Source organism: Kiloniella laminariae DSM 19542, assembly GCF_000374005.1.
GTDB classification, from domain to species: Bacteria; Pseudomonadota; Alphaproteobacteria; order Kiloniellales; family Kiloniellaceae; genus Kiloniella; species Kiloniella laminariae.
This window is the reverse complement of sequence record NZ_KB893135.1, coordinates 228896-286337: the sequence shown is the minus strand read 5'-3', so window position 1 is coordinate 286337 and position 57442 is coordinate 228896. Positions and strand designations below refer to the sequence as shown.

Below are 57442 nucleotides of genomic sequence, written 5' to 3'. Positions count from 1 at the left end.
ACGACCATCTGGTGCGAGGCATTTAGCGTTTGAGGAAGGCTTGTTCCGAATTTTTCGCGATATGCTTTGGCCAATGACAGATCGAGAGACAATGCCAACGCGTGAACATCGCCCGTGCTGAGACGGCGTACCCAAGAGGCATAATCCAATACCTGTGCCACAATGTCCCGAGGACTACGGTCTCGTTTTAATTCAATGATGACAAGATTGCCGCCCTCATCCATGGCCAAAACATCGATAAATTTTCCATGATCCGTGGCAATCTGACGGCCAATGACAAAACCATCCACGCCAATCAAGGTCAAATCATCCGCGACCCAAGCCTCAATCTTGGTTTCAAGGTCGAGAGGTTTGCGCTTTGCAGGTGTGAGTGTCGCACCATTAATTTGGTAGAGGCGGGTCATGATGCAGACACCTTGGTTGTCATTTTGGTATAAAGCTCAAACAGCTTTTCCAGCCGTTCGGTGTCGTTTTTAAAGCGGCGGCCGATATAGATGCGCTCCAGCACCTCGTCGTTGCGCTCATGCGCGGCACGCAGGTCGGGGGGCATCTGCTCTGGCGCATAGAGATCGGCGATGGTGGCGGGGAAATGCGCCTCGCGCGCCAGCAGGATATCCTCGGCGCAGCGGGTCAGATCGGCCCTGTTTTTTTCGGTCAGCGTGGGGACGGGAAAGGTGTTCCAACCGAGGGTGTTGGAGTAAGAAAACCGCATCTCAAGGCGTACGCAAACCGTGCCGATCCATGCAAGATGCAATTTTGACGTGATGATCGCGAGCGTCCAAAGCGGGGCGTTCGGAAGGTAGAATGCTTTGTTTGTCGGCACGACCGAGCGATCTGCCACACCAGCCGGAAAATACTCCCTATTCTCCGAAGATACGATTGGAACAAAAATCTTTACCGGATCGTCCCCCTTCCGCTCTCGAAATTGGTGAGGACGTTGCGCCAACTTGTTGACTGCAATATCATCGGTTTCAAGCCGATCTTTCTTGACACTCTCAATTCTTTGTCTAACACCGTCGATTGCGCTGACTTGCGCCAGTTCGTCGTCGGCAATCCAAAGGCAGTAGCGCTCCTTGCCGTTAATATATTCAGTTGAACCGATGAAACGACGAACATATTTCACTGCTAGACCACTGCCTATCAGCGCATCCTTCTCGTCCGGTTCCAATATCAGGCCTGCTGACTTTGAATAATAGACACCATACTCCATCGGAATGGAGGTAAACCTTGGCTTCTTCTCTGCCGGGACCACGGAAATGTTGTGGTCGGTCAGATACGGATTGATGTTGGCAACCGCTTGAACGTTTTCATCGGTGTAAATCTGTCGAGCCCCGTTCGGATCGCGATCTACTCCTGTTACGACAACCGTAACGCCAGCTTTGTTCGCAGCAAGGTTCGACCACTTGAACGACGTATGAGCGAAGCGAATCCTGAACCCGCGTTGCAATAGAAGTGCCCATGTAATCGGGACTTGTTGCCCTTGGCAGAGGCTATTCGTGGCCACGAATGAAAACGGCGCGTAGCAGGAATCGTTATAGAGTGCTGCTTTCATCAGCCAAGCGCCAACGTAGTCGACGTTCTTCCACTTGCTGGTAACCCCCGCGAATACTCGCTGAAGGTCATCCTTCTCTTGGGAGCCCTGCTTGCGAGTCCCCTTGAATGGCGGATTGCCGCAAATATAGGTCTCGCCGCCTTCATTCTCGAAATCGATCTGCGCTTGATCGTTCGGCGTGTGAAACAGGTCCTCTGCCTGATGCTTCACGCCGGTTCCCGTTGGCGGGCAAATGCTCAGCCAGTCCAGCCGCAGAGCGTTGCCGCAGGTGATCCAGTTCATGGCGTCGAGCGGTAGAAACTCGGCCAAGGCCTCTTTCTGCCCGCGATGGAGCACATCGCATTGGTACTCGGCGATGATGAGAGCCAAGCGGGCGATCTCGGCCGGAAAGTCGCGGAGCTCAATCCCCCGGAAATTGGTGAGCGGGATTTCGGTTCGCCGGTCCGGCTCGCCGCGCCGTCGGTTGATCTCTGCCTCAATCTCGCGCATCTGTTTATAGGCAATGACCAGAAAATTGCCCGATCCGCAGGCGGGGTCAAACACCCGGATCCGGGACATGCGCTTGCGCAGGTTGAGCAGTTTTTGCGGGCTGGTGCCTGCCTCGGCCAGCCTGTCGCGCAGCTCGTCGAGAAACAGCGGGTTGAGTACCTTCAGAATATTCGGCACCGAGGTGTAGTGCATGCCAAGCGCACCGCGTTCCTCGTCATCGGCGACCGCCTGGATCATCGAGCCAAAGATATCCGGGTTGATTTTCTGCCAGTCGAGCTTGCCGATATTCAGCAGGAAGCTGCGCGAGATTTTCGAGAAACGCGGCACTTCGGTCGAGCCGGAAAACAGCCCGCCGTTGACATAGGGAAAGGCATCGGCCCAGCGCGGCAGCTTTGCCGCTGCCCGGTCCGGGATCGCCGTGTTCATGGCGCGGAACAGCTCGCTGATCACCTGATGGCTGTTGGTACTGTCGCGGTCGCTCATCTGTTCGATGGTGGCGGTGAAAAGATCACTGCCATTGAGAATATCGGTGTCTTCGGCGAAAAACAGAAAGATCAGCCGGGCCATGAAGTGGTTCATGTCGTGGCGGCGCTCGGCGGTTCCCCAGTCCGGGTTGTCTTTCAACAGTTCGATGTACAGGCGGTTGAGCCGTCCGGTCGCCTTGATATCGAACGAGCTTTCGCGGATCTGTTTGACCGTCGTGATGCCCGCCAGCGCCAGGAAAAAACCGAAGTGATCGGGGAAGTCCTTGTACTCGCAGACAATCGGCGCATCGTCAGAGGTCAGGTCCTCGGCTTCGAGGGTCTGGCCGTCGGTGGCGAGGATGAATTTTGCCCGGGCCTTGGTCGTTGCCGGGCTGGCTTTCAGGGCGGTGAGGGTCTGGGCGACCTCGCCCTCGGCGCAGACCTTGAGGTGAATATTGTTGGTCTGGAGCAGGCCGCCTAGATCGGATTTGTTCGAGGTGCCGCTGCGCAGGCGCTTGATCGTCGCAGGCTTGTTACCAAAGGCCTCCAGAAACGCGAAGGGAAATTCCAGGCCGTCAAAGGGCTGTTCGGCGAGGGCGGAAATGGCTTCTTCAATTTCAACGGGATTCACTTGGGTACTCTTCTTTGCGTCGCTTTTTCAGCCTGTTGTTGCTTTTGTCGGGCCTGCGATTACCCGGAAGACCTGCGTCCATGAGATGTGTTACAGAATTATCCTTCACCTTTGGATGTGTAAAGGCCCATCGAATCTTGCTGCGGGAATAATGTAACGATTTGCAGCGGGATAGGCCAAGGTTTTCACCAAAAAAATAGCGCCAAAAAATAACCCGCCAGCAAGAAGAGGCGGGTTAATTGCCTATTGGGTCAAATCAAAGCACAAGGTTATTGCGGTATAGTTTTGCAGCATCTGAGGACCATCCGGTTGCGGATACCCCTTGTGCTACAGATGCAAGTTCTCCTTATTCCTCTTCGACTTCGAGTTCCTCTACGCAGCAGCAATCACCGAAAACCTTTTGATAGAGCAGGGCCTTTTCTTTCGGGTCGGTCAGACTGTCGATGATGGCGAGCGCCTGTTCCATCTTGTCGTTTTCCAGATGGGCTTGTTTGTTGGCGGCTTCCTGAAGCTGGATGTTGTAACAATCCAGCGCTTCACCCTGACCGAGCAGGGCATCGACAATTACCGAGGGCGTGCGCAGGATGCGGTCCTTGGCGCCAAGGATAATGCCCTCGACGCTTTTGTCGCGGTAGACCTGTTTCAGATCGCCGCGCTTCTTGACGTATTCATATTTGCTTTGCGAGGCCGAGGGATTGATGCAGTTCTTGTTGCTGCCTTTGACCAGTTCGATAAAGCTCTCGCGGTTGCCCTGATAATCGGGGATGTTGCAGAGGTGCTCATAGATCCGGTTTTCTTCCTTCTTGGCCTCGGCCGGGCTGTCCATGACCTGTTTGAGCAGATTGCCGATGGACGAGAGGGTGGCGGTGCGGCGGCGTTTGTCCATGCCGTTGTCATAGACAAAGCTGACCCCGTCGAGATAGGTAATGGTGAAATATTCCTGCAGCAACTGGCGGAAGACAAAGTTCAGCACCCGGCTGCGGTTGATGTTTTCCAGGGTGCGGGTGATGGTTTCTTCTGTGCCGCTGCTGGTGCTGGAGCTGGTCTCGGTATTGACCTCGACCTGGCGGGCGGTATCTGCGGTCTGGACGTGGTGATCTACCGCGCTTTCCAGACTGCCGACCTGGTTCTCGATTGCCTCTGTCGCGGTATTGACGGATGAAGCGCCGCCCCCGGCATCGCCACCAAAGCTGACAATGCCCAGATTGACGCCAACATTGGTTCCGGCCTCGACCGACATGCTGTCGACATCGGTTTCCGAGGAGGTCTCGGTCTGCTGGGTGGTGTGCTCGACCGTGGTTTGCAGTTCCTCGGTCACGGACTCGCTATAGCTGTCGAGCACGCTCTCGGCTGTTTTGCTGGTTTCTTCGTTGTGGGTATAGCTCTTGAGCGAGATGGTGGTGGTCTCGCCCGGCAGCAGGCTGAAGGTCTTGAGCGTCTGGCCCGCGCCATAGTCGCCGAGGTAGGAGGCCATCTTCATGCGCAGGACCATATAGATCGCCGGTCTGGCCTGTTTGGGCCGCGGGATGAATTTTAATCCCTGACGCCCGCTCAGGCGGGTATAGAGCTGGGGTCTGAAGCCATCGTTGATCCGGTTGGCGATGTAGCTGGTCGAAAAGGGCAGGGCCCCGGTGGACACGGGAATGTTGCCGGATTTCATCACCAGCCCCGGTTCCATGGATCGGCTGGCGGGGGCCTTGCGTTTGGCTGATACCGTCGTGGCGGCGAGGTTGATGCTGAGGCTTTGCAGTTCCGGCAGGGGGGAGTACTGCTGTCCGCTCAGTATCCCCTCGATGGTCTTGACCCCGAAGCTGTCATCCTTTTTCAGCTTGTCCAGCTCACCCCAGAAATCGTTTTTGGTCAGTTTTCTCTCGACCGCCTTGAATTTTTTCGGCGGGATGTCGAGCTTGACAAAACTGACCACATCATAGGTGGTGGACTGGGGCAGGTTGTAGTTGAGGATCGAGGCTGAACCCGTTTCATCCAGTTTTATCAGGGGCTCTTTGGGGATGCATGATGTGCTGTCACTCATAATAGATGCTCTCCTGTTTTGTGGGGCCTGTTTGTTGCTGCTCTCTTTTGTCCTGTAGGATCTAGTGGTTCGATTCCAACATTTGCATTCCTCATCGGCAAGCTCAGGTGCAAATGTCAAATTCGCTCCACTAGGTCGTGAAGTCCGACTTGATCACACAGCTGCCACCAGCGGGGGTGAGCTGCCAGCTTTCGATATAGATTTCATAGGTTTTGGGGTGAAACTGTGAGCCATCGGGCAGGGTAATGATCTTGTTTTCGATCTGGTACATGTACTTGTCCTTGATCTGGAAATTCTCCAGCAGGCCGCGCAGTTCGGGGAAGGTTTTTTCGATCTCCTTGATCAGGCGCTTTTTCCCCGGAACCCAGTCCGGCAGCAGTTCTTCAAAGGAAATGCCAACAGTCTGGGTTTTCTTGTCATCCGGATCTTTTGACAGGACGTTCCATTCAAAATCGCCTTCGTCGTAACCCCAGTGTTCCCAGCTGTCGACGGTGATCTGCCAGCGGATGACCGGATCACCGGGCGCGGCATCGGGAGCGGGTTGAGGTGTAGAGGTGACAGTGATTTTTGCCACCACGGTGATGGTGCCCAGCGCCTGTTTGATCGGCAGCTTTTCATCGGCAGGNAAAAGGATATTGAAATCGAAAAAAATGGTTTCGCTGCCCCCGGCAGGCAGCGGGCTGATCGCGGGGGTGATGTTTTCGACCACACCGTCAGGCCGGGTCAGGCTGGCCGCCTTGGCCGGATGCAGCGCAGCGGGATTGTCCAGCCGTTTCTGGATAGCGCGTTCGAGAATAACCGAGGCATTGTTACAGACCAGCCCGTCAAAATCGGGCAGGTTCCGCACGGTACTTTCGGGGATAAGCACCCGCCGGGCCGAAGCATCAAAGGTAAAGCTGGTTGGCTGGAAACCAGTGGGCCTGATCTGGTTGAGATACAGCAGCAGAAGTTCGCCCGCCATCTGGCTTTTCTGATGGTGTTGCAGATAATAGGCGTACATCACCCCGATTTCGACCACGTCCTTGTCGTCGACCTCGGCCAGGGTGCTGATGGCGGTGAGCAGCTCCATTGCCTTGTCGAGGGAATAGGGACGGCCAAAAAGCCGCTTGAACTGGCTGTCGATCATATCCCTGGCCCATTTGGGCAGAGCCGAACTGGCAGGCCCGAGAGCGGGGGTATTGAGAACAGGTGTCTTGAGAGCGGGTGTTCCTGTGGGACCGGCCATAGCATTTTTCCCCTGTGCCTGCTCAGGAAAGCTCTATCCTGATCAAAGCATCCGGCCTCCTGGGCCGGTGGTGTATCGGGGTGCCCTAACGTACTCTCCCGATGTGGGTACTGTGGACAGAATAAAGGCCAGGCAAAGCGAGCGTGGTATAAAGCCATCCGGCCAAACGACAGTCTGGACATAAACCCCCGGGCTTCTGCCGGGAGTGAGCTTTATTTTTGCCCTGAAAAAACAGCCATAAGTATTAAAGCACAGAGTCCTTGCCATAATGAAGAGAAAAAAATCAAATTTTCAGAGGGAAATGACGCCGGTTTAATATTCCTTTAAGAGCGATCAAGGCATCATTACAGCGTTTGAGTGTATGCGCTTTCGACAGAAAAACAGGAATTTCGGCTTATTTTATTCTGAATTTTCCTTTTAGCTGGAGCGGGTTTGTCTCCGGTTTGCGCGCTATGGGTGTGAAGTCACCTGCGCCCTGCGCTGCCTCACCCTTTTGTCACGCTTGAGGAGCCCAGATATGATTGGTCCAGGCTTGAACTGCAAAACGGAAACTCATCACCACAAGGGCTGTCTGTGATCGGCGTGGTACAGGTTGTTTGTTGCGCTGCTCATAAAGGAGGGAGGAGTTGATATGCCGGTATGGTTGAAACTGCTTCTCGGTTTTTTTGTCCTGAGCCTCTTTACCCTTGGCATGGTTTGGCATTCCGAAAACGAGCTGGCCAAGGTGGTTGAGCGTATTGACATTGTGTCAGGCAAAACCGCTGATATCACGACGGATATTGTCGCGATGAAACAAAATCTCGATGAGACTTTTGACAGCGTCAGGGAGCTGGAACAGGAAATCGAGAAAAGTATTTCCCTGGCCAGAGATATTTACGACAAGCCGATGCAGGCCATGAGTTATGCCCGGGCGGCGCAAAATGATTTTATCACTATCGACTATGCACTCTATAAGGCCTATCGCGATAAAAATCTGGCCGGAGAGAAAGTTCGAATTAATAAAAAATTCGACATATTCCTGCGCAATTTTGACTATGCAGAAAGACGTTCCATCGCGGTGGGGTCGGATCGTTATATCAAGAAGATCAAAATTTTGTTGCAGGAGTGGGAAGCACAAAAAGACCTTCTGGTTGGCGGTCAGGGAAATTATGACAAACTCGCGTCCGTATCGGAACAGCTAATCGAGGCGTTATCGACCATTGTCGAGTTTGAAGCTGCGGCAGGTTATGACATCGTACTGGCCTCAGAGGATACAATTGAACACGCGACAAGGATACTTGAGAACATCCGGGGGGCCTCAAAAGAGGTTCTTGCCAGTTCGGGTGTGGTTCATACTTCAGCCCGTTCTGCCTTTATGGCAACCCGGACCAATAGTGCCGAAGCAAAACAGGTGCTGGAGACAAATCGGATAATATCCAGTGTTGGAACGGTGAGCAGTATTCTTGTTGCTCTGGCACTGGCCTTTAATATTATTCCGCCGATAAGACGTGCGGAAGTCATTGCAAGCAACATTGCCCGCGGCAATCTGTCGAATGAGATCGAGAGCCGGCGCAAGGACGAGTTTGGCAGTCTGTTTCGCGCCCTGAAGATCATGCAGGGGGATCTGAGACAGAACATGACGGCGGAAAGTGCCCGGCTGCTTGAAGCCCAGGCCCGGCTGGCCCTGGTCGCCCAGATCAATGCTGCCATAGAAAATCTTCCCATCGGGGTGCTGATGGTTTCAACCGATCTCACCGTGCTGCGCTATAACCAGAACCTGATGATGCTGTACGGTCTGGAAGAGGAAGAAGTCTATCCGAAGATGCCTGTGGTAGAGCTGATCAAGACAGTTTCAATGAAGCCGATTGTTAAGGAGTCCGAAAGGGAGAAATTTATCCAGAACTCCCTCGACTTTTACAAGACAAAGCAGTCTTTTCAGCTCGAGCGAAAATTCGACAATGGAACTACGGTTGATATCAGAGGAAACATTGTGAAATCCGTCGGATTTGTGGTCACGGTTTCCGATATTACCCACCTGAAGGAACTGCAGGAGGAGATGGTCCAGGTCGAAAAGATGGCTGCACTTGGACAGTTGGTCGCCGGTGTGGCGCATGAAATCAATACACCAATTGGTCTGGGTGTCACGCTTTCCTCGCATCTGGAAGAGGCCGTCAAGACTGTGCAGCAACAGTTTGAATCAGGATCGTTGAGGGCGAGCGGATTTGAGAAATTTATCGGGGAAATGGCCGATGGCACCCGCATGATCTCGCAAAATCTGGGGCAGGCCTCGCGACTGGTCCAGAGTTTCAAACAGGTTTCTGTGGACCAGCATCTGGACGAACTGCGCCCGATCAGCGTCTATGAGTATGCTGAAGACGTACTGCGCAGCCTGCATGCCAAGTTCAAGCCAACCGAGATTATCATCCACCTGCGGGGAGAAAGAGATAAGCCCCTGCGGATCTATCCCGGTGCTGTGGCCCAGATACTGACAAATTTTCTGACAAATTCCTATCTGCATGCCTTTGATGACGGCAAGCGGGCCGGAAATGTCATTATCACGGTGACACAGGTCGGTGACAAGACCCGGGTGCGTTATGAAGATGACGGGGAGGGGATATCGGAAGCTTATCTGAACAAGGTATTTGACCCCTTCTTTACAACAAAACGCGGTGGCGGCGGGACCGGACTGGGGCTGCATATTGTTTACAATCTTGTTGTGCAGAAGCTGAAAAGTGAAATTCGCTGGGGAAGTGCCCCCGGTGTCAGTACCTGGTTTGAGTTTGATTTACACAATATCGAGGCCCAGAAAACATGACGCAGACTGTTCAGGATCCAGAGTTCCCCCCCCAGAACAAGGAAGCTTCCTCTGATGACGATGGGAGCCGGGATCAGGGATCGCATGATGCCCGAAGAGAAGACGTGTCTGATGAAACCGATCTGTTTAGCGAAAGTATTCCTTTTGAAGAAACAGGCGATTTTGAGGACGAAGACAGGGGCGACTTTGGAAATGCCCCGGAAGCCGAGCCTGTCGATGATGATTTCCTGATGTTTGCCGAGGCCGAGACAGAAGCGGACCTGGTCCCGGATATCGCCCCCTCCTTCAAGGCATGCTGGAATGTTCTGATCGTTGATGATGATCCGGAGGTCCATGAGGCGACGGTATTTGTGCTGCGCCATTTTGAATTCAAGGACAAGGGGATTTTCTTTCATCACGCCCGCTCTGCAAAAGAAGCAAAGGTGATTCTGGAGGAAAAACCGGAGGTCGAGATCCTGCTTCTGGATGTGGTGATGGAAACGCAGGATGCGGGTTTGCTGCTGGTCAAGTGGGTCCGTGATGTGTTGAAAAACAGGAAAATCAGAATTCTTTTGCGTACCGGACAGCCGGGGGATGCGCCGGAAAAGCAGATTATCCGCGATTATGATATCAATGATTACAAATCCAAGGCAGAACTTACCGCCTCGATGTTGCATACCTCGCTCTATGCGTCCTGCCGGGCATATCAGGATCTGGTTACGCTTGAAAATCAGACCTTGCAGCTTGGTCTGGCGCTGGCAAACCAGCAGCAGCAGAACAAGATGCAGAGCGATTTTATCTCGATGGCATCCCACGAGTTCAGAACACCTGTTGCGATTATTGACAGCAGTGTCCAACGTCTTGAACGTCGGCTGGACGACCTGGACCGGGATTTTGTCGAAAAGCGTCTCCGGCAGATCAGGGCGGCAACCCAGCGGATGCTGACCCTGATCGACAGTACGCTCAGTGCTTCAAGGATTGAAGCAGGGGAGATCGAAATCGAGTTGGGATCGGTTGATCTGGCGGGCATGGTTGCACGTCTTTGCCTGAGCCAGCAGGATATTTCGGACCGGCATCAAATCACCTATGATGTCAGAGAACTGCCGCGTGATCTGCTTGCTGACCGGTCAAAGATGGTCCAGGTCTTTACCAACCTGCTCTCGAATGCGGTGAAATATGCGCCGAATGCTCCCAAGGTCATCGTTAAAGGCTGGGTCAAAGGGGGCAACGCCTATGTTTCAGTCCAGGACTTCGGCATCGGTATAGCCCCGGAGGACCACGACAAGATCTTCAGCCGCTATTTCCGCTCGCGCAATACATCTGGCATATCCGGCACGGGTATTGGCCTTTGTCTTGTCAGCTGGCTTTTGGAGGTCCAGGGCGGATCGATCTCCTTTATAAGCGAGCTCAATGTTGGCTCAACCTTCACCGTGAAAATGCCTGTCCAGGCGAAAGAAGGCGGCGTTTCCGAATATGCCGATGTGCCGCTCTGTTCGGAAGACTGCCTCTGCTGAAACAGGACAAATCCCTGTAGGGGAGAATAGCTGGCGGCGGGTACTATCTGGCGCTTGCAACAATATCATCCGGGTCGAAAAACATCCATAGGTGTAAGAACCTGTTTTGGGGTGGGAGGAGAGTTCGGGAACGGGAGGTGATTTATTCCTCCTGTCTCCCATGTTCTGTCGGCTTTTCTATTGCGGGGAATAGCCCAGGCGCAGGTTGCCCCACTGTTTGCCGTGGACGGTGATCGGGGCGGAGAGGTCTTTCATCAGGATGAAATTGCCACCGCCCATATCGCGCAGATAGCTCTGGAGCAGATAGGGGGCGGTATTGGCCCCGGCGGCGGCCCCGGTACGGTCGGTAAAGATACGGCGGTTGCGACAGTTTCCGGCATTCCAGACCGGATCATCGGGCCTTTGCGGGTGGTTGTATTTCAGATTGTGGGTCGGCAGATAACCGTTGACGTCAACGGCGGCACAGAAGGCCACGCGGCTGTCAAAATCAAGCACGGCTTCCTGAAATTCGGGCAGGACCCGGTCGGTGAGGTCGAGGTAACGGGTAAGATGCTGCAGCGGATTGCTGTTTTCCAGCGCCTGATAGTTCCGGTCAAACAGATCCTCGAGCGAGATTTCCCCCTGATCAAGGGCCTGCTCAAAGCGGGTGGCGATGCGCCGGGCGCTGCGGATACAGCGGGCGATAAAGGGCTGGTCGATGGCAATGTTGCCTTCCAGCAGGGCAGAGAGGGCCGCCTGTGCCGGGGTGCTGAAACGGATGCTGCAGCCTGCCGGTGAAACTTCGGTGATCCGCGCGGCAAAGTCACCCAGCGGCAGGATGCTGAGGCTGACCTCCCTGTCAACCTCCGGGACAGGGTTTCGGGTGCTTTCTCCAGAAGTATGGGCCGGGGGACTAAAAAGCAGCCTGCCGCCGGAGGCGGTCATCTGATGCAGGCGGGTATCCACAAAACCGGAAATTCCGGGGACTGTCAGACGGCAGTCGAGATCAAAGGGCACAAAGGCCGCAGCAGTGTTTTTTGTATTGTTATCAGGTGTATTGCCTTTTTCTGCCGGGGCATAACTGCTGCGCACGGCGGTTTGCAGGCGCAGGTTCAGGGCCTCGACCAGTTCATGCAGGCTGTGGGCGCTGTCCTGATGCCGCCCCGTGGTTTCACTGACGTGATTGACCTGGCCGACGACGTGAGACATGGTCGCGGTGACCTGGCGGGTGCTGACCGCGGCCTGCTGGGCATTGCGGCCAATCTCGTTGACGGCGGCGACCTGTTCCTGCACCCGGTCGGCAACTTCCGAGGAAAAGTCCTCGACCTCGCCAATGACCTTGCTGATGCTGGAAATCGCCTCGACCGCCAGCCGGGTAACCTGCTGGATTTCTTCAATCTGGGCGGTGATGTCCTGGGTGGCCTTGGCAGTTTGCTGGGCCAGGCTTTTGACCTCGCTGGCGACCACGGCAAACCCCTTGCCTGCATCTCCGGCGCGTGCGGCCTCGATGGTGGCGTTGAGCGCCAACAGGTTGGTCTGTCCGGCAATGCCCTCGATCATGCGTACCACATTGCCAATGCGCTCGGACGCGCTGGCCAGGGTCTGGATGGTCTCGACAGCCTGACTTGCCTCGGCAGAAGCGCCCTTTGCGCCTTCGGCTGTCTTGGCCACATGGTCCCCGACCAGCGCGATAGAGGCGTTCATTTCCTCGGTCGCGGCGGCAACGGCATCAACATTCTGGGTGGCGGTTTCTGCATCTGCTTCCAGCTGTCGGGCCCGTGCAGTCACATCCTCCAGGGCCTGTCGGGTTTCCTCCGAGGCCGCAGTCATGGTTTCCCCGGCCTTTTGCGCCTGGCTCATGGTGCCTTCAAATTCCCCCTGCAGGGCATCACCGAGGGTATGGAGATCCCGTCGGGCACGACAGGCGGCACGAGAGGCTGTCAGGTGGGCCTCGCTGTAGAGTTCCGGAGAAACCGGAAGTGCATTTTCTGCTGCTAAAGGAGGGTAGTCATCAAGATTTTTGTGCACCATAGCTTTGCCGGGCTCAAGGATTCCTGAGCGGTTCATTTGCTTTAGACCTTTCAACGTCGCGTCAAAGTCTCGCCAAACCGGTTTTTATTATGATTATGTGAGCGGAACTGTTTTTGTTGTTCTTAAGCTCTGGTGACCCGCTGATGAGGATCTGCTATTAAAGTTAACAAATAGTTTTCTTTGCCGGCATGTTCCTGATTTCTGTATGGGGCGATTATTTTGTCAACAGCAGGTGAGCAGTCAAAACATTGATGATCTCGTCTGAAATTTCGTGGTGCAGCAGGTTCCGGTCGCGATTGTCGGGTTCCTGACAGATGGCCTGGTCTTCGCCTTCTTCTGCCAGTATGGCCACGCCATTTGGTTTGCAGACAGCAAAGGCGCTGAAGTGAGAGGTTCCGGGCAGAGTTGTGTAGCTGCTGCCGGGGATCAGTGCCGCCAGAGCCGAGGCTTCCAGTCCCGGCAGGATCGTGTCGGGCGTACCCAAATTCAGGATTGTAGTGGGTGAGGTGATGGCGGCGAGGCTGCCGGGAGAAAAACTGGTCGAGAGTTCGGGATCAACCGCGATGGCGATTTTGATCCGCGGATCAAGGTTTGATCGGGCAATCCTTGCGGCATCGATCTGCTGCAGGTCAACGTTGCTTTTGGAGAACCAGGCACAATCAAGACCCGTGCTCCCGGGGTTGCAGCTCTGGCTGTAGTGATCAGGGTCAAGCTGCGCCCCAACCAGCGAGAGGACAGATGTCCCGCCGAGAAAAAATCCCAGAGCACCAACCCTGTCTGCATCGATATGGCCGGACCAGAGGGTATTTTTTTCAAGTTCGGTGAGTGTTGCGGAAAGATCCCCGGGGCGCAGCCAGATTTCAGCCGGAGCAAGATGTGCATCGCTGGCGCGCAGCCGTGGAGGCTGGACAAGGGCAGCAATGAAGCCCTGAGAGGCAAGACGGGAGCCGATCCATCCGCCAAGATCGGGCGCAGCCCTCATGCCACCCAGCGAGACAAGGACAAGCGGGTGGGAGCCCTCGGCAAGCGGTGCGTCCTTTGCTCCCTCTATCCCTTTAAAGAGAGCAGTGTCACCGACAATAACGGCTTCTCCGCCTGTCGCGGCCGGGTACCAGAGTGTTATGTCGAGTTCTCTCTGTCGTTCCGGGGCCGTGATCTGCATCGTTGAAACGCCGACCTGCTGCTCCCCGGCAGTTGCCGTTCTGCCGAGGCCGGGAATAAGGCCCAGGCTCAAGCCCGCTGTAACCAGAAAAGTCAGGAGAGTTTTAGTGCGCTTCAGTTTCATCGTTTGTCACTTTTATGGCTCAGGTCAGAGGAGCTTGCCGTCGTGATAATGCATAAAAGTGATTTAGGCTCTTGTTTTTGCTTTTCAAGTTTGCCCCGGTTGTTGTGACACTCCGATTTTACTATTCCCGGTAGGAGGGGTCGCTTTTGTCCAGCATGGCTTTCAACTGGTCGAAGTGGGCAAAAGACGCGTCTTTATAGTCTTCCCAGCTGCGGGCGGTTTTTTCGGCGATCTCGTCGCTGAGAATATTGAGTTCCTGCCCCGTGGAATAGGCGAGGATCAGGGTCTTGGCCGCGCGTTCGAGAAAATAGAGATCTTCAAAGGCCTCGGCGACTGTATTGGCGGCAACCGTCACGCCGTGATTGCCCATCATCATAACAGAATGATTGCCAAAGGCGCGGGCGATGCGCTGTCCCTCTGCGGCTTCATCGGCCAGCCCGGCGAAACCCAGATCAATGGCCATGCGGTTGAAAAAGCGGGCGGTGTTCTGGTCAATCGGCTTCATCGACGGGTCTTTCAACGTTGCCAGCGCCGTGGCATAGGCCGGGTGACAGTGCAGCAGGACCCGCGCATTGGGGACGGCGGCATGGACCGCGCCATGAATACACCAGGCGGTGGGGTCCGGGGCATCCGGGCCTTTCATGGTTTCCGGGTCGTCGGCATCAAGCAGCAGCAGGTCGCTGGCCCGGATGGTGGAGAAATGCTGCCATTTCGGATTGAGCAGAAACTTTTTACCATCAGCCGAAACCGCAGCAGAGAAATGATTGCCCACGGACTCATGCCAGTCAAAATGCACCGCCAGACGAAAGGCCGCAGCCAGATCAACCCGCAGCTGCCATTCCGCGGCATCGTAGGCTTTGCCTGTGTGTCGGGATGTGATCTGGGACATGGTGTTTCTCCTGAAAGGGGGCTGAGGGGTGCCTGGTGCTGGTGCTTATTCTGGTGGCCGAAAGAATTCTGGAAGAAGGCCCGGACATTTACAAACGAGAAAAAAGCAGTATTGTCATAAGCAAAACTACTGCATTGATAATGTCAGTGAGGTGAGAGCAGAGGGAGGGTAAATGAAAGATAGCCGTCTTCCGCCACTGAACTGGCTGCATGCCTTTGAGGCGGCGGCGCGACAGCTGTCCTTTACCGGGGCGGCGGGTGAGCTGAACATGACCCAGTCGGCGGTATCGCAGCAGATCAAGGCGCTGGAACAGCGTCTCGGCCATCCGCTTTTTATCCGTCGTCCGCGGGCGCTTTTGCTGACCGAGGCGGGCGAGCGTTATCTGCCGGTGGTGCAGGATGCCTTTGACCGTCTGCAGCGCGGCACCCGTGCCCTGACCGGAGAAGGCGAGGACGAACGCCTGACGATCCAGTGCAATATGGCTTTTTCGATCTTCTGGCTGGCGCCCCGTCTGCCCGGTCTGCTGAAACGTTTCCCCTGGCTGAGCATCAATGTGGTGCCGGAAATCTGGATCAACCAGACCGAGCCGACGGCTTCGATGCTGATCCGCTATGGTCACAAGATCGAGGAAGGGCTGGAATCGCAGTTACTGTCGCGCGGGGAATTTTACCCGGTCTGTGCGCCAGAGCTGCTGGCAAGGGCAGACTGGCGACACGATCCGCTGTTCGATTGCAGCGCGGTTTTCTGTTGCTGGGAAAACTGGCTGGCTGATCAGGGGCAGAGCCTGCCCGCCGGGCGGAGTATAAACCTGGCCTCAACCTATTCCATTACCCTGACTGCTGCGCTGCACGGGGCCGGGCTGGCCATGGGTCACGATGCGCTGGTGGGCGATCTGCTGCAGAGCGGACGTCTGGCCCGGCCCTTTGATCACGCGGTGCAGATGCGAGAAGCCTATTACCTGATCCAGCCCGCCCGCCACAGCCAGACCCGGGCCAGCCAGGCCTTTGTCAGCTGGATCGAGGAAGAGTTCGGGCTCTGACAGGGGCAGAGTTAATCACAGGCCCGGAGATATCGGGGAGATATCGGGGAGATATCGGGGAGGTAACGGGGAAATCCCAGGGGAAATCCCAGGGGAAATCACGGGGAAATCACGGGGAAATCACGGGAGGAAAATCGTTATGAAAAACAATTTTCTACCTGTTGCCTTTCATCAGCGGAAGGGTTGGGAGCAGCGCGTCAATTGCGGTTCTTACATCGTCCAGCATTGGCAGTGAATTTTTCTCACGTCGCCAGATTTCTGAAAAGTCACTTGCTGTTTGACGGGCGACATCAAGAACCATTTTCGCGGGCAAGGCGGCTTTTGCGGCCAGATGGGTCATTTCGTCTTCGTCAAAGGCGGCAAAATCTCGGACCCGGCTGTAATTGAGGGCGAAGCCTTGATCGGGGATGTAGGGAACGGTCGAAACAAAATCATAGGCTGGTGACAGGGCAGCGTTGTGTTGATCAGGATAGATCAGTGACCAGTTTTTGAGATGCATATCCCCATTGCCAATCAGCGTGTTGAAAGTAATGCGGCGGATAAGCTCGCGCATATCTTCATCTGTCCCCTCCGCAGCAAGAACAGAAGCAATGTTGCGCATGCTCGCCTTCTTGTACTTGTTCTCGCCATAGACACCAAAGACCTGTGCAAAGTCCTCGGTGTGTATGCGCCCCTTGTCGGGATGGCGGTCAAAACGTTCAATAACGAAGGCCCTGGTCCCAAAGCGATCCGTACCGTTTGGCAGGTTTGCAATGCTGTCGATATCAACCAGATCAATTCGGGGGACGTCCATGCCCAGCATGGCGGCCAGTCGCATCATTGAAAATTCGTTTTCGGGGACACCGGTAAATTCCCGAGAAGGCAGCTTGACGATCCAGTCCCCCCCGACACCGGAGGCGGGAATGGTAAGACCGCTGCGGGTGTTTTCAACGGCCGAGAATTTCAGCTGTACACCGGCAAGAGAGAAGCGCAGCATATTTCTTCTGTTTGCGGGCGCAGCTGTATCCGCCTTTTGCAGCGTCTCTGGGGGCCAGTTTTCTCCGTCTGCCGGTTTGATTGTAATGGCGCCGGGGAGGTCTTGCCCTAACGCCCAGAGCAAAAAAAATTCTCTTCCAGCATGAACCCCGGCTTGTTCTGCGAGGTAGCTGCGCAGGTGCCCTTCCGGCAAGAGATTGGAGAAAAATGGCATGACCTGCGTCTGGACAGGCCTGAAGGCGGTACGTAACCCGCCGAACTCATCCTTGAAAAACAGGCCGAGTGTCGGGCGGTCGGGGGTGTCGATGTAGTCTTGGTTGAAGGCAAACAGACTGCGGTCCCCGGCGACACGTGTCAGTGTTCCGATGGGTTGGTCATAAAGTTCGATATCAAGAACAGAGACATCAGCCATCGCTGTCATCCTCGTCCAGGCTGTAGGCTGGTCTGGCTGCTGGTTGCTCGACCGGACGTGATGGCACTTTCTGTGTCAGGATATTGCAAAGCCGCCGGGTATCACGGGCAATTTTCTCAAGGGTTTTGACCCCTTTGGAGTCTTCTCGGGAATGGTTCAGGGCTTCAAGTGCGTTCCGTATATTCCTGATCCTGCTTGTTTCCTGTGATATATCCGGGAATATACCGGGAGATACACCGGGAAATACACCGGGGGAGATATCAGGGAAGCTGTTCAGTTCTCGAAACTGTTTCTGCAGGCTTTGCATTGCGGGGTCCTTGTGAAAAGCCTGAGGGAGTGTATCAAGGGCGCGTTGGGCACGGGTGAGCTCTCGCAGTGCATCGTTGCTGTTTTGCGGCTTTTGGTTGCCTGTTGAGCGTATAATTGACCTGACTGCCGACGCTGCCTTGCGGGGGATCATGATCAGTTCGAGGTCAAGTGCATGGGCGAGGGACGCCAGGCTTGAAAGCCTGAGATCGACGGCATTGCTTTCGATCTTCGAGATATGCGATTGCGGCACGCCTGAAAGTGCACTTAGCTCTCTTTGGCTTAAGCCTTTATTTTCACGGTGTTCTTTTAGAGACGCGGTGATGTTTTCAATTGCATAATTCATTATTTGATCATCTTTTATACATCAATGATATTTTTTGATATATATTTCTATATCATATTTGTGGTGTGTGGTTCAAGTTTTGATCTGTATTTACAGATCAACTGTTATTATTGATCTATTTTAAAGTATCATTTTTTAACTGAAACAGGAAGGAATTCGCATAGATCCGCCCGGTTTCTGTTGCTGTCTGCTGAAAAGTAAAAAAGCCCCTTTCCCGGTAAGGAAAGGGGCAGGTGAGGAGGCGAAATTTTTATTCGGCTGCTGTGAAGGTTGTCGCGGTGCCAATCTTGCTTCTCAAGCCGTCCCGGTAGATCGCCTTGATAAGGGAGACACACATCAGGACCATGACAATAGAGAATGGCAGGGCACCGATTACCATGGCGGTCTGGATGGCTTTGAGCCCGCCAACCAGCAGCAGGGCCGCAACCACCAGTGCCAGGGCGACGCCCCAGAAGATGATGTGCGGGCGGGCTTTTGGTCCTTCATCCCCGGCTGCATTGATGGTGTTGACGATCAGGATCGCGGAATCAGCCGAGGTGACAAGATAGGTCATCAGCAGGACGACAATGATCACCGCCATGATCCAGCCCAGGGTGGGCGAGAGCATCAGTGCGGTCATGGCAAAGATCTTGTCACCATCAGCGGCGGCATTGATTGCCCCCTTGGCAACGCCGGTCAGCTCCATGTCGATGGCGGTGCCCCCGGCAAAGGTGAACCAGACAAAACACATCAGCGCCGGGACGATCACCGCCCCGATGACAAACTCGCGGATGGTCCGGCCTTTGGAAATGCGGGCAAGGAACAGCCCGACAAAGGGGGCAAAAGCAACCCACCAGGCCCAGTAGAACACGGTCCAGCCGCCCTGCCAGCTGCTGAGGGCGTCGCCAGTTTCGCTGCCATCGGCCTGATAAACGGTAAAGAGCATGGACGGCAAGGCGGCGACATAGTCCAGCAGTCCGACAAACAAAGCGGTCAAGCCAAACCAGGTGGAGCCGAAAAGCAGGAAAAAGCCCAGCAGGAAGATGCTCAGGGCCATGTTGATGTTGGAAAGCCACTTGATCCCCTTGCCGACACCGGACAGGGCGGACAGGGTTGAGGCGCCCATAATCACCAGAATGGCAAAGATGATTGCGGCAGACGAAGCCGTGCCCTGGTCGTTGTAGAGCCAGTCGCCAAAGCCGATCCGGTGCAGGCCGGCAACAAACTGTTCAACGCCAAAGCCGAGAGTCTGGGCGACGCCGAGAATGGTGGCGATGACGGCAACAATGTCAATGGCGTGGCCCAGCGGCCCGGAAAGCCTTGCACCAAAGAGGGGGGAGAGCGCCGAGCGGATGGTCAGGGGCAGGTTGCGGCGATAGGCAAAATAGCCCAGGGCCAGTCCGGTGATGGCATAGGAGGACCAGGCCGAAAAACCCCAGTGCAGAAAGGACCACTTGTAGGCATTGATGACATTGTCTTCCTGGCCGCTTCCGGCCAGACCCTGAATGACATCGGGGTTGTTGCCAAAGTGATAGATCGGTTCTGCCACAGCCCAGGTCAGCATGCCGACACCGATCCCGGCGCCGAACATCATGGAAAACCAGGAGAAGTTCGAGAATTCCGGTTTGTCCGAGGGCAGACCCAGCTTGAGCCGCCCGGCAGTCGGCCAGACGGCAAGCAGGATGCAGGCAAGGACAAAGCCGCCCATGACATAGACATACCAGGTGGCAAAGTTTGCCAGAATAAAGCTGTTGAGGCCGCCCAGAATGGCTCCGGCCTGATCTGGAAAAGCCACGGCCCAGATGATGAGGGCGCCGATGGCGAGTTTTGAGGTGACAGTCACATCAAAACTGAAACCCTTGTAAAACCCGCTTTGTGCCGTGCGGATTGGCAGATCTGTGAGAGGCGCTTTTATCGCCATTACCTGTTTCCTTCCCTTGCTGGAGACCTGCTGTGCTGCAGGCCCTGATTTTTATTGTGTGCCTGCAGTCTTGGTGCTGCCGGGGGCCTGGGGCGTGCGACAGGGGCTGAGTGTTAAACACCGATGGTGGTGTTTCATCGCCTGGCCTCAGGTGGAATAGAGGGGGTTATTTTCTCTCTTGGCACTACATTGAAATAAATATTTTTATATATATTTCGTGTGATAAAGAGGTTATATCGATTCTTTGCTTAGTTGTAGGCCTATTGTTTTATGATTTGTATAAATATAATTATGTCATTTAGAGTTTTGTTTTTGAATTTCATCTGAAATTGGAAGATGAAAAAAACTTGCGAACACAGTTAGTAATTATCCGGGGGAGAAATTTAATCGTTTTGCTGTTATCATAAGTTACTGAACAATTCTCTGCCTTCGTTAATAATCCGGTCGGATCTGTCATCCTGACCAGAAACAAGAGAAGGTTGGCAGTTCAACAGCGGAGTGTGGCGCCAATGGTCAACACAGTCGAAAACAAATTTACCGATCCGTCCAGAAAGGGGCGAGGCAATCTGTTACTAACGGCTGTTCGACATATACTGCCCCGGCCATTTTTTCCATCCAGCCCTTTTGGGGCGTGTATATTGCTGGCCGGGCTTCTTCCCTTGTTGGCTCTGCTGGCGCTCTTTCCTGTTCAGGTCTCTGCCCAGCAAACGCCTCCTGCCAATACATCCGCCAGTTCGCCCGCCGCCAGTTCGCCCGCAAACACAGCTCCTGCCGATGCCGGAGGAAGTGACACAGGGCAACCCCTGCAGATTACAGTGGGGGAATGGCCGCCCTATATTTCGGAAAAGCTGGAGCATCACGGGGCTGTTGCCCATTTGATTTCCGATATCTTTGCCGCCGAAGGTATTCCGGTGGAAATACAATTTCTGCCCTGGGGACGGGCCTATTCGGAAGCGGCCAGCGGCAACTTTGTGGCCACAGGCGTCTGGATGCACAAGGCCGAGCGCGAGGCGGACTTTCTTTACAGCGAACCGGTTCTGAACGAGGAGTTTGTCTTTTTCCATCGGGCGGATATGGCTTTTGACTGGCAGGACTTTGGCGAGCTGACGGACCAGCGCATGGGCGGCGGGATCAAGTACAGCTACGGGCCGGGGCTGGATGCCTATCTCGACAGCGGGCAGATCTATATGGACCGTTTGCCGACAGACCGCCAGAATTTCGAAAAGCTGCTGGCGGGGCGGATCAGCCTCTATCCCCAGGAGGTCAACGTGGGTTATGCGGCATTGCGGGAAAATTTTCCGTCTGAAATGCAGAAGATGATTACCCATCACCCGCGGCCTGTTCTGGTCAATCTGAGTTATCTGCTTTTCCCGAAAAGTCTGCCCGGCAGTGGGGCCCTGCGCGACCGTTTTAATACCCGGCTGCAGATGTTCCGCAACAGTGGTCTCTATGATGTCTATATGGAAGCCCTCAAGGACGGTCGTTATATGTAACCCGGTGTCTTATATCCCGGTGTCTTATATATTAAGTTGGTGTCCTGCCCTGATTTTGTAGCGGTTAGGGGGCTTTAAGCCCTTGAGTAACCTTGCCCGTTTCTGTCAGATAATCTTTTTCCCGACATAGTATTTGTCTTTTGCCGCCGATGGTTACAAAATCAGCTGTAAAAATATCACCTTTTGCACTCTGTAATCTGCAGGTGCATTTTTCACGTCTGTCTGAATGCTGTCCCGGTCACTGCTCTTGAGTGTAAAGCTGCGGCCCGGGTCTATATCTGTTCGGGCCACAAATATAACAAGCTTGCTTGAAAAAATAAGAGGGAAGAACAATGAAACACTGGATCTTGGGCGCAGCGGTTGCCACCGGGCTGGCCGTATCATCATCAGCAGCCTTTGCCGAGAAGGTTATCCGGGTAACCCTGCAGTTGCCGGAAACCCATTCGCTGGGCAAAAACTGGATGGAGTTTGCCAAAATCGTCGAGGAGAAATCCGGCGGCGAGCTGAAAATCCAGCTCTTTCCCTCGGCTCAGCTGTTCAAGGATCAGGATGTTCCCAATGCGGTGGGGACAGGCGCGGTTGAAGCGGGTTCCGCCTTTATTGGCCGTTTTGCCGGGTCGGTTCCGGCGGTTGATGTGATCGCCATTCCCTTTGTGTTTGAATCCGAAAAACATCTGCGGGCTTCTGTGGCCCCGGGTTCCGAACTGCGCAGGGAAATTGACGGAGCCATCGTCAAGGAAACCAACGCCAAGGTTCTGTGGTGGCAGGCTTTTGGCCGGAACATTTACCTGAACAACGGCTCAGCCATTCGCACACCTGCGGATATCAAGGGTAAAAAAGTCCGTACCTATGGCAAGGTTCACGGCTGGACCGTTGAGGCACTGGGCGGCGCGCCAACCTTGATGTCCGGCTCAAAGCAGTTCCTGGGGTACCAGCAGGGCGCGGTTGATGTGGGCATGACGGGGGCATCAGCCGTCAAGTCACGCAAACTGTTTGAAGTGATGGATCACATGACCCTGACCTTTGACAGCGCGATTGAGTTCGTGGCGGTGATGAACCAGGATTTCTATAATGATCTGTCCGATGCGGAAAAGACGATCATCGACGAAGCTGCACTGGAAGTCGAAGCCAGACTGCGCGACGAGATCTATGCGGAAGAAGCCGAGATCGTTACGGAGATGAAATCTGTCATGACCGTGGTTGACCTGAGCGAAGCCGAGCGCGCTGAATGGGTTGCCGCAACCCAGGGCGTTGTCACCCGCTTTATCGAAGAAACTGGCACCACGGGCGCAGCCTCGATCGACGCGATCAAGGCGGCTAAATAAGCATTGTTTGAGAGCAGGGCCGGGACATCCCGGGTCCTGCTCTTGTTTTGCTGTATCGATGCAGGAGTACATTATGAGCGGCGCTTTGCGGCTTTTTATGTCCGGGGTGGATGCCCTGTCCGACGGGGCGGGCAAGATTGCAGCCTGGTGTCTGGTGGCAATCGGCTTTTTCATCACCTGGGAGGTGGTGATGCGCTATGTCTTTGTCGCCCCGACCATCTGGGTGGACGAGGTCAGCCGCTATCTGATGGTCTGGGTGGTGTTCTTGTCCTCTGCCTATGTGCTCAAGCGGCAGGAAATGATCACGATTGAGGTTCTGCTGGGTGATCCGGCGAGCCCGAAACGCAAGCTGGCGGAAACTCTGGCGACGGTCATGCTGTTGATTTTTGCCGGAACCGCGGTTTATTACGGCTTTCAGATCTGGTTGAAGTACACCCTTGCCGGACACACCACCGACAGTTATCTCGCGCCGCCAAAATGGCTGACCCACGCCCCGGTCTGGGTCGGAGGGCTGCTTTTTGCGCTGCAGGGCTTGGTGCAACTGATCCGGGTCTGGCGCAATGAATTGCCCGACCCCAAAGACAACCCGCTGGAAATATCGCACTGATGGAAGCCTTTTTGATTCTGACGGCCTTGCTGGCTTTGTTGCTGCTGCGGACCCCGGTTGCGATTGCACTGGGTGGTCTTGGTGTCATTCTGCTGGTGCTCAAGGGCCTGCCGCTGGTGGCGGTGCCCCAGCGTCTGCACGGGTCGGTTGACAGCTTTGAGCTTCTGGCGGTGCCGATGTTTCTGCTGATGTCCAATATCCTGCTCAGGGGCGGGGTCGGGCGCGATCTCTATGCAGCGGTACAAAGCTGGGTTGGTCACTGGCCCGGCGGGCTGGGGGTGGCGACGATCCTTTCCTGTACACTCTTTTCCGCGATTTCGGGCTCCTCGGTTGCCACAGCCGCGACAGTGGGCACCGTGGCCATTCCGGAAATGGAAAAGCGCGGTTATGACCGACCCTTTGTGTTGGGCATGCTGGCGGCAGGGGGCACATTGGGCATTTTGATCCCGCCCTCGATCCCGCTGATCATCTATGGCGTGGTGACCGAAAGCTCGATCCCGCTGTTGTTTCTGGCCGGGATTGGACCGGGTCTGTTTTTGGCCGGGGCCTTTATTGTCTATGGCCTGCTCTTTGCCCGGATTACCGGGGCCTATCAGCCGATGCCAAAAGCCAGCTGGGGCGAGCGGGGCCGCGCATCACTTATGGCGCTGCCGACGGTCTTGCTGGCTGTGGGGATTGTTGGCTCGATCTATGCGGGCATTGCCACACCGTCTGAAAGCGCCGGACTGGGCTTTGTCTTTGCCCTGATCATTACCTTGATCATGGGACGGATGGATTTCGCCAAACTGAAAGAAGCGGTGCAGAACTCGCTCAGCACCACGGTGATGATCCTGATCATTATTGCCGGGGCCAAGGTCTTTTCCTATGCCATTACGCTCTATCTGATCCCGCAGTCCATCAGCGCGCTTTTGACGGAAAACATCTCGACACCGGGCCTGTTTGTGCTGGCTGTTGGTCTTGTCCTGCTGATCATGGGCTTTTTTCTCGAAAGCCTGTCGATGCTGCTGATCATGGTGCCGGTGCTGCTGCCGGCGGTGCTCAACGTCAACATCGACCCGGTCTGGTTCGGGATCTTCTTTGTCGTGCTGATCGAAACCGCGCTGATCACGCCGCCGGTGGGGATGAACCTTTTTGTCATCCAGGCCGTGGGCAAGGCCAGCCTGCAGGAAGTCGCCAGGGGAGCTCTGCCCTTTGCCGGGATCATGCTGGCCACGGCGGTATTGCTCTGGTTCTGGCAGGATCTGGCGCTCTATATCCCTTACGCCTTGCGGTGAGAGGCTTACTCGCTCAAGAGGAGCTGGTGAAAATACAGGGCTGGCTGTGACAGGCGCCAGCCCTGTTTTGGTAAATTACGCTTCTATTCCACCGTGATGGTGATCACTTCTGAAAAGACTGGCGGGTTGTGCGGGATGTGATCCTTGTCGGCGAGGACGAGCTGCAGGGTATGTGTGCCCGGCGCAAGTTCCAGCGTGGTTTCGGTCTGGCCGCCGCCATAGTGGATGTGCTGGTCATCGGCGGGCAGGTTGGCATCAAATTCGTGAGGGCCATGTTCACCTTCACCCAGGGCAGGACGGTCAACCAGCAGGTGATGGTGTCCGGTATTTTCCTTCTCCGTGCCAGCCGGGGCGACGCCCATGCCGGAAAGACCAAAGATCACCTTGACCGGGCCTTTGAGCGTTGCGCCGTCTTCCAGATTGACAAAGTACTGCAGCGTGCCCGGCGCCGAGGGCGTTTCCCCGGCAAGAGCCGGACCAAACGTGATAGCGCCGAGGGCAAATGCCCCCAGAGTTGAGGCAAAAGTGGCTGCAGAAACTGTTCGTGTGAAGGTATTTTTCATCTCGGTTCCCCGTTTCTTGAGCTTGTTGGCTTAAACCGGAACTGGCCCGGACAGCAGATGCCGGGTAGGGGCCCGGCTGCTGATACCGATCAATTAACCTGTTACGCGTCAGCAGGCTGGATGATCCGGTTTTAACTGTACGACAGCACAACCATACGCCATTTTCAGGATAGCGGTTGAATTTATCTGCTGTTCCACAAGAAAAACCCGTAACCCTAGCGGCTCGTAATCATCAAAGCCTGGGCTTGCATTATCTGCACCTCAGCTTGCAATCATAATTCTCAGACCACATGTGAGAGAATATAAATGGGTCATGATTTCAGTCGCTTTGTGCCAGAAGGGGATATTATGAAAATAGATTTCGTGTAACTTTATAAAAAAGAATTTCCTTACGTCTTACCTTTTATTATTAGTTTTGAAATTAATAATGAAGTTCTAAAGTGCGTTTGTCATGAGTGAAAAATCGCCCAACAACATATGGGGAATTTTCTAATTCAGGTGAAATCATTGATGTCGCATAGATTAATTGATGCTCTACTTCGGAAGATTCTGAAATTTCTTTTAATAGGTTTTGAAAATTATGACTTCTTTCAGGTTCCATCCCTTTGTCTTCCATAGTGTCCATTAATAAAAACCTTGGGAATCTGAAGGCTTGATCTTCAAGAGAAGCTTTCCAGAAACTCACAAGAAAGCTATTTTTCATATAGACCATTGAGCTTGCGGAGAAAAAACTTTCGTGATTTACGCTCATAGTATCTTTCTCAAAATCAAACTCAACGCTTTCTGCCTTTGAAAAAGTATCTTGTCGGGCAAGATCATTCTTTAGAAACCATTTCACGTTTTCTGCTACTGCTGTATAGGCGTTAGCAAGTCTCTTTTTTTGTCGTGTCTCGTGGGCGGAGATCGTTCCTTTAAGGTTTTCTATCTCTGTGTTTAGCTCTTGCTTCTTACTGGAAAGAGATGAAATTCTTTTTATCAGGCTGGATTGACCATCTAGCTCTTCCACCTGTTTTTCCAAGTATCCTGCTTTACGATGTAGATCCCTAAGTTGTGTTCTCATATGAGTGGATGGAATTTTGTTGACTAAGTGATACCTTCTCGATGCTGATTCCCAATTAGCTTTAGCGTCATGTAGTTCTTTTTCAGATTTTTGAACTTCGTCATGTCGCAGTCTTTGTAATTCTTTGGATTGTTTCAACTGAAGGCCAACATCATTCTTTAATAATAGAATTCTTGATAAAGCCCTATCTTCATCGAATGGAGACTTGCATAGCTGACAATGATGATGAGTATTTATATCATCTATGGGCGCAAAACATGCCGGGCAATAAATAAAAGATATTCCTTTTAGCGTGTCTGCGGTGCTTGAGGCGTCTTGCAACGCTGCAAATTTCTCTGTCAAACTAAGGATGTATTGTTCTGAATCCCTAATTTGTAAAATTAGGCTATCAAGATTTTGTTGTTTTTCAGACAAAATTACTTGGATGGATTGTAAGTTTTCATAGGCTTGGTTTTGCGATTGCAAGCTTAAACCATCACTTATCTCTCCACGAAACAGCTTTTCTTCAACGTGAAGTATGTCATTTTGAACGTCGGAGATTTCATCAAGTGTGGCCTTTTTTTCACTATCAAGCCACTCCATAGTCAATGAATGTTTGATATGCCCTAGAGACGCCAAGATACTTTTTAATTCATTACTAAAGGCAGATAGTTCTTTTTCGGCATCTCTTAACCTTATTTGCGCATCAAATAATCCAACGTTGTATGCTCCACATAGCATTTCTCCAACAGTTCTACGAATCAATGGGTTATCAAAGCTTTCAACTCGTAATAATCGATGAGTAGGTGTCATTTGATCAGCATATAATAGCCTTAATAACTGATGCATTGTTATGTTACTGGTGTCATGACCAGGTACTTGTGGTAAATTTAACCATCTAAAAAGGACCTGTGAGAAACTCTCTTTATCTTTATGCCTAGTATAGGGGTAAATTCTCCAACCTTCAGTTGCGGAGAGATTTGCCTCTTCTAACGGCCCCACAAAAATTCTCATGGGTTGTCTAGAGCTTTCTTCAATTGTTCTTTTAATTGTTATGGTGCCACTATTGAGCATTACTTCTAAAGTTATCTCGTCACATTCTAGTGCAGCTTCTCTCCAATTGTTTAAGTCCCCACCCAAACCATAAAACAGGAAGTCCATAATAGTAGATTTACCGGAACTATTTTCTCCCCGTAGAATATTAAGGCCTGAATGAAATTCTTCAGAGAAGGCGATTTGTCCGCTTGCCGAAACGACTAATTTTTTTATTTGTAAAGTTGGGTTATTGATAATCATAGCGGTGTTCCATTAAGCTCGTCTTTGATTTAAGACCTTTTGCCCCCTCGAGAGGTAATTCCATTAGCACATTGGATAAAAAAGTTAGGATGTTAGATTTCTCATCATTCCTTCTTGTTAAAGCTGGGAGTAAATTCTCAGGTATTTTATTCTTGGTTAATTTGACTTTTTCATGAGCTAAAGTTTCGGACGTGAATTCAAGAATTCCTCTTAGATGAAGTGTTTGCACAGCTGCTTCTTGAAAGACGTTCATTTGGTCGAAAATAATTTTGGAAGATGGTAAGTGTCCATAAGGGGGACTTATTGTATCAAGATTATGCTTTTTTATCTGGGTTTTTATTCCGTTAATCTCTTGGATGAAATTCGGAAATGCTAGGTAAAAATCGAGAATTTTTAATGTTTGTAAACGAATGCTTTTTTCTTCATTTCGTGCCAACAGCATCAATACTCTAAAAGCTGTATGATAAGGGTCGTATGCAGGTTGGTAAGTAATTTGTATCATTTATGCCACCTCACGAAACATAGCTCTGCCAACCAGTAAACCATCCCAGATACATGATTATAATTAATTAAAAATGGGGCTGATTTTACTTCGTTGATAACAGGATCAATGACTTTGACTCTAAATAATTTATCGATTTCGTCATTGGTTGCTCCGGAGTTTATTGCTGGCTGGACTTCTGTTTCATAAAGAGTGTCAATCCTTGAAAGAAGATAGGCTATGATTTCTTGTGCAGAGGCATAAGCACCCCACCTGTCTAATAACTTTGTGAATTCTTCTTTCTTTAAGAGGGCTTTTATTCTTTGGCTATCACGCCCTGAATGCGAGAGTTTGTTTTCTAAACCCACAATGTCGTCAAATGGGATTTGTTTTTGATAAAATTGAAGGCTTTCAACCATATCACAGATACGTTCATTATTTTCCATTTCGTAGTGTAATTTTTGTATCCACAGATCAATTTGTGATTGAGGATTTTCGTGAAAATGGTAACTGTTATTCGAGCTGTTATCATCTCTACCGACTATTTTTTCTTTGGCGGTTGCATTTGTTTGGTCGGTATTATTACTATCAGAGTTGAACTTCATTGAATTATACTAATTAATAAGGGTTTAGTTCTTATCTCGACCAACAATATCTCCTTTTGAGGATGCACCGCTCTGATTTACCTTGTTTGAATTGGAGCAAACTTTTATTGTTATTAATGAGCCAATTGTAGCTCCTCCGATGAGACCAGCTAACAACGCAATTATTTCATTTAAATATTCCATAACACACCCATAGTAGAAAATCTTTAGAAAAGATAGTTCATATTATCTGCCGCTTCAAGTCCTTTAAGGTTGTCGGTATTAATATTTAAGTTTTGTAGGATGCTATTTTTACTTGCAAAGCTAATGATGGTGGTCAGAAGTTCTGCATTATCATCAAGAACTAATCTATTAACTCAATAACATCCTTTACACTTAAATGGGTGTAACGAGTAATGATCCCGCATCTCTTTTTATGTAGCTAAATTCTCAATAAAGTTTCTCAATATCTATTTTCACAATGTCCGCTTTGGGTTGGTTGCGGTCGTTCCGATAACAAATTCAAACATGATATAAAATTGAGCGATGAACAACCTTTGGTGTTATAACGCATGTAAATAAACGTCCGTTTTCTTGACGGTGTGGTTCTTCATATCCTGAGACTTGAAACACTGAGTTTTCTTGCCCAAGTTCTAGGCCAAAGTATCAAAGTCAGCTTTTGTAGGTAATTTACGGGTTGAATGACGTCACAGAATTTTATTCCCAGATAAAGTAAGCTGAAAAGTATGAGTGCAAGCCGCTACACGTAATGATTGCCTGGCTCCGGTGTGACAGGTGCTGATCATACTTTAAAAATGGGGTGCAGATTGGCGCAGAGGCTTCTATATTTTTTATCTGGATCTGTTAACCTAATCCTGTTAATTGGCGGTCCGATTTTCTAAGTTTCCCTGTGATTTGCTCTGTATTTTTTTGTGGCGGTATTTTGGGATGCCCCGACGCGACGGACCTGTTTGGAAGTTCTGATGTCTGATTATTTTCCCCTGCTGACCTCCCGGCTCTGTCTGCGGCCGTTTCAGGAAACAGACCTGCCCCGGTTTTCTGCCTATCGCAATCAGGCCGAAGTCGCGCGCTATCAAAGCTGGAGTACTTTTGCGCCAGAGGATGTCGCGCGCTTTTGGCAGGGGCAGAAAGATCTGGCCTTTAACCAGAATGACAGCTGGTTCCAGATTGCCGTGACGGGTCAAAATGATGGCCTGTTGCTTGGTGATATCGCGGTGCATTTTTTTGATCAGGGGCGCCAGGCCGAACTGGGCTTTACCCTCGACAGCGCCCAGCAGAACAGGGGCTATGCCTGTGAAGCCCTGAAGGCTGTGGTCGAGTTGCTGTTTGACCGTCTGGACAAACACCGCCTCAGCGCCGTTATCGACAGCCGCAATCAGGCAGCACGAAAGCTGCTGGAGAAAACCGGCTTTCGATGTGAAGCCCACTACCGCGAGAATATCCATTTCAAGGGCGCATGGTCCGATGAGTACGGATACGCGCTGTTACAAAGTGAATGGCGCGAAATCTGAAGGTTTGATGGCCAGAACCTGTAGCCCAGCACATAGCCCAGCGTATGGCCAGCGTTTAACCGGGCGCTTATCTATCGATTGTTGCGAGGGGCTGCAATCCCCCAAATGAGGTATGTTGATGAAATCAGGACGATTTTCTGGAGCTGAAACCGGAAATCCGCTATAGAAAGAAGATGTGTTCCAGAATTTTCTCTCCTGATACGGGTGGCCATGTCTGTATTCTTCCGAATTTTCCTGCTGTTTTGCTCCAAAGACTTCAGAGAGTTCTACGCCGAGAACCAGCGCCGGGGGCTGATTGATCCTGAGGTGCGCAATAGTATTGCCACCCGCGTTCTTCGCTGGTTGCTGCTGGCTCTCTTTCCCCCGGCCTTCGCAGCTTGGCTTTTCTGGCTGAACTATGCGGATATGAGCCGGGAAATTCCCGATTTCTCGCCGCTGAGCCCTGTTGTCGTTTGTCTTCTGATCGCGGGTTTTACGTTGATTCTTGCCAGACGGAAAATCCGTCTTCAGGTAATCCTCGCCTTTGTCTATAGCGATGGCGTGTTGGTGGATGCCCAGTTGATCGAATACGAGCATAACAATTCTTCAGGCAGCTACAGATTTCAGTACAGCTATATCTATGAATATCGCATGGCCGGAGAGTGGTTCCGCAAAAAGATCACCTTTCGCAAGCTTTCTTCCCCCAGAGACGAAAAGGTCGGGGATTTTGTCCCCTTTATCTGTGCCGAAAGCTGCCCGCGTGTTGCCTATTATTATGACATGGACGAATTCTCGGGTAATTGTCTGATCCGGGATCGGGAAATGCCGGGGAAGCCTGCGCGCTGGCAGTTGGATGAGCGGGCAAAAGAGCTGGAAAAAACCAAAAAACCCTTTCTATATCAGAAGTAATCCTTTGGGTTCCCTGATCTGTTGTCATAAGAGAGAGCGATGCCTTTTCTGTTCAAGATTTTCCTGCTGTTCTGTTCCAGAGACTTCAGGGATTTTTATGCCGAGAACCAGCGCCGGGGGCTGATCGACCCCGAGGTGCGGCGGCGGGTGGCGTTTCTGTTTCTGTTCTGGTTGCTGGTTGTTCTCTTGCCGCTGTCGATCCTGTCTAGCGCCGTCTGGAATGATCCGCTGCCGCTGGCGGAAACGATCCGGTCCATGGAGACGGGCAATATCCTGCTGGGGGTGCTGGTCATAGGCGGGCTGGTTTTTTACTGCACAGGAAAAATCAGGGAGATCGGGCGTAAGGCCTTTGCCTATAGTGCCGGGCAACTGGTTGAGGCGCGGTTGATGTCGATTTCCAGCAATAACCTTGGCCAAAGGCGCAGCTACACTCATCACTATAGATATAAAATCAAGGGCTTCGAATACCGCAAAAGTTTCCCCTACAAGGAAGACACTGTTCCAGCCCATAAAAATCCGGGGGATTCAGAATGGTTGATCTATACACCCGCCGCGCCGGAGGAGGCTTGCGTTTACGAGGTGAAAGACCTGGCCGATTTCTGTCTGATCCGGGATCGGGAAATGCCGGGGAAGCCTGCGCGCTGGCAGTTGGATGAGCGGGCAAAAGAGCTGGATAAACCAAAAAAACCCTTTCTATATCAGAAGTAATCCTTTGGGTTCCCTGACCTGTTGTCATAAGAGAGAGCGATGCATTTTTTGTTCAAGATTTTCCTGCTGTTCTGTTCCAGAGACTTTATCCGCTTTTATGTGGAAAAAGACCACCAAGGATTGATCGACCCTGAAGTGCGTTCCAATTATCTTTTTCAGTTTCTTGTCTGGGTAATTTTGCTGCTGATACCGATTGTGGTCATGAACTACCTGTTCTGGGACAGATATCAGGCTACGGGGCAGATGGAACTCCGTATCTGGGCCGGAGGGATTTTTGTCATTGGCTTGCTGTTCTATATCAGGCCGAAAATCCGCAAGCTGGAGACCACGGCCTTTGCCTATAGCGATGGTCTTCTTGCCCCGGCAGTGTTGATCGAAAAGAGTGTTTACGAGGGGAAAGTCAGTCAACGCTATGAATATGAGGTCATGGGTCAGAAGTATCAAATTGTCTTTTCCTATCTTGCCCTCTTCTCCAATCAGTACAGAGACATGAAGGATAGTCTTACGGTTATCTATGCACAAAGCGCCCCGGAATTTGCCAACCTGTATCAGTCGACTCTTTTTCGGCGCCGTTGCCTGATCCAGGATAAAGTGGCGCCGGAGCAAGCTGCCATGTGGGAGATAGACAAGGAAGCGGGTCTGGCGGGAAGTTCTGAAATCGCGGGAACAGAAAAAGAAACGCCTAAAGATTGGCTTTTTCCACCGTGGAAGCAGGAATGAGGTCTCTATTATCCCTTTTGGGGGAAGCTGCTGATGTGGGAACTGGAAGCGCAAGCGGGACCGCTTTCGGGGTCACCTGATCTATTATCATAAGAGAGAGCGATGCATTTTTTGTTCAAGATTTTCCTGCTGTTTTGTTCCCGGGAGCTTCGCAGTCTCTATGCAGAAAAACAGCGGCAGGGCCTGATTGATGCCAGAGCGCGGCTCAATTATTTCCTCCAGTTTTTCTTCTGGCTTATCCTGCTGGGGCTGGCGCTGTACCTTGCAGTCATATTTTTTGAAATGATCTGGGGCTTATCTCTTTCCCATATCTGGATTGATGAATTGATGACGTTAGCCGCGCTGTTGCTGAGCTCGGTCACGTTTTATTCGACCGGACGGAGCAAAATCCGGCAACTGGAAAAAAATGCCTTTATCTACAGTGCGGGCGCGGTTGCTGTTGCGGTGCTGGTCGACAAGGTTTCCCGTTCAGGCGGAAAATACGAGCATAGCTATCGTTATGAGGTCGAGGGCAAACCCTATTGGCTGGAGTGTGACTATGAAGGGGAACAGGAGATCGGGGATAAAGATCTGGTGATCTATGTGCGAAATCTGCCGAAAATAGCCTGTCTCTATAATCCCGCAGCCTTTCGTCGTGACTGCCTGATCCGGGATAAACCAGAACCAGGGAAATCGTCGGGATGGGATCTCGGGGGGCATCTGGCGCAGGCAGAAAACACGCTTGACCCTTACGTTTCCCCGGAACAGTCCCGTCGCAACAATCCGCCGTGGAAGCAGGAGTAACGTCGATGCAGGTTTTGTTCAGGGTTTTCCTGCTGTTTTGTTCCCGGGAGCTTCGCAGTCTCTATGCAGAAAAACAGCGGCAGGGCCTGATCGACCCCGTGGTGTGGCACCGGATGATTTATTTCCTCTTTGTTCGATCATAGTTGGAAATCGGGTATTTGAAGTCAAATGTTTGCAGGAGGTGTAATCTATGTTCAAGCGAGTTTTCTATTCTGTCTGTGCCTTTCTCGGCGTTTTATTTGTCTATTTTTTCTGGATGCCCCCTATTTTGGGGTTTGGCGGCCTATCCGTCGCAAGCAGCTCTCTGGCTCCGAACCTGTTACCCAATGACAGGGTGTTTGTCTACATGGCTACACCTGAACTCGGTGACTTGCTGACTTTCAGGGGAGATCAGGGGAATAAGTCTGTAAAAAGGCTGGTTGCGAGAAGTGGTGATGAAATCTGCTTTAATGACGAGGATTTCTGGAGTGAAAGTAATCCCGATAAAAAATATCTGGGAAAATACACGGACCCTTCACAGGAGAGTTTTGATCTCTATGAGGAAACAGCAGGGAACCACGCCTACAAAACGATTTACCCCTCGTCGGTTAAAGAGGAAAGAACCTGTCAAACCGTGCCTCAGGATGAGTTGTTTTTTGTGGGCGACAACAGGGCCAACTCCCATGATAGCAGGTACAGCTCTTTCCCCAGAATTTCTCAGGACCAGTTTTTTTTCAAACTTTCTTTCATTATCTACTCGGATGACCTGAGCAGATGGTTTATGCGGGTGGAATAGTCATTCGCAGTATAGTTACACAGAGATCCCCGGCAGACATCCCGGACTGGTTATCATGAGACCTGTTTTTATGAGCCGGATGTAGGGAGATATCTTCTGAAAAAGGATAGCAATGTCATTTCTCTTTAAATTCTTCCTGCTGTTCTGTTCCCGGGATTTCAGGCGCTTTTACGCCGAAAAACAGCAGCAGGGCCTGATTGATCCCGAAGTGCGTGCAAGGTATGTCTTTCAGTTTTTGGGCTGGTTTCTTCTGTTTTTTGTGCCTGTGCTTATTGTGGCGACAATCTTTTTCAGAGAATTTTTCTGGAATAATGAGATGACTTCGAATGATATAAGAAACTCTGTCTGGATGTTATGTGTTGCCCCGATTGTTTCCCTGTTTCTTGTTGTGCCGAAAATACGTTTGCTTGAACGCAGGGCTTTTGCCTACAGCGATGGCAAGCTGGTTGAGGCCAAACTGATTCAAGAAGGCTCTGATAAAATCAAGCCGACAGACTTGTATACCTTTACAGCAGCCGGAAAAAAACAGATCGCGTCACACTTGTACAATCGGTTTTTTACGGGCAGAGACCGCAAGGTCGGTGATATCGACTGCTTTATCTATGCACAGTCAGCCCCGCGTTTCGCCTGTCTCTATGAGCCGGAGAAATTCAAAAACAGATGCCTGATCAAGGATGCTCTGATGCCAGAGCAAACTCCCGGATGGGATCAGAGCGAGCGGTTACAGCAAGCGGAAAAAAGCATGATCTATCCCCAGTGAAGCCCGGTGAGACCCGCTGAAACCCAAGTTAGTGGTCAAGGTTTGCGCAAAGGCGATGTACGTATATTTGCAAGCCACCTTCTGATCTCTGTACCCTTGGGTATTTTGGCTCTATAGTCCGGACCTTCTGATTTGATTGTTTCTGGTCGTTTCCCACTGTTTCCTGTCGTTTTGGCTTTTCACCCTTTTCCCCCTCCTGTCACGAGTGACCCATGGCCCCGTTGTTTGAGTTTTTTTTGTTTGTTGGTGCGCGTGATTTTCTGTCCTATTACCGGGTGTTGAAACAGCAGGGACGGGTGAATGCGCGCGCGCGGCAGTATTATCTGGTCCGCTTTTACCTTTGCAGTCTGCTGGCGCTGCTGGTGGCTTTGGGCATGTTCTGGGTTGCCGGGGTGCTGCGGATTACGGAAGGGGGTGCGGCAGAGGGCGCGGGCTTTGGCATCAGCCTGCAATTGATGGATGACACCGCCGGGGACCAGCCTCTGGGCGGGGCCTTGCCGTTGATGATTGCGCTGGTGATCTCGCTCTATATCTGGTGGAGCCTGACCGAGATGATGGGCAAGATGGCCCATGTCTATAGCCGGGGACGGGTTGCCAAAACCACGGTGATGGGCACCAAGTCGAACATGGGGCGCGGCTTTAACGTGCTGCACCGCTTCGAGATCGGGGATCGGGTGATCGAGACCTCCTTTACCCGCCAGATCGGCCAGAAGAGCTATTGGGACTGGAAAAAAAGCAACAAGGTTGAGATCCTCTATGCCGAGGACAATCCGGAAATGACCGTGGAATACGCCAGCGGCGATGAGACCGACGACCAGCCCGAACTGGACCGGATCTTTGCCCTGCGCTGCCTCGACAGCAGCCGAACCACGGCTCCCAGAGATTAGGGGGAGAAGGGTGACATCGGGGGCGAAATGAGGAGAGCTTTGTCTTACTGCTCAGGATAAGTCGGGGTTAATAAATGGCATCTATTATCTAACCAGCACTGTATGCTGCGATGCCGTAGCAGAGTTTACCGGAAGGAGGATGCCAATGCCCGCTCAACAGACCACCGCCCAGGCCCTGGCGTTGCTGGGATTGAGAGTAACCGTCGGCATGCTGCTGGTCTGGTGGGGCATGGCCAAGGTGATCAACCCGGAGATCGGGGTGATGATATCGCGGACTTTCTATTGGGATCTGTTCAGTGATCCGGAACCGCAATACCGTTTCGGTTATTTCCAGTTCGTGATCGGTGCCTGTGTCACACTGGGCTTGATGGAAAAATATGCCACGCCGATATTACTGGTCATGACCCTGACTTCAGCCGCGGCGATCTGGCAAGCGCTGCTTGATCCCTTTGACCTGTATCTGCCGCTGGGCAAGGTGACCAATTTTCAGCACTTTTTTTACCCGACCGCGATTATCATTGCCGGGGCGCTGACCCTGATGGCCTTCCGGGGTGTGAACCGTCTGTCGCTGGATTATTTCCTCAAACATCACAGGTTTGGGGCCTGATCTGAAGATCGAGCTTCTTTGCCGATACTTTTGTCCAGGATTTTGGAGGAGATTTTGGCGGGGAATTATACCGGAAAATTCTTGCTCCCGGCTGTAAAAGATCTTGTTTGGCAAGGAGATATCTGCACACTCGATCAGGTCTTTTCTGCTTTCTCCTGCCACAAGGAACAGTTCCATGACGACAATCGCTTTTCTCGGTACCGGGCTGATGGGCTCTGGTATGGCTGCCTGTCTGTTGCGTGCCGGACATGAACTCCGGGTCTATAATCGCACGGCTGACAAGGCGGCGGGGCTGGTGGCACAGGGGGCCGTTCTGGCGCACAGCCCGGCAGAGGCGGTGCGCGGTGCCGAAGTGATCTTCAGCATGGTTGGCGATGATGCAGCTTCGCGGGCCATCTGGAATGGGCCGAGCGGGGCTTTGGCCGGGAAGTTTCAGCCCGGGGCGCTGGCGATTGAATGTTCGACCCTGTCGCACGACTGGGTGCTGGAACTGGCGGGGAGTGTGGCAAAAGCTGGGCTGGCTTATCTCGACTGTCCGGTGACCGGGCTGCCCGATGCGGCGGCCAACGGCAACCTGACCCTGTTCCTGGGCGGGGACAAGGAAACCATCGACCGGGCCTTGCCATTTCTCGAGGTGATCTCGACCGACCAGATCCACTTTGGCCCGCTGGGGGCCGGAACCGCCTACAAGCTGATCGTCAACCTGATGGGCTCGATCCAGATCGCTGCCGCTGCAGAAGGGCTGGTCACGGCAGAACGCGCCGGGCTCGATCTGGAACTGGTGGCACAGGCGCTCGCTTGTGGCGGCTGTGGCAGCCCGCAGGTCGCCCGCAATGCCGCGCTGATGGCCCGGGGCGAACACGACAAGGACGTGGTCTTCTCGACCCGCTGGCGCCAGAAAGACACGGACTATGGCCTGCGCTTTGCCGCAAAGATGGGGTTGGACCAGCCCCTGGGCGCACAGGCGCTGGCGGCTTTTAACGCCGTACTGGACGACGGCCACGCAGCCTCGGCTGAGACCCGGGTGATCGAAAGCCTGCGCAAAAGCTTGCCAAAGAAGTAAAAATTTTAACGCACGGGTCAGGCAACCCGGGGGGATTGATGAGCTATCTGTTTTATCTGCTGTTGCTGTTTTGTCCGTGGAAGCTTGACCGTTACTTCTATCAGTTGCAGTGCGCGGACAAGCTGGATACTACGGCTCTGGCCCGGCATTTTTTGTCTTTTATCCTCCGCTTGCTTGGTTTGGGGTTGGTCATTGCTTATTACCTGTTGATACTGAGACTGGTTGTAATTCCCGGGGTGGTCGTTGAAACGGCTTGGCACATGTTTTTCGGCGCGTTGTTCGGGCTCTTGCCTCTCTTTTTTGCACTCTATTGCATACGGGAGGCCCTACGACGGGTAGAGGTCTATGCCATGGGCCGGATCCGGCCAGCGGTATTGATTGAGAAAAAATGGAGTAGGGATAGAGAAAACGGGCCTTCCTGCATGATGACCTATAAATACCGGGTGGGATTGCGTGACTATACCTTGTCGGAGAGCGAAGATCAGTTGGTCGCGTCTGCTTACCGTGTTGGCTATAACTATAAAATCATCCATTCGCGCAGCAATCCTGCCGTCGCTTTCCTCTATACCCGGGAAGACTTTAACAGCTACTGCATTCACAAAGACAAGATCCTGCCGGAGTAAAATGCAGGTGAAAAAGGGTGGTTTATTTTTTTGTTATAACAGTTTTTTTCCGCGACGGTCCCTCCGGAAGGGCAGGTGATGGCGGCGGATATGGACAAGATCGCCGAGGTGCTGGAAAAAAAGGACGATACCACGGCTGCAACGCTGTTGCCGCCTTTGGCTACACCCCAGGCACGCGCCGCCCGAAAGCGCGGGTGCCCGGGTAAAGTTGCCGGTAAGGATACAGGCCTAAGACAAGTCAGTTCCAGGCGGCTCCTGCCTGCTGGCGGACGCTGGCATTGAGCCGGTTCCAGACATTGATCTCGGCAATTGTGACGAGAAGCGCGGCAAGTGCCTCTTCATCATAATGCCTGGCGGCTTCCTCCCATAGCTCATCCGAAATCGGATCGGCATGTTCGCTTAACCGCGTCACTGCTTCGGTCATCGCCAGCGCTATCCGCTCATCCTTCGAAAAGTATGGCGTGTCCCGCCAAGCGGCGACGGCAAAGATCCGTTCGTCCGACTGTTCAGCTTTTTTGAGTTCCTTTGAATGCATGTCGACGCAGACGCTACAGGCGTTGATCTGGCTGGCGCGCAGATGAACGAGCTTGCGGGTAACATATGGCAGCCCGTCCTTCTCCGTCGCCTTGCTGAGCGCCATCAGGGCTTTCAGCGCATCGGGGAGAAGGATTGCGGGGTTTTGAATTCTGGCTTTCATTTTCTTTCTCCATCAGGAATATTTGTTCATAAGACGCTTTCGCCTGGCCGCAGGTGTCACAGGGATCAGGTCTACAACGTCATACCCATGACGAAGCAATAAGAGAGTGTGTGACAGGTGGAGCAAAAAAATATTCTTGTGGACGCGTTCGAGGCACGGCGGTCGCATCTGCGAAGTGTGGCCTTCAGGATGCTTGGTTCAGCCATTGAGGCCGAAGATGCGGTTCAGGAAACCTGGTTGCGGCTTAGCCGGGTTGATGCAGCGGTTGTATCGAACCTTAGCGGGTGGCTGACGACGGTGGTTGCGCGGATCTGTCTCGACATGCTGCGCCAGCGCAAAGCGCGCCGCGAGGATACGTTCGATGAATCCGCCGAAAGGGCGGAGAGCAGTGAGTGTCACAAAGATACGCCTGAAGCTGACCTCGCAATGACGGACTCCGTAGGGGTCGCGTTGCTGATGGTCTTGGAAACTCTCAGCCCAGTCGAGCGGCTCACGCTTGTGCTGCATGACATGTTCGACGTATCCTATGACGATATCTCATCCATTATTGAAAAGTCGCCTGATGCCATAAGGCAAATCGCCAGCCGCGCCCGTCGGCGCGTTCGGGGCGCCAAGCGGCACCAGGAAAGCCGGCGCGCGGAGCGCCGGAAGGTCGTCGAAGCCTTCCTCGTCGCGTCCAGATCGGGTGATTTTGAGGCCTTGTTGAACGTGCTCGACCCCGAAGTGACCTTCCGGGCAGACGAAGCGGCATTGCGGTTGGGCGGAGTCAGCATTCTGAGCGGCGCTGCTGATGTCGCGCGGGCCTTTCTGAACCGGGCGCATGCCGCCGCGCCTGTGCTGATTGACGGCGAAATCGCGGTTGCCGTGCGCCCTGATGGATATCTTATCCTGATGCTGGAGGTGGATTTTCGCGAGGATCGAATTTACGAGATACGCGCGGTAGGTGATCCTGCACGCCTGGCTGAGGCACAACTGTTCGATTAGGGGAGAGCTTCAGTATCCATTCGCGGACAATAATTTCCTGACAGAACGGCAGCTTTGACTTGTAAACAAAGGAGAATTAATAATAGAACATTTAATGAACGAACGGGGCCATGATGCACACTACCAATTATTATGACACGCTCATCTGTCCGGCTGAGGACTGTCAATCAATCGCGAAAGTGCCCGACAAGCCGGGTTCGGTGGCTGCTCTCCAATATGAGTTGCTGGTCAAAAAACCTTACTCGATGACTTCAGATGAGGTTCTTTCGATGGTAGCAGCGCTGAGAAAGGGCGTAGAGGAAGAAGATCTGGCCAGTTTTCGCGCTGCATACTTTTCGAAAGGACAAGCGTGTTTACGTGCTTCCCCACTGACAAAAACTCATGGCTGGGCGGTCCATGCAAACGTTGACGGTTATATCGCGTTGTTATCACCGGATAGTGACGAATTTGCGCGGCTTCAACAGGATGAGAATGTGAAAAAAACCAAAGGGATGAAAAGCAAGCGATGATAGCCCTCTTTCCTGGAAAGGGTACGGGCAGGATGTTCTTCCACCATAATTGCGACCCGGCAGATTTCAGCATCTCGCCCCTGAGATCAATGGGAGCTCCTGATCATCGATGTCGTTATAGGGGGATTGTTGTCGGCAAAGAGAGTGAGATTGTCGTGTGATTGTGCTTTGGTCAGAAGCACAATCAGATCACTGGCCTTTGTTTACGGCAGTTCGTATCTAATCACCTCGGCGTTGTCGGGCATGCGGCCGACCATTTCCTGAAAGAAAAGACCGTGGCCGACAATGGCGAGTGGGCGGGTTTTGCTTTCGCGTAAAGTCCTGTCAAAGGCCCGGACCCGGGCGCGGAACACCTCGAGCGGTTCATGGGCCACGCCGTGTTCGTTTTCCGGCCCCTCGTGCCACCAGCGGTCCGGCAGGTGGGCAAAGTCGAGCTGGGGAAAGTCGCGGGCCAGATGGTCGCGGTGTCGCCCGACATCGCAGGAGTTACACAGCATCTCGTGGTGTCCGGCCTGTACGGTAATCGGGGCGTGGCCTTCGAAAATTCGCAGCGCCGTCTGCACCGCGCGGGTCAGCGGCGAGGTGACGACCTGTTGGATGCCAAAATCGCGCACGATCTCCTTGGCTCGATCCGCCTGTGCCCGGCCCAGCTCGGTCAAGGGCGCATCATAAATCAGCGCATCAATGCCATCACGGGCAACGGCGTTAAATTCGGACTGACCGTGACGGATAAGATAGATCGGCATGGGGCTTTGTTCTGCTTTCTGATTGCGGGCCGTGAGTGCTGACCGGGGTAAGTGGCGGATAGTTTTTACAACAATCTGTTAGCGCGGAAAAGGGAAACAGGAAGATCCTAAAATATCCTGATGATAAGATCCTCCTGATCCCAGCCTCAAGGAGACCTTATCTCTGTCGGTTTATTTCTCTGTGGACCTTTCGCATGATCCTGTCTTCAAAATATTGCGGGGCTTGTTGAAGTTTATCGCGGGCTTTATCCAGATTAGTCGTGCTTTGATCCCATAGATCTTGAGCTTTATCTTTTGTTCTGTCCCAGCCCTTATCAAGTCGCTGTCTTTCAGTTTCAACTGTGTCCAAACTATTTTGCCACATTTCTCGGGCTTTACGTGAGGAGTAATCGACAGTTTCTGCTGCCTTTCTGCCAGCCTGATCTTTTATCCTTCCACCTTCATTGGTCAGGTTATCCCTGCCCTGTTCGATAGTTGTTTCAAAACCTTTGGCTAAGTTATCAATCTGTTGCTTGCTTTTCACGAAATCAATGATCGGGGTTTCGTAGATGCTGTTGTTTTTGTCAATGTCGAGATCTCCAACACCGGGGTGCGTACCCTGATAGAAATTTTTATAGCTGTCATTTTTGGGCATATCCTTTTCTGGATCAAAACCCAATATTTTAAGTCCCAGGCTGGTGACAGAGTTACTGTTTGGGCCTTCATGGTCATATTCGAATTTCGCGGTTTCAATTTTTTCTTTTAGCTGCTTCAGGTCGCGCCATCCCTCCATTGCTTTTGTTCCTGTGGAAAGAACACGGCTGCCTCTTTGTTCCGGGGTCTGATCACCACGCGCATCGATTGATTCATCCAGCGGCATGAGGTGGACCACAAGCTGTGAATCTAAGGTATTCCAACTCGGATACTTTGAGTGAGTACCGGATAAAGCCCATTCCTTGCCGTCTTCGTCCCGATAAACAAAATAGGAGTGTCCTTTCGTGCCTTCGGTGTTATCAACAGGGCGGGTCTCGACCCGGAGTTCGGGTTCAAATTTGGGTTTGGAATTGCCGTATAGTTTTTCTGCATGATCGATAACATGGACCATCTTGTTCATCTTTCGTTCTGTTGAAAGGAACAAGGATCACTGGCATTGACAGGGGAAACAATTCATCTCGGATCTGTAGGCCTACTGGGAAACTCAGGCATTGACTTGATCCGGGAATACCTTGGGAGCAGAGAAACTGTGGACAAGGGCAAAGAGCATGATTTGAACCCTGTACTGGGGTTGGGGGAAACTCCAGTTTGTGCCTCTTAGGTCCTAGGGAAGACCAGCCTGGTTTTGTGGCATTGCTGTCTGGGCCGGGAGGGCGGGGGGCGTGATCCGGTGCGCCGGGAACCGCGCGGTGATGCAGGTGCCCCGTCCCGGTTTGCTTTGTATTTCGATCGAGCCGCCGTGCAGTTCCATCAGGGTCTTGCAGATGGGCAGGCCAAGCCCGGTTCCCTCCTGTGGGTTGCTGAAAACATCGCCAAGCTGGTGGAAGGGGCGCATGACGTTGGGTATATCTTCGGAAGCAATCCCGACGCCCCGATCCCTGATGTAAAACTCGAGCCCGCCGTCCTTATCCATCGCGGCTGAAAAGCTTACCTTTTGACCGGGGCCGGAAAATTTGACTGCATTGTTGAGCAGGTTGGTAAAGATCTGGGTGACACGCCGTTCATCCGCCCGCAGGGTCTGAACATTTGTCGGAGGCGTAATCCGCAGCGAAATATGCTTGTTTTCAGCCAGCGGTTTGATCCGTAACAGGGAGAGTTTCATGATTTCTGCGATGTTGATATCCTGCTCCTGCAGCTTTTCCTCGCCGGATTCAACTTTTGAAAGGTCAAGTACATCGTTGATCAGGCTGAGTAAATGCTGACCTGCCTTGGTAATTGTCGAGATATATTCCCGGTGCTGTTTGTTTTCCAACTCGCCGCCAATCCCGGAGAGCAGAGCCTCGGAATAGCCGAGAATTGCATTGAGGGGGGTGCGCAGCTCGTGACTCATCTTGGCCAGAAACTGGGTCTTGGCCTGGCTGGCTGTGTCGGCCTGTTGGCGGCGTTCGATCTCCAGGCTCAATTGCTGGCTGTGCTGTTCCACCAGTTCAAGCGAGCGCATCAACTCGGTGACGTCGGTATGGGCGCCGAGCAGGCGAACAGGTTTGCCGCTCTGGTCACGGATGGCCAGCCCGCGACAGCGCACCCAGATGGTGTCGCCGTTGCAGTGACGATAGCGCACCATCTGGTCATAGGCGTGGTTGGGGTCAACACAGTGACGATTGAAATTGTCCAGTGCTGTGGCAAGGTCGTCGGGGTGGATCAGATCCTGCCATTCGGCTGCCAGGGGTTTGCGTTTGTCTGGATCATATCCGAGAATTTCCCAGAAACGGTCATTCATCCACTCATTTTCCGGGTTTTCGAGATCCCAGTACCACAGGCCATCAAGGGTGGCATTCTGCAAAAAATTGAATATATCAGGGGCAGACTGAACGAGTTGGTAAAGCTCTTGTTTGAGGTAATTCTCATCACGTGACATGGCAAATCCGTAAACTGTTCAGCCATTTTCAAGCATCTATGAGGTGCGTTTTAATGAACGCGTCTGGTAATCATGAGGCACTTTCAGGACGCAGATTGCAGGCTGTATCTCTGGTGCTAATTATACACAAAAAATACCGTTAAACGAGAGATAATATTTTTATATCCCTTATAGATTGAATTTTGAGCTGAAGTTTTGCTGCGTCAGAAAGAGGAGGTCCAGGGCAGGTTGCCGGGTAATTTTCTGTTCAGGTCTTCTGGTGTTCAGGTCTTCTGGTGCTCGGACAGGCGGGAGAGCTTAAAAATCTGCCCGGACTCTGTCGGCGTTGCCGTCCCGTTCCAGCTTGTCCAAGGCGTTCTGCAGCTCGCTCAGCAGCGCCGGGTCGGTTTCCTTGTGACAGGCGACCCAGAGGCCGATCTCGCGGATGGCGAAGATCTCTTTGATCTTTTTGTCGTCTTCGCCCTTGAGGATCTGCTGACCGGAAATCCGCCCGGTGCCCCAAAGGTCGATCCGCCCGGACAACAGCTTGCGCAGGTTGGTTTCATCGTTGGCCGGGACGAGATCGAGTTTCGGGTGCCCGGATTTTTGCAGATGTTCGGTGAAACCCCAGCCGTCAACCAGACCGACATTGTAATCGAATGTATCCTGAAGTCGGCTCAGCCTGATCTTGCTGTCTGCCCGGGCATAGAAAGACCAGGCATCTTTGGCCAGTGGTCCGACCCAGAGAAAAAGATCCTCGCGTTCTTCGGTCCGCCAGGTGGAATAGATGCAGGTCTGCGGGCGGTTTCTGGCCAGGAAGTATCCGCGTTTCCAGGGCAGCAAGCGGATGTCGAGCGCGAGATCAATTTCCTTTGCCGCCAGGCGCAGCAATTCGGTGGCGATACCGGTAATCTCGCCCTCGGGCCCGTACATGTTCAGCGGAGGATATTCTTCGGTCACCAGGCTGAGTTCTGCCGCCCGGACGGGGCTGTGCGCGAGCAGCGCTGAAAACAGCAGGGCGGAGAAGAGGGGGACCTGCCGGGCAAGAGTCCGGCCATAGCGGCGGGCCTGCCGGTCAGCTGCAGCGCTGGCCTGACAGCCCAAGGGGCAAAACAGGGAGGACAGGAAGATAGAGAAAAGGGGCATTAAAGCTCGAGAGTGCCTGTTGTCCGGGACAAGTTTATTTTGCGACATAGTTCCCTGTTTGTGACGGAAGTACAAGCAGAAGCTGCGGGGCGAAAAGAGAGGAGCCAGAAGGAGGGCCTGTTGAGGTTCTGGTGGAAAGTACCAGGCCCCTGTCAACGGGTTGAAAATCCAGGAGCGAAGTTTTCCCGGTAAGGTGTGACAAAAGCTGCGAAGGGGCTGCCAGAGCCAGTCAGGGAGCCAGTCAGGGAGCCAGTCAGGGAGCCAGTCAGGGAGCCCGTACGAGAGCCAGTACGGCCTCTGGCGGGACCTGGGGATTGCTGGCCGAGACGCTCGCGCGCCCGGCGGATTTCGCTTTCGGTGCCCAGCAAATAGCCCCGGATCTTCTGACACAGGGGCTGGTCGTCACAGGCCTCATAGGTGCCGTCGTGTGCGCTGTCATAACCGTAAAGCTCGACCTCTCCGGCCAGCAGGGTATCTTCTTCCAGCCCGATTGCGACACGGGCGTCAAATTCCGCTGCGATCCGTCCGCCGCAGTCATAGGGAAAGGTGAGTTCCAGCCAGATCTGCTGCATTTTGGTCTCCGGTCAGTTGGGGGGAGGGACAAAGTCCACTGTAGGGCTCATCCGGGGATGGGGCAAAGTATCTGTATCCAAAGTGGATACTTTTCGGGGTAAATGCAGATGGATTAAATCAATCTTAATCATTTGTTCCTAAAAGGAATATTCTGAATTTATTGACAGTGAATTTTGATATGAGATCTGTTTCAGTTACACCGAAAAGCCCGGGATGTGGCCTGGCAGGCCTGACGCGGTTCTCACGGGTCTCGCGGGTCTCGCGACTGTTCCGGGGGAACAGAGGAAGCACCCAGGCCGGGCGCTGTCTTTCTGTGACAGCGTCTCTGGTTTTCTCGTTTGTTTTTTGGCTTGGGTGTTTGGGTGGGCTTGCCGCGCCATCCGTGGCTGTGGCCCAGAGTAACAAAACCATCCGCTATTGTTATAATGAATGGCCACCCTACAGCATCCCGACCGAGGGGGGGTACGAGAGCGACGGTTCGCAAAAAGCCAGAGCCAGAGGGATTTCGGTCGAGGTCATGACCGAAGCTTCACGCAGGGCCGGTTATGAAGCCATCTTTATCGAACTGCCCTGGAAGCGCTGTTTGCAGTCTGTCCGCAATGGAGAGCTGGATGCGGTCCTGGATGCGGCGGCACGGGATGATTTTATACAGGGTCCGGCCTATAACAGTATCTATACCAATACCTTTTGGGTGCACGGCTACAGCGAGATCAGCTCGCCCGATCTTGCCGCGATTGTGGAGAAACAAACAGGGGTCCTGATGGGGCTGGTGGATGGCTATGTCTATCCGGAAAATCTCCTTGCCGAAATCGGGGCGGCCCATCTGGAAGTCGACTATGCGGTCGATGATCTGGCTAATCTCTATAAGTTGTTCCAGGGCCGGGTGAACATTATTGTCGCCGATTTTGTGTCGACCTTCTATTACAACGCTCACAATGATCTGTCGCTCCGGGCACTGCAGCCGGCCCATTCTTTTGATCCGCTGTTTCCTTCTTTTCATCCGGATCGGGTCAAGATGCAGCGGCAAGTGAACAGAGCGCTGGAGGAAATGACCCGCGATGGCAGTCTGGACGAGATCTACCGGGCAGAAATCGGGGTGCCTTTTTCCGATGTGGGACAGTATCGGCCCTAGATCTGTATTGCTGATTTCCTGTTTTCGGTTTCTGGTTTCTGGTTTCTGGTTTCTGGTTTCTGGTTTCTGGTTTCGGGTTCTGGCTTGGGGCTGGCGCTTTCCTTCTGAGAAGACTTTCCCGTTCTGAAATTTTATTTGAACCTCTTTGCGCCTGCTTCCGACAGAGCATATAACGGCAGCAGAACGCTTGCCGCGATGTCATCAATTTACCACGTCAACGATGGGGAATGTTATGTTTATGAAAGCCGGTTCCAGCAATTTTATTCCCGATGTCACCGGAAGTCTCCAGGGGGCAGAAAAGGGACTGAAGATCATCGCTCTGGCGGGGGCTGTTCTGGGAGCCGTTACCATGTCTGCACAAGCCTGTGAAGAAACTCTCGCCGTTGCCTATCAGGGCAGTGAGGCGGGGAAACTGACCATTGAAGTCAACGACGTTATCCTGCTGCGGGATCATCCCGGCAGCTTTGCCAATTTTATTCCGCCAAGCCTGCTGCTGGAGGGTGAAAACATCCTGCGGGTCCGGCTGGTGAAGGACGCGGCCGCCGCTGGAGCTGAGGCTGTGGGGGCAAAAGCCGAGGTTTTTAAAGCCTGCCAGGGCACCTTTCCCGAAGCACCGGGGCAGAACGAGAATGTGATCGGCGAGATCAGTCTGGACCAACCGGGCGAGGCGACCACGGGCTTTACGGTCAAGGACCTGCCCGCCTATGGCTATCTTTCTGCAGAACCCACTGATGACAAAGGGTTGCTCGAAGCCATTACCCTGTTGCGTCAGGCGGCCAGTGACGGCGATATGGACGCCTATATGGCTTTCCTTACCCCGCTGAAGAACGATCTGGTAACCATCGAAGGCATGCCCGCCAACATCCTTGAAGGCATGGCAACGGACCTGCTGGGTGGTGATTACAAGGTAAGTGAACCGGGCGCGCTGACAGTGCATCCCGTACTCGGCGGACGCGCCTATCAGGTGGCCACTGCCGAGGGCGATGGCCCGTTGATCTTTGTCCCAAAAGACCCGAGCAACCAGGATCTGCTCGACAAACTGGCCCAGGCCGGGATCTGGATCAAAACGGATGATGGCTGGAAGATCCTGCGCCATTAAGGGCCAGTTGAGGCGAAGTCTGTAGAGGGACTGAGTTAATAAACACCCGCAAGGCCAGCCAGGTCCTGCGGGTGTTCTTTTTGTTGGCTACGGGAAAGCCTCGACAGAAAATGCCCGGAGAAATGCCCGGAAAAATGCCGGGAGAAAATGCACCTGTCGCGCTAGTCAAAGGTCGCCAGTCTTTCTGCCGCCACAGCCGGGTTTTCCCTCCAGAAGCTCTGGCGATCTGTCCGATGATAGAGATAGCGATAGAGCGCCCAGGTTAGTACCCCGCCGATCAGGGAGAGGGGCAGAAGCAGAAGGCCTGTTGCCGTCAGGTATGTGAGAAGGGTTTTTGTTGAAAAGTCGAAAATGTTACTCGTCACAAGCTGGGTACAGGTCAGGAGAAAGACGAGGCTGGCACAAATGCTGCCGCCGAGAAAAGCGCGGCCCGCGCGGTAAGAGCTGCCGGATAAAAAGACGGGTGCAATAATGCCCCCGATCAGAGCAGCAGGCAGGGCGAGGGGCAAGAGTACAAAAAAGTACTGAACCTCCCCAAACGCGAATAATGTCAAAGATATCAGGAAAAAAAACACCAGCACGGTTGTTCCAGCGAGCAGTCTGCGTAACCGTTTCGTTGGGATCTGTTTGTCTTCTTCTGGAACTCTGGCGCTGGTCTCACTTGAGCATCTGTTGAGACAAAAGTCTGCAAACCAGACCAAACAGCTGAAGATGACGAACTGGACGATTTCTTGCGTGAGCAGATACAGAGTGAGGGACAGGGGGTAGTCCGCTTCCAGAAATAGCAGAGCCAATCTGGATATTCCGGCGAGACTGTCCAGTGAACGTTCAAAGCTCTGAACAAAACTGGTAAAGTGGAGAAGTCCGGTCGCGACCGCAATCGAAAAGTGAAACAGAAGGATCACAGAGGCAAAGATCAGGCCTGTACGAAAGGACTTCCCAACACTGTATCCCTGGCTGTCGAGGCGTGGTAGCAGGATATAGTAAGCTGTGATCATGAAAAACGGCAGCCAGGTACTGTTTTTCAAAAGGTTGTACAGGTAGATGCTTCCGGGGCGAAGTTTTTCTAACAGGTCCGGGTCGACAAGGAGAAGCAGGACAAAGAAGAGGAACAGCCCGAGCAGCAGACGTTCGAGCAAGGAGACCTGTCGTCCTTCGCGAGGGGTGTGATCGCCCGGATTGGTTCTTCTGTGGATCAGCCAGGGGATCACTCCGGCCCCGATTACGCCGCTGGCGATCACAGTCACAAGAAGCTGGATCGTCATTTCAGCAAGATCAAATCCTTTGAGACCCAGAGAGTTGAGAATTTGATACCTCAGCTCCTGGGCAATCATCGGTGCGTTGATCCCGACTACTCCGATAAAGAGGGACAAATAGAGGCGATGTCTGTTGGAGCTCTGGTTCATTCCGATTTTCCTTTGGTGCCGCAGACTGTCCTATTCAAACTGCAGAACCCCGACGTTTTGTTTCTACGGTTGTTGCCTGTCGAAGATAATATCGGGCCTGCACGCATGGAAAGTTCGGAACTTATGAAGTTTAAAAATCCAGCCGTGCTGGCTCAGCTCCAGTATTGACTGCGCGAGCCTGTGCCGAAGACCAGTTTGTTGACCAGCCAGCCGAGCGGGGCGCCGAGCGGGGCAAAGAGCAGGGCGTAGAGGGCGGGTGGTGCCAGATTTTCGCCGAGGGAGGAGAGGAATTCCTCGTGCAGGAACGGGGTTGCGGCCCCGCTGTTGAATTCGGGCAGCAGCACCTGCTGGATCAGGAAAAGAAAGAAACTCGCCAAACCACAGGTCAGGATTCCACCCCAGATCGCCCGGCCGGGTTTATAGGCCCGGGCCGAGGTATAGCTGGGGAAAACCAGAAATCCGGCGATAAAACAACCGGGGATGACCCAGAGATCCTGCAGAGAAAAGACACCAAAAAAGGCGGCGATTTCAGATGAACTCTGGCCCCCCGTCTGACTGGCTGTCTGGCCTGTGGAGTAAGCCGCGCGGACAGAAAGCGTCAGCAATGCATGCAGGCTGCTATAGAGCAGATAGCCGATGACAACGCAGTAGAGCGCGAGAACAAGTCGGAGAAGCAGGGTTGGTGTCGATTTCATTCTGCTACAGAAGCAAATAATCACCGCCAAGTCGAGAAGTCTTTACGATAAAAGGTTTTTTAACCCGGAGTTATTTAACCGGGAGGTATTTAACCCAGTGACTTTTAACCCGGTGACATTTAACCCGGTGACATTTAACCCGGTGACATTTAACCGGGGGGCATCCTGTCAAACTTGGGCAGGTCTTCGGCAATCGGGTCCCAGGCATGACTGCGGGAGGCATAGACAGAGATCTGCGGTGTGAAGCTTGCGGGATCATCAAGACTCGCTGCATGGATAACAAACAGGTCAGGCTGGGCTGCAAAGGTGAGATAAACGGGTGATCCGCAGGTAGGGCAGAAGCCACGGGTCTTTTGATTGCCGCTGTCCCCGGCTGTGTGCCATTCCGTTGCTTTGCCTGTGAGCGCCACCTGTTCTCGCCGGGCGAAGGTCAGATAGGACCCGTGCCCGGTCCCGCTTATCTGTTGGCAATCGCGGCACTGACAGTGATTTTGCATCACCGGGTCACCCGGAATTTTATAGCGGAGAGCACCACAGGCGCAGCCGCCTTCAAAGATTTCTGTCATGTTTCTACTCCTGTTATAATAAGCGATCAGGCTGTCAGTTCTGAACGCATGTCAGGGCTGGGGGAGGAGAAAAGGTCAATCGGCTGCCCGCTTTCAAGAAAGGATTTCAGGCTTGAAAGGACCCGGGGCCAGCCCTTGACGATGGCAAGCGCCATCCCGCTGTTTTCTTCCAGTTCGTCATGGGTGACAGTTAACCTGACCATGGCGTCAAAGGGTTCCAGTTCAAAGGTTACACGGCTGTGCTTGGAAGGGTCGCTAAAATCGGATATCCCGGCCCAGGTAATGACCAGCCGTTCCGGTGCATGGCATTCGACCACCTTTCCGGCAAGCTGCACCTTGTGTTCGCTGTCGTAGCGAATGTGTTCCCACCTTGATCCGGCTTTCCAGTCCGAAACATTTTCATGGGCCCAGTACTGTCGGGTGATTTCCGGTTTTATCAAGGCCTCGAAGACCTTTTCCGGGGTTGAGAGAATATAGGTGACATAGACAAACTTTGTCTTGGTTATGCTCGGGGTTATGCTCGGGGTTGTGCTCATGGCTCTTCTCCTTCAAGCCGTGTTTTCAGGTCATGTAGCAGGCCCAGGCGCTGCTGTTCAAATTTCCTTACCCAGCGTTCATAAACGGCGTGCAGCGGAACGGGGTTGATAAAGTGCAGTTTCTCGCGGCCGCGTCGGACCGTGCTCAACAGATTGGCGGCCTCCAGAATAGCGATATGCTGGGTGGTCGATTGCCGGGCCATGTTCAGGTGCTCACAAAGCTGGTTGAGGGTCTGGCCATTTTCTTCACAAAGAAGATCAAGCAGCTTTCTCCGGCTCGGGTCGGCCAGTGCCTTGAAGACCTTGTCTTCGTTTTTGCCTGCATCTTTCGCCAGATCTTCGTCTTTCACGGAGTTTCCATCTGTAAGCGGGGTTTTGTTCTTTTGTGTCCTGGACTTTGCTTTCGGCAAACAATATGCAGGTATTTACCTGCATGTCAAGCTGTGATGAATTGCTCCCGAATCAAGTGATCTCAAATCAATTGATTCGGGGGGGGCAAAGGGAGGAGGGCGCAAGGGACCGGGCGGGCAGCAGGAATCAGGGCAAAGTGTTTGAAGGAGCTGCCCTCATTCCCCCTGCCGTCTGCGCAGCAACAGCCAGTCGAGCAGGATCGCGGCAAGGCCAAAGGGCAGGCTCAGCCCGGCGGCGAAGATCATGATGATGCCAAAAACCGTGGTGTGGGCATCGGTAAAATCCCGGCTGGAGTGGATCACGGTGATCGACAGCAGCAGGATAAAGACCCCGGCGCTGAGCAGGGTGGTGAGGATGCCGCCGCAAAAGGCCCGACCCGGACGCCAGACCTGAAGCGAGAAGCAGGGCGGCAGGACCAGCCCCCCGACCAGCAGCGCCGAGCAGAACATCGGCAGAGGCTCGAGAAAAAAGGCAAAGGGCAGACCACAGGCCCCGGCAATCAGGCCGCTGAACAGCGCACAGATCAGCTTCTCGCCGCCGGAAAGCCTTGACGGTGCAGCGCCCCAATTACCTATCGGCGGCAGGGGCGCGGGCTTTTTAAAGACTGTTGACGGGGGGTGGGGCTGCGAGGTCATGGCAGAGCTTTCCAAGGATTATTTGGGCTTATTCTGGTATCTTTTCTATAGCAGATCTTGTTTTACTCGCCCTATTCGAACACCGAGCTGTCGGGGATCGGGTTTTCTTCCCGCTTTCGGATCAGATAGCGGTTGAGGAAAATGGCAACGACAGCAATGACGGGGGAGAAGAAAACAGATATCCAGAAGGTGATCGCCACATGCCAAAAGGCGAGGCCGTCTGCCTCCCATTTTCCGACCCAGTTGATCGCCTCTGCTCCAGCTATTTCAAGGAAGGCAATGAGGATGAGACCATTGAGGAAGGCGGCTGCAAATGCGGCGGCAACGGTAATGAAGCCACCACCGATAAAAGACACAATGATTCGCCAGTTCTGGCGAAAGAAAAAAACGGGCAAAATCCAGTGGGCGATGGGAAACACTACGGCAAGGAGGATCGGGATGATGATAAAGTGGAAGACATAAAGCCCGGATAGGAATGTGCTGTCGCCGAGATAAAAAAACAGAAGGCTCAAAAAGACCAGTGCCGGAAAGGCAATCCCGGACATGACCAGGCCACAGATTACTCGCTCGCGCCGGGTTGGCGGGATGCGTGAGAAGGTGGCAGTGGTGGGCGGTGAATGGTCGGTCATCTCTGGCTCTCTTGTTGCCGCTGCGGGTGTTGGGTGTCGGGGTTTAGGTGGCGGGTCAGTCTTCTGTTCTCAGACCGGGGTTTCTAACGAGATTTTCTATTCAAAGGCGGTGGTGTCGAAGACCGGGTTTCTGGCCCGGCGGCGATAGAGCAACCAGTCGAGCAGAACAGCGGCCAGACCACCGATCAGGGAGAAGGGCAGGGAAAAGGCGAGGGCGAAGACAGTGGTGCCGAGGGCTTCATTCAGGTTACTGCCGAGAAAGCTGTCGTAGAGGGTGACATAGGTAAAAGCCCCAAGCCCGGCGGTGAGCACCGTGGCCAAAGCCCCGCCAAAAAACATCCGCACAAACTGCCAACCGTCGCGAGAGAAAAACAGCGGCAGGACAAAATACCCGGCAACCAATCCGCTGAGCAGCACTGTGATCCAGGCATCGCCGAAGCCGATTAGCAGGATCGTGATCAGGGCAATTGCCCCGGTATAGGCACTGGCGAGCAGTTTTTCCCACAGGGTAATGTCTTTAAGCTGCAGCGCCGGGCTGGAGCGGAGCGGGGGCGAGGGGATGTTGCCGTCTGCGCGTTCTGCCTTGTGAAAAATATCCTGTTTTTTCTGCTGGACAAAAAGCAGGGTATGAACCGCCCAGGCGCAGAGACCGAAGAGCAAAAGTGCGGCACAATTCCAGCCGAGATCGCGCAGAAGATCAAGCTTGAGGAGTGCGCCTTTTGCCGGGACAAACTCGACGGGTGCGTCGGCACGGATTTCACGGGCGAACTCGAAATAAAACGTCAGGCAGAGCAGGGCAGCCAGCAGGGAAAACCCGGCCCCGGCGATGGCGACCAGCGGGCGATAGCGCCCAATAATATCGGGGGTAACATCAGGGGGGGCATCAGCGGGGGCACCCTCTTGCCTGCTTGCTTCTGACCGATAGGTCAGCAGGCGGCAGACCCGCGCGGCAAGGCTGTGGCGCAAGGCCCCGGGCTGGACAAAGGCGGGCAGGAAACAAAATCCGGCAACCAGCCCGATCAGGGGAACATGGGTGAAATCGGGAAAGAGAATGATAAATTCGCCCAGACTGTCCAGAGCCAGCAAGGAGAGGGCAAAGAACACGGCGAAGAGCAGGCAACAGAGGCTCACCAGCCAGCCGATGGTCAGGCCCGGATACACAGGGCTTTGCAGGCTGTCTTCTTCGTCTTCAGCGGGCAGGGTAAAATACTGCCGCCGGAGCCAGCGCAGCAGAAAAAAGCCGCCCGCCAGCGCTGCCAGTGCCAGCAGATAGATCAGCAGGGTAAAATCCAGCCCGGCGGCAGGGCTACGCGTCCAGGTGATAAGATGGATCCGGTTAAGATCGATCAGCGCGGCCAGCAGGCTGAGCATAACCCCGGCAAGACCAAGAACAAAGCGCAGGAGCAGAGTGGGTTTTATGATTACAGGGGCCATGCCGGGTCAGATGCCTTTGTAGCGCTGATGGAGCGATGCAGTTGTCGTCGCGCAGATGAGGATGGGGCAAGTGCGTGAGGAAATAGAATTACAGCTATAAATCGTGGTTACTTTGCGGCGCTGGTGGGGCTTTTGTAAAGCGGATTTTCCTGTGCCGGATATAGTAGAGAAAGCCATCGAGCATGAGCGCGGCAATACCACCGATCAGGGTTAAAGGCAGAAAGAAATCCAGAGCAAAGTAACTCGTATACATGCTAACGAGAAAACTCCAAGGGGCCTCACCATCAGAAAGGGTTGCCATAAGAACCCAGGCAATAGTGCCAGACACAATGGCCATCAAGGTTCCCCCGAAAAAGGCACGGAAAAATTGCCAATGTTCCCGCGAGAAAAACCGCGGCAGGACAAAATAACCCGCGACAAATCCTCCGATCAGGAAAGGGAACTCCATCTGCTGGAACGGGAACTCGCGTATGGTGATTACTGCAAACCCGCCAGTGAAGGAACTGGCAAGCAGCTTTTCCCATAGGGCGAACTTGATCCTCTTCGAGGTAGGGAGTGGCGAGGTGATTTTAACGCGGATTTTCTTGCGCCGGAGAATGTAATGCCCCCGATCGAGCAAAAGTCCGGCAAATCCCCCAGCAAGTCCAGAGGGCAGAGAAGCGATGATCGAAAAGGTGATCAAAACCAATGTATTTAGGAAAAAATACCCTCCAAAGGTCGCGCCTCTCAGCATATCAGCTGAAAGAATAAGGCTGGAAGCAAAAATGGCAGTCAGGGCTCCACCCATAAAAGCATATAAAGGGTGCCATATCTTGCGGGAAAAAAACAGGGGTTGAACAATATAGCTGGCCATCATGCCCACGATGAACGTGGGTATCAGAAAAACAATATTCTTTTCCTCAATCACGCGATCATCAGCAAAGCCATAAGCGATGATCCCGGTGCTGATGCTGGCAAGTAGTTTCATCCAGACCGGGATATTCTTACGAGAAAGCAGACAGCGATGACGCAACGTCGAGGCGATAAAAGAAGGGGCTGTTTCAATGTCAGTTTTTTTCTGGCGAACATAAAGCATGGCATGACTTGCCCAGGAAAAAAGCATCAGCAACAGAACAAAAATCAGAAATTTTCCGAGAGAATGATAATGATTCTGCCAAAAAATGATATCTACCAAGTTGGGGGAAGAAGGAAGAGCAGCAGCATTTTTTTGCTGTTGATAAAGGGCGTAAAGCGCAAGGTAACTCGATAGAAATATTGCTGCGAAAGATGCAGCAAATACTGCACCCTCAATGGCAACCAGTGGTCTGTATCTGGCTTTATCAAATACCTCGACTGTTTCTGGCTGTTGATAGGGCTGGAAGAGCAGGCTCCAAAAGCGGCCGAGCAGGCTGTATTTATACCCGCCCGGTTGTACAAATGCAGGCAGAATAAAAAATCCAGCACCAAGACCGATAAGCGGAATACGATTGAAAAAAGAACGTTGTAGAGAATAATGATAGGAAGAGGGTTCCCCATATATGAAAATACTGAGGGAGATAGCTAAGAGCAGCCCGAACAGACAGGCTCCCCAACTGAGGATATGGCCCGTCTTGCGAAAAGGTGTCTGGTAGACAAAGGACGGCAAGGTGAAATATCGCAAGCGGATGAGACGCAGCAGATACACCCCGCCAATGGTGGTTAGCAGCACATAAATCACGAGGGGTAAAGAAGGGGAAAGCCCGTAGTTTATCCATTGTTGGAGAAATCCCGGATTTTTGCTCAGTAACTGAGCGATAATACCAAGCAAAGCACTAAAGCAGCCAAGACCAAGGCGCAGGCATAGTGTCGGTTTAACGGGTGTCGAGGGCATAGCGGATCGAGAACTCTTGAAAATAAGATTAAATAGAAGAAATAGAATTACAGCTATAAATCGTGGTTACTTTGCGGCGCTGGCGGGGCGGTTGTAAAGCGGATTTGCGTATGGAACCGTTTCCGAAAGCCGATAAAACGGGAAGGTCCGGAAGGGGCGCGTCCCTTCCGGTTCTTTTTTTACCTTGTTTCTTTCGCCTACATTCTGCCCTACATCCTGCCGCCTACATTCTTCTGCCAAACCAGATGACGCGGCCGATGATGTTGACCTCGTCGAAGGTGCGCTGGTATTCGGCGTGGTTGGCGTTGTCGGAACTGATGCGCAGCAGCGGCGGGTCGCTGTTGGGGATGTGTTCGATGCGTTTGACCACCACGCCGAAACCGTCCCAGAGGGCAAAGATGCCCGGCGGGGTCGGGCGCTGGTCGTTGATGTCGATCATCACGCGGTCGCCGGAAACCAGGGTCGGGGTCATGGAATCGCCCTGGACCTCGATGATGCGGGCGGCGGTGGGCTGGACGTGCAGTTCGGTGCGCAGGTATTCGCTGGGCAGGGACCAGTTGCCGCGGATGTCGTCGGCAATGGAGACGTCGCCCTTGCCGTCGGGGTGGTAGGCGACCCCGGCTTCACCACCGCCGCCCATGCCGCCGCGCACATCGATTTCGGCGACGTTGTCGCTTTGTCTTCCTTTGTTGACAGAAGCAGCTTTCGCGCTGGTTTTGGACCTGTCGCCTGATCCGCCGCCTTTGCGCGGGCTGGCCGCGTTCTGGTCCCCGTCTTGATCATCTTCGCTTTCGGACAGGGCAGAGGGGGCGCGGCGGGTATCCATCAGTTCCTTGGGGTCGCAGGCCAGGGCAATGGCGAGGCGGACCATCCAGATATCCGTCAGGCGGCGGTCGCCCTTTTCCAGTTTCATGACCTGGGCCTTGGTGGTTCCGGCCTTGTCGGCGACCTGTTGCAGGGTCAGGCCCTTGGCTTGTCTGAGTTCTTTAATACGGTTGTCCATCAGGTCATACCTGTGTGCGGGCTAGAGGAATGTATGTATCCATAATGGAAACAAATAAGTTTACAAAATGGATACTTTTATCTTGACTTCGGTTTCCATTGTGGATACCTATGATCTGTAGAGTCAAGAAAATAATCGTGTAACCCACCAACCCCCAGAGCTGCAAACCGCTTTTCCAGTTATGCGGTTTGGTAACGGGGTGAGGCGGGACGAAGGAAAGGGCCATATCGCTTGTTTTACAGGCATTTTTTTAGATCCGCAAAAGGAACAAACAATGAACATTTTTATCGGTTCTTTTCTGTTTTGGCAAGCTTTTGTCAAGGCCTGTCGATCATGAAGCGGCCCCTGTGGAAACAAGACGACAGGAAACAAGTGAGCCAAATAGAAGTGGACCAGAAAGAAACCGACCAGAAAATGGCACAAAAGGGAAAACTGGCGGGGGTTTTGCCGGGGGCTGAAGAGCCGGGCAAAGCCCGTCTGGCCCGGCGCAACGACTGGCAGGATTTTTACCGTCAACAGCTGGCCCGCAGTAAAACCCTGATCCATCTGCCTGAAGCCTTGCCACCCCGAGAGAAGCCCCGAGAGAAGCCCAGGGAACCTTCCCGCGAATCATCCAGAGAGCGCCACAGAGAGCGCCACAGAGAGCGCCACAGAGAGAAGTCCAGCGAGAAGTCCTGCGCCAGACTTCCACAGAAATTGAACCCAGCGAAATTGTACCCCAAAGAAATTGACCCCAAAGAAATCGACCCCAGAGAAAATGTCTCCTGAGCAGAAGGAAAGCCATCGATGAAATATAATCCCCGTGAAGACTTTACCGCCGATCCTGCCGTTGGCCTTTCCCCGATCTGGACGGGGCATAAACGCCCGGATAATCTTACCCCGGAACGTCTGGCCCCGAAAAGTCCAGCCCCAAAAAGTCCAGCCCCGAAAAGTCCAGCCAAGGCTGCTGCCGCTGCGGATCTGGCCTCCCCTGCAAAAGGGCAACAGGATAATGCTGTTTTTTTGCAATTAA

The 57442-nt window shown here is 53.0% G+C and carries 54 protein-coding genes (2 of these 54 cut by a window edge); 25 read left to right on the top strand and 29 right to left on the bottom strand.

Translation table 11 applies throughout. From position 1 onward, the window contains the following. The 3 genes from B152_RS0106065 to B152_RS0106055 form a co-directional block, all read right to left on the bottom strand. A protein-coding gene (locus tag B152_RS0106065; protein WP_020591506.1) for an endonuclease NucS domain-containing protein crosses the window boundary here: on the bottom strand, window positions 1–404 show its beginning. Its footprint begins 646 nt before the window's first position; only the first 404 of its 1050 coding nucleotides appear in the window; the start codon lies at window positions 402–404; its stop codon lies beyond the left edge, outside the window. Then, window positions 401–3136 (bottom strand): class I SAM-dependent DNA methyltransferase, encoded by a 2736-nt coding sequence (locus B152_RS0106060; protein WP_020591505.1) that lies wholly within the window; start codon window positions 3134–3136, stop codon window positions 401–403. Before B152_RS0106060 ends, B152_RS0106065 begins: the two co-directional genes overlap by 4 nt. Window positions 3137–3482: 346 nt before the next feature. Next, on the bottom strand, window positions 3483–5168 hold the full coding sequence (locus B152_RS0106055; protein ID WP_020591504.1) for a hypothetical protein: 1686 nt from the start codon (window positions 5166–5168) through the stop codon (window positions 3483–3485). A 1856-nt stretch (window positions 5169–7024) separates the two neighbouring features. Between B152_RS0106055 and B152_RS25080 the strand changes: the two genes are divergently transcribed. Together B152_RS25080 and B152_RS25075 are read left to right on the top strand one after the other, a co-directional pair. Next, the gene (locus B152_RS25080) at window positions 7025–9187 is read left to right on the top strand and encodes a sensor histidine kinase (RefSeq protein WP_020591502.1); all 2163 of its coding nucleotides are present in this window, start codon (window positions 7025–7027) and stop codon (window positions 9185–9187) included. Further along, window positions 9184–10680: an ATP-binding response regulator gene (locus B152_RS25075; protein ID WP_020591501.1), complete on the top strand. Its 1497-nt coding sequence runs from the start codon at window positions 9184–9186 to the stop codon at window positions 10678–10680. Before B152_RS25080 ends, B152_RS25075 begins: the two co-directional genes overlap by 4 nt. 177 nt (window positions 10681–10857) lie before the next feature. Here B152_RS25075 and B152_RS26390 read toward each other — a convergent pair whose 3' ends face one another. The 3 genes from B152_RS26390 to B152_RS0106025 form a co-directional block, all read right to left on the bottom strand. Continuing rightward, window positions 10858–12726 carry a methyl-accepting chemotaxis protein gene (locus B152_RS26390; RefSeq protein ID WP_083921820.1) on the bottom strand — a complete coding sequence of 623 codons (1869 nt, stop codon included), beginning with the start codon at window positions 12724–12726 and terminating at the stop codon, window positions 10858–10860. Window positions 12727–12904: 178 nt separating this feature from the next. Then, entirely contained in the window at window positions 12905–13975 is a 1071-nt protein-coding gene (locus B152_RS22725) for an alpha/beta hydrolase family protein (protein WP_020591499.1), read from the bottom strand. Window positions 13976–14096: 121 nt separating this feature from the next. Continuing rightward, entirely contained in the window at window positions 14097–14864 is a 768-nt protein-coding gene (locus tag B152_RS0106025; protein ID WP_020591498.1) for a class II aldolase/adducin family protein, read from the bottom strand. A 172-nt stretch (window positions 14865–15036) separates the two neighbouring features. Between B152_RS0106025 and B152_RS0106020 the strand changes: the two genes are divergently transcribed. After that, the gene (locus B152_RS0106020) at window positions 15037–15903 is read left to right on the top strand and encodes a LysR family transcriptional regulator (protein WP_020591497.1); all 867 of its coding nucleotides are present in this window, start codon (window positions 15037–15039) and stop codon (window positions 15901–15903) included. A gap of 154 nt (window positions 15904–16057) precedes the next feature. Here the strand turns inward: B152_RS0106020 and B152_RS0106015 are convergent, their stop codons facing one another. The 3 genes from B152_RS0106015 to B152_RS0106005 all read right to left on the bottom strand — a co-directional run bounded on the left by B152_RS0106015 (window position 16058) and on the right by B152_RS0106005 (window position 19842). After that, a complete protein-coding gene (locus B152_RS0106015; RefSeq protein ID WP_020591496.1) occupies window positions 16058–17290 on the bottom strand; it encodes a type II toxin-antitoxin system HipA family toxin in 1233 nt (410 codons plus the stop codon). Next, window positions 17283–17942 carry a helix-turn-helix domain-containing protein gene (locus B152_RS0106010; RefSeq protein WP_020591495.1) on the bottom strand — a complete coding sequence of 220 codons (660 nt, stop codon included), beginning with the start codon at window positions 17940–17942 and terminating at the stop codon, window positions 17283–17285. The genes B152_RS0106015 and B152_RS0106010 overlap by 8 nt, the downstream gene beginning before the upstream one ends. 250 nt (window positions 17943–18192) lie before the next feature. Further along, window positions 18193–19842, bottom strand: a complete 1650-nt coding sequence (locus tag B152_RS0106005) for a BCCT family transporter (RefSeq protein WP_020591494.1) — start codon at window positions 19840–19842, stop codon at window positions 18193–18195. A gap of 509 nt (window positions 19843–20351) precedes the next feature. On the opposite strand from B152_RS0106005, the gene B152_RS0106000 reads away from it, so the two are divergent. The 4 genes from B152_RS0106000 (at window position 20352) to B152_RS0105980 (ending at window position 24541) form a co-directional block, all read left to right on the top strand. Beyond that, window positions 20352–21335 carry a substrate-binding periplasmic protein gene (locus tag B152_RS0106000; RefSeq protein WP_020591493.1) on the top strand — a complete coding sequence of 328 codons (984 nt, stop codon included), beginning with the start codon at window positions 20352–20354 and terminating at the stop codon, window positions 21333–21335. 332 nt (window positions 21336–21667) lie between these two features. After that, window positions 21668–22660: a TRAP transporter substrate-binding protein DctP gene (dctP, locus tag B152_RS0105990; RefSeq protein ID WP_020591491.1), complete on the top strand. Its 993-nt coding sequence runs from the start codon at window positions 21668–21670 to the stop codon at window positions 22658–22660. A gap of 73 nt (window positions 22661–22733) precedes the next feature. Next, on the top strand, window positions 22734–23267 hold the full coding sequence (locus tag B152_RS0105985) for a TRAP transporter small permease (RefSeq protein WP_020591490.1): 534 nt from the start codon (window positions 22734–22736) through the stop codon (window positions 23265–23267). After that, window positions 23267–24541 (top strand): TRAP transporter large permease, encoded by a 1275-nt coding sequence (locus B152_RS0105980; RefSeq protein WP_020591489.1) that lies wholly within the window; start codon window positions 23267–23269, stop codon window positions 24539–24541. The genes B152_RS0105985 and B152_RS0105980 overlap by 1 nt, the downstream gene beginning before the upstream one ends. A gap of 83 nt (window positions 24542–24624) precedes the next feature. On the opposite strand, the gene B152_RS0105975 is transcribed toward B152_RS0105980, so the two are convergent. The 4 genes from B152_RS0105975 to B152_RS0105960 form a co-directional block, all read right to left on the bottom strand. Next, window positions 24625–25104, bottom strand: a complete 480-nt coding sequence (locus B152_RS0105975; protein WP_020591488.1) for a DUF4399 domain-containing protein — start codon at window positions 25102–25104, stop codon at window positions 24625–24627. 421 nt (window positions 25105–25525) lie between these two features. Then, the gene (locus B152_RS0105970; RefSeq protein ID WP_020591487.1) at window positions 25526–27439 is read right to left on the bottom strand and encodes an ATP-binding protein; all 1914 of its coding nucleotides are present in this window, start codon (window positions 27437–27439) and stop codon (window positions 25526–25528) included. After that, complete coding sequence (locus B152_RS0105965; protein WP_020591486.1) at window positions 27426–27941, bottom strand: ABC-three component system middle component 5; 516 nt, start codon at window positions 27939–27941, stop codon at window positions 27426–27428. Before B152_RS0105965 ends, B152_RS0105970 begins: the two co-directional genes overlap by 14 nt. Then, window positions 27938–28525: an ABC-three component system protein gene (locus B152_RS0105960; RefSeq protein WP_020591485.1), complete on the bottom strand. Its 588-nt coding sequence runs from the start codon at window positions 28523–28525 to the stop codon at window positions 27938–27940. Before B152_RS0105960 ends, B152_RS0105965 begins: the two co-directional genes overlap by 4 nt. Window positions 28526–29487: 962 nt before the next feature. On the opposite strand from B152_RS0105960, the gene B152_RS0105955 reads away from it, so the two are divergent. From B152_RS0105955 to B152_RS0105895, 12 genes are all read left to right on the top strand, one after another. Then, complete coding sequence (locus tag B152_RS0105955) at window positions 29488–30036, top strand: GNAT family N-acetyltransferase (RefSeq protein ID WP_020591484.1); 549 nt, start codon at window positions 29488–29490, stop codon at window positions 30034–30036. Between the two features lie 210 nt (window positions 30037–30246). Further along, the gene (locus tag B152_RS0105945; RefSeq protein ID WP_020591482.1) at window positions 30247–30924 is read left to right on the top strand and encodes a hypothetical protein; all 678 of its coding nucleotides are present in this window, start codon (window positions 30247–30249) and stop codon (window positions 30922–30924) included. Between the two features lie 39 nt (window positions 30925–30963). After that, window positions 30964–31632, top strand: coding sequence for a DUF3592 domain-containing protein (locus B152_RS0105940; RefSeq protein ID WP_020591481.1), 669 nt, complete (start codon window positions 30964–30966; stop codon window positions 31630–31632). 39 nt (window positions 31633–31671) lie between these two features. Then, the gene (locus tag B152_RS0105935; RefSeq protein WP_020591480.1) at window positions 31672–32352 is read left to right on the top strand and encodes a hypothetical protein; all 681 of its coding nucleotides are present in this window, start codon (window positions 31672–31674) and stop codon (window positions 32350–32352) included. A gap of 102 nt (window positions 32353–32454) precedes the next feature. Further along, entirely contained in the window at window positions 32455–33135 is a 681-nt protein-coding gene (locus B152_RS0105930; protein WP_020591479.1) for a hypothetical protein, read from the top strand. A gap of 5 nt (window positions 33136–33140) precedes the next feature. After that, a complete protein-coding gene (locus B152_RS25975) occupies window positions 33141–33278 on the top strand; it encodes a hypothetical protein (RefSeq protein ID WP_020591478.1) in 138 nt (45 codons plus the stop codon). 47 nt (window positions 33279–33325) lie between these two features. After that, window positions 33326–33910, top strand: coding sequence for a signal peptidase I (lepB, locus tag B152_RS0105920; protein ID WP_020591477.1), 585 nt, complete (start codon window positions 33326–33328; stop codon window positions 33908–33910). A 112-nt stretch (window positions 33911–34022) separates the two neighbouring features. Further along, window positions 34023–34670 carry a hypothetical protein gene (locus B152_RS0105915; protein WP_020591476.1) on the top strand — a complete coding sequence of 216 codons (648 nt, stop codon included), beginning with the start codon at window positions 34023–34025 and terminating at the stop codon, window positions 34668–34670. Between the two features lie 212 nt (window positions 34671–34882). Then, window positions 34883–35557, top strand: coding sequence for a hypothetical protein (locus B152_RS0105910; protein WP_020591475.1), 675 nt, complete (start codon window positions 34883–34885; stop codon window positions 35555–35557). A gap of 145 nt (window positions 35558–35702) precedes the next feature. Beyond that, the gene (locus B152_RS0105905) at window positions 35703–36164 is read left to right on the top strand and encodes a hypothetical protein (protein ID WP_020591474.1); all 462 of its coding nucleotides are present in this window, start codon (window positions 35703–35705) and stop codon (window positions 36162–36164) included. A 175-nt stretch (window positions 36165–36339) separates the two neighbouring features. Then, complete coding sequence (locus B152_RS0105900; RefSeq protein WP_020591473.1) at window positions 36340–37227, top strand: NAD(P)-dependent oxidoreductase; 888 nt, start codon at window positions 36340–36342, stop codon at window positions 37225–37227. A 38-nt stretch (window positions 37228–37265) separates the two neighbouring features. Next, complete coding sequence (locus tag B152_RS0105895) at window positions 37266–37850, top strand: hypothetical protein (protein WP_020591472.1); 585 nt, start codon at window positions 37266–37268, stop codon at window positions 37848–37850. A 238-nt stretch (window positions 37851–38088) separates the two neighbouring features. Here the strand turns inward: B152_RS0105895 and B152_RS0105885 are convergent, their stop codons facing one another. After that, entirely contained in the window at window positions 38089–38547 is a 459-nt protein-coding gene (locus B152_RS0105885) for a carboxymuconolactone decarboxylase family protein (protein WP_020591470.1), read from the bottom strand. Window positions 38548–38664: 117 nt separating this feature from the next. Here B152_RS0105885 and B152_RS0105880 point away from each other — a divergent pair, with 117 nt between their 5' ends. Further along, entirely contained in the window at window positions 38665–39531 is an 867-nt protein-coding gene (locus B152_RS0105880; RefSeq protein ID WP_020591469.1) for a sigma-70 family RNA polymerase sigma factor, read from the top strand. A 110-nt stretch (window positions 39532–39641) separates the two neighbouring features. Next, window positions 39642–40040 carry a DUF6157 family protein gene (locus B152_RS0105875; RefSeq protein WP_020591468.1) on the top strand — a complete coding sequence of 133 codons (399 nt, stop codon included), beginning with the start codon at window positions 39642–39644 and terminating at the stop codon, window positions 40038–40040. Between the two features lie 203 nt (window positions 40041–40243). On the opposite strand, the gene B152_RS0105870 is transcribed toward B152_RS0105875, so the two are convergent. The 5 genes from B152_RS0105870 to B152_RS0105850 form a co-directional block, all read right to left on the bottom strand. After that, complete coding sequence (locus B152_RS0105870; protein ID WP_020591467.1) at window positions 40244–40786, bottom strand: histidine phosphatase family protein; 543 nt, start codon at window positions 40784–40786, stop codon at window positions 40244–40246. 157 nt (window positions 40787–40943) lie between these two features. Further along, window positions 40944–41879: a hypothetical protein gene (locus B152_RS0105865; RefSeq protein ID WP_020591466.1), complete on the bottom strand. Its 936-nt coding sequence runs from the start codon at window positions 41877–41879 to the stop codon at window positions 40944–40946. A 204-nt stretch (window positions 41880–42083) separates the two neighbouring features. Beyond that, window positions 42084–43337 (bottom strand): sensor histidine kinase, encoded by a 1254-nt coding sequence (locus tag B152_RS25070; RefSeq protein WP_020591465.1) that lies wholly within the window; start codon window positions 43335–43337, stop codon window positions 42084–42086. A gap of 297 nt (window positions 43338–43634) precedes the next feature. After that, entirely contained in the window at window positions 43635–44462 is an 828-nt protein-coding gene (locus B152_RS0105855; protein ID WP_020591464.1) for a substrate-binding periplasmic protein, read from the bottom strand. Between the two features lie 152 nt (window positions 44463–44614). Next, window positions 44615–45034, bottom strand: coding sequence for a hypothetical protein (locus B152_RS0105850; RefSeq protein WP_020591463.1), 420 nt, complete (start codon window positions 45032–45034; stop codon window positions 44615–44617). A 179-nt stretch (window positions 45035–45213) separates the two neighbouring features. On the opposite strand from B152_RS0105850, the gene B152_RS0105845 reads away from it, so the two are divergent. Further along, the gene (locus B152_RS0105845; RefSeq protein WP_020591462.1) at window positions 45214–46167 is read left to right on the top strand and encodes a substrate-binding periplasmic protein; all 954 of its coding nucleotides are present in this window, start codon (window positions 45214–45216) and stop codon (window positions 46165–46167) included. 238 nt (window positions 46168–46405) lie between these two features. Beyond that, window positions 46406–47266: a nuclear transport factor 2 family protein gene (locus tag B152_RS0105835; RefSeq protein ID WP_157230901.1), complete on the top strand. Its 861-nt coding sequence runs from the start codon at window positions 46406–46408 to the stop codon at window positions 47264–47266. Window positions 47267–47427: 161 nt separating this feature from the next. Here B152_RS0105835 and B152_RS0105830 read toward each other — a convergent pair whose 3' ends face one another. From B152_RS0105830 to B152_RS25065, 10 genes are all read right to left on the bottom strand, one after another. Continuing rightward, complete coding sequence (locus B152_RS0105830) at window positions 47428–48672, bottom strand: hypothetical protein (RefSeq protein ID WP_157230899.1); 1245 nt, start codon at window positions 48670–48672, stop codon at window positions 47428–47430. Between the two features lie 152 nt (window positions 48673–48824). After that, window positions 48825–49367 carry a hypothetical protein gene (locus tag B152_RS0105820; protein WP_020591457.1) on the bottom strand — a complete coding sequence of 181 codons (543 nt, stop codon included), beginning with the start codon at window positions 49365–49367 and terminating at the stop codon, window positions 48825–48827. 149 nt (window positions 49368–49516) lie between these two features. Then, window positions 49517–49933, bottom strand: coding sequence for a GFA family protein (locus B152_RS0105815; RefSeq protein WP_020591456.1), 417 nt, complete (start codon window positions 49931–49933; stop codon window positions 49517–49519). Between the two features lie 26 nt (window positions 49934–49959). Then, window positions 49960–50469 carry an SRPBCC family protein gene (locus B152_RS0105810; protein WP_020591455.1) on the bottom strand — a complete coding sequence of 170 codons (510 nt, stop codon included), beginning with the start codon at window positions 50467–50469 and terminating at the stop codon, window positions 49960–49962. Then, the gene (locus B152_RS0105805) at window positions 50466–50819 is read right to left on the bottom strand and encodes an ArsR/SmtB family transcription factor (RefSeq protein WP_218044359.1); all 354 of its coding nucleotides are present in this window, start codon (window positions 50817–50819) and stop codon (window positions 50466–50468) included. Before B152_RS0105805 ends, B152_RS0105810 begins: the two co-directional genes overlap by 4 nt. A 216-nt stretch (window positions 50820–51035) precedes the next feature. Further along, the gene (locus B152_RS0105800) at window positions 51036–51515 is read right to left on the bottom strand and encodes a hypothetical protein (protein ID WP_020591453.1); all 480 of its coding nucleotides are present in this window, start codon (window positions 51513–51515) and stop codon (window positions 51036–51038) included. 71 nt (window positions 51516–51586) lie between these two features. Then, the gene (locus B152_RS0105795; RefSeq protein ID WP_020591452.1) at window positions 51587–52144 is read right to left on the bottom strand and encodes a hypothetical protein; all 558 of its coding nucleotides are present in this window, start codon (window positions 52142–52144) and stop codon (window positions 51587–51589) included. 96 nt (window positions 52145–52240) lie between these two features. Next, on the bottom strand, window positions 52241–53578 hold the full coding sequence (locus B152_RS0105790; protein ID WP_020591451.1) for a hypothetical protein: 1338 nt from the start codon (window positions 53576–53578) through the stop codon (window positions 52241–52243). Between the two features lie 94 nt (window positions 53579–53672). Beyond that, on the bottom strand, window positions 53673–55427 hold the full coding sequence (locus B152_RS0105785; RefSeq protein ID WP_020591450.1) for a hypothetical protein: 1755 nt from the start codon (window positions 55425–55427) through the stop codon (window positions 53673–53675). 223 nt (window positions 55428–55650) lie between these two features. Further along, on the bottom strand, window positions 55651–56430 hold the full coding sequence (locus B152_RS25065) for an XRE family transcriptional regulator (protein WP_020591449.1): 780 nt from the start codon (window positions 56428–56430) through the stop codon (window positions 55651–55653). Window positions 56431–56802: 372 nt separating this feature from the next. Here B152_RS25065 and B152_RS0105770 point away from each other — a divergent pair, with 372 nt between their 5' ends. After that, window positions 56803–57198, top strand: a complete 396-nt coding sequence (locus B152_RS0105770; RefSeq protein ID WP_157230897.1) for a hypothetical protein — start codon at window positions 56803–56805, stop codon at window positions 57196–57198. An 18-nt stretch (window positions 57199–57216) separates the two neighbouring features. After that, window positions 57217–57442, top strand: partial view of a hypothetical protein gene (locus B152_RS0105765; RefSeq protein ID WP_020591446.1) — the start only. 533 nt of this gene lie beyond the right edge of the window; the window shows 226 of its 759 coding nt (coding positions 1–226); the start codon lies at window positions 57217–57219; the stop codon falls past the right edge of the window.

Coding starts and splice junctions, on each gene's coding strand:
- B152_RS0105875 (WP_020591468.1), top strand. CDS start 39,642: ATGATGCACACTACCAATTATTATGACACGCTCATCTGTCCGGCTGAG.
- B152_RS0105975 (WP_020591488.1), bottom strand. CDS start 25,104: ATGAAAAATACCTTCACACGAACAGTTTCTGCAGCCACTTTTGCCTCA.
- B152_RS25975 (WP_020591478.1), top strand. CDS start 33,141: ATGCAGGTTTTGTTCAGGGTTTTCCTGCTGTTTTGTTCCCGGGAGCTT.
- B152_RS0105815 (WP_020591456.1), bottom strand. CDS start 49,933: ATGACAGAAATCTTTGAAGGCGGCTGCGCCTGTGGTGCTCTCCGCTAT.
- B152_RS0105895 (WP_020591472.1), top strand. CDS start 37,266: ATGAGCTATCTGTTTTATCTGCTGTTGCTGTTTTGTCCGTGGAAGCTT.
- B152_RS0105870 (WP_020591467.1), bottom strand. CDS start 40,786: ATGCCGATCTATCTTATCCGTCACGGTCAGTCCGAATTTAACGCCGTT.
- B152_RS0106000 (WP_020591493.1), top strand. CDS start 20,352: ATGGTCAACACAGTCGAAAACAAATTTACCGATCCGTCCAGAAAGGGG.
- B152_RS0105945 (WP_020591482.1), top strand. CDS start 30,247: ATGTCTGTATTCTTCCGAATTTTCCTGCTGTTTTGCTCCAAAGACTTC.
- B152_RS0106020 (WP_020591497.1), top strand. CDS start 15,037: ATGAAAGATAGCCGTCTTCCGCCACTGAACTGGCTGCATGCCTTTGAG.
- B152_RS0105900 (WP_020591473.1), top strand. CDS start 36,340: ATGACGACAATCGCTTTTCTCGGTACCGGGCTGATGGGCTCTGGTATG.
- B152_RS0105910 (WP_020591475.1), top strand. CDS start 34,883: ATGGCCCCGTTGTTTGAGTTTTTTTTGTTTGTTGGTGCGCGTGATTTT.
- B152_RS0105915 (WP_020591476.1), top strand. CDS start 34,023: ATGTCATTTCTCTTTAAATTCTTCCTGCTGTTCTGTTCCCGGGATTTC.
- B152_RS0105885 (WP_020591470.1), bottom strand. CDS start 38,547: ATGAAAGCCAGAATTCAAAACCCCGCAATCCTTCTCCCCGATGCGCTG.
- B152_RS26390 (WP_083921820.1), bottom strand. CDS start 12,726: ATGAACCGCTCAGGAATCCTTGAGCCCGGCAAAGCTATGGTGCACAAA.
- B152_RS0105835 (WP_157230901.1), top strand. CDS start 46,406: ATGAAAGCCGGTTCCAGCAATTTTATTCCCGATGTCACCGGAAGTCTC.
- B152_RS0105795 (WP_020591452.1), bottom strand. CDS start 52,144: ATGACCGACCATTCACCGCCCACCACTGCCACCTTCTCACGCATCCCG.
- B152_RS0105790 (WP_020591451.1), bottom strand. CDS start 53,578: ATGGCCCCTGTAATCATAAAACCCACTCTGCTCCTGCGCTTTGTTCTT.
- B152_RS0105965 (WP_020591486.1), bottom strand. CDS start 27,941: ATGATACAAATTACTTACCAACCTGCATACGACCCTTATCATACAGCT.
- B152_RS25065 (WP_020591449.1), bottom strand. CDS start 56,430: ATGGACAACCGTATTAAAGAACTCAGACAAGCCAAGGGCCTGACCCTG.
- B152_RS0105940 (WP_020591481.1), top strand. CDS start 30,964: ATGCCTTTTCTGTTCAAGATTTTCCTGCTGTTCTGTTCCAGAGACTTC.
- B152_RS25080 (WP_020591502.1), top strand. CDS start 7,025: ATGCCGGTATGGTTGAAACTGCTTCTCGGTTTTTTTGTCCTGAGCCTC.
- B152_RS0105955 (WP_020591484.1), top strand. CDS start 29,488: ATGTCTGATTATTTTCCCCTGCTGACCTCCCGGCTCTGTCTGCGGCCG.
- B152_RS0105980 (WP_020591489.1), top strand. CDS start 23,267: ATGGAAGCCTTTTTGATTCTGACGGCCTTGCTGGCTTTGTTGCTGCTG.
- B152_RS0106015 (WP_020591496.1), bottom strand. CDS start 17,290: ATGGCTGATGTCTCTGTTCTTGATATCGAACTTTATGACCAACCCATC.
- B152_RS0106055 (WP_020591504.1), bottom strand. CDS start 5,168: ATGAGTGACAGCACATCATGCATCCCCAAAGAGCCCCTGATAAAACTG.
- B152_RS25075 (WP_020591501.1), top strand. CDS start 9,184: ATGACGCAGACTGTTCAGGATCCAGAGTTCCCCCCCCAGAACAAGGAA.
- B152_RS0105845 (WP_020591462.1), top strand. CDS start 45,214: ATGAGATCTGTTTCAGTTACACCGAAAAGCCCGGGATGTGGCCTGGCA.
- B152_RS0106025 (WP_020591498.1), bottom strand. CDS start 14,864: ATGTCCCAGATCACATCCCGACACACAGGCAAAGCCTACGATGCCGCG.
- B152_RS0105855 (WP_020591464.1), bottom strand. CDS start 44,462: ATGCCCCTTTTCTCTATCTTCCTGTCCTCCCTGTTTTGCCCCTTGGGC.
- B152_RS22725 (WP_020591499.1), bottom strand. CDS start 13,975: ATGAAACTGAAGCGCACTAAAACTCTCCTGACTTTTCTGGTTACAGCG.
- lepB (WP_020591477.1), top strand. CDS start 33,326: ATGTTCAAGCGAGTTTTCTATTCTGTCTGTGCCTTTCTCGGCGTTTTA.
- B152_RS0106005 (WP_020591494.1), bottom strand. CDS start 19,842: ATGGCGATAAAAGCGCCTCTCACAGATCTGCCAATCCGCACGGCACAA.
- B152_RS0105970 (WP_020591487.1), bottom strand. CDS start 27,439: ATGATTATCAATAACCCAACTTTACAAATAAAAAAATTAGTCGTTTCG.
- B152_RS0105865 (WP_020591466.1), bottom strand. CDS start 41,879: ATGAACAAGATGGTCCATGTTATCGATCATGCAGAAAAACTATACGGC.
- B152_RS0105850 (WP_020591463.1), bottom strand. CDS start 45,034: ATGCAGCAGATCTGGCTGGAACTCACCTTTCCCTATGACTGCGGCGGA.
- B152_RS0105785 (WP_020591450.1), bottom strand. CDS start 55,427: ATGCCCTCGACACCCGTTAAACCGACACTATGCCTGCGCCTTGGTCTT.
- B152_RS0105800 (WP_020591453.1), bottom strand. CDS start 51,515: ATGACCTCGCAGCCCCACCCCCCGTCAACAGTCTTTAAAAAGCCCGCG.
- B152_RS0105985 (WP_020591490.1), top strand. CDS start 22,734: ATGAGCGGCGCTTTGCGGCTTTTTATGTCCGGGGTGGATGCCCTGTCC.
- B152_RS25070 (WP_020591465.1), bottom strand. CDS start 43,337: ATGTCACGTGATGAGAATTACCTCAAACAAGAGCTTTACCAACTCGTT.
- B152_RS0105830 (WP_157230899.1), bottom strand. CDS start 48,672: ATGAACCAGAGCTCCAACAGACATCGCCTCTATTTGTCCCTCTTTATC.
- B152_RS0105935 (WP_020591480.1), top strand. CDS start 31,672: ATGCATTTTTTGTTCAAGATTTTCCTGCTGTTCTGTTCCAGAGACTTT.
- B152_RS0105820 (WP_020591457.1), bottom strand. CDS start 49,367: ATGAAATCGACACCAACCCTGCTTCTCCGACTTGTTCTCGCGCTCTAC.
- B152_RS0105905 (WP_020591474.1), top strand. CDS start 35,703: ATGCCCGCTCAACAGACCACCGCCCAGGCCCTGGCGTTGCTGGGATTG.
- B152_RS0105810 (WP_020591455.1), bottom strand. CDS start 50,469: ATGAGCACAACCCCGAGCATAACCCCGAGCATAACCAAGACAAAGTTT.
- dctP (WP_020591491.1), top strand. CDS start 21,668: ATGAAACACTGGATCTTGGGCGCAGCGGTTGCCACCGGGCTGGCCGTA.
- B152_RS0105930 (WP_020591479.1), top strand. CDS start 32,455: ATGCATTTTTTGTTCAAGATTTTCCTGCTGTTTTGTTCCCGGGAGCTT.
- B152_RS0106010 (WP_020591495.1), bottom strand. CDS start 17,942: ATGAATTATGCAATTGAAAACATCACCGCGTCTCTAAAAGAACACCGT.
- B152_RS0105960 (WP_020591485.1), bottom strand. CDS start 28,525: ATGAAGTTCAACTCTGATAGTAATAATACCGACCAAACAAATGCAACC.